At 72.2% G+C, this 57,671-nt stretch carries 45 protein-coding genes and 3 pseudogenes (2 of these 48 running past the window's edge); 29 read left to right on the top strand and 19 right to left on the bottom strand.

Features of this window, described 5'->3' with window-relative positions; translation table 11 throughout:
• A protein-coding gene (gndA, locus tag ACIRGB_RS13275) for an NADP-dependent phosphogluconate dehydrogenase (RefSeq protein ID WP_403862847.1) crosses the window boundary here: on the top strand, positions 1–117 show its 3' portion. The gene continues 1,323 nt to the left of window position 1, outside the view; only the last 117 of its 1,440 coding nucleotides appear in the window; its start codon lies beyond the left edge, outside the window; its stop codon occupies positions 115–117.
• A gap of 420 nt (positions 118–537) precedes the next feature.
• Here the strand turns inward: gndA and ACIRGB_RS13270 are convergent, their stop codons facing one another.
• The 5 genes from ACIRGB_RS13270 to ACIRGB_RS13250 all read right to left on the bottom strand — a co-directional run bounded on the left by ACIRGB_RS13270 (position 538) and on the right by ACIRGB_RS13250 (position 3,993).
• On the bottom strand, positions 538–1,206 hold the full coding sequence (locus tag ACIRGB_RS13270; protein ID WP_403862844.1) for an aspartate/glutamate racemase family protein: 669 nt from the start codon (positions 1,204–1,206) through the stop codon (positions 538–540).
• 2 nt (positions 1,207–1,208) lie between these two features.
• Positions 1,209–1,553: a GNAT family N-acetyltransferase gene (locus tag ACIRGB_RS13265; RefSeq protein WP_403862841.1), complete on the bottom strand. Its 345-nt coding sequence runs from the start codon at positions 1,551–1,553 to the stop codon at positions 1,209–1,211.
• Between the two features lie 33 nt (positions 1,554–1,586).
• Positions 1,587–2,006 carry an aspartate 1-decarboxylase gene (gene panD, locus ACIRGB_RS13260; protein WP_403862838.1) on the bottom strand — a complete coding sequence of 140 codons (420 nt, stop codon included), beginning with the start codon at positions 2,004–2,006 and terminating at the stop codon, positions 1,587–1,589.
• A 334-nt stretch (positions 2,007–2,340) separates the two neighbouring features.
• On the bottom strand, positions 2,341–2,679 hold the full coding sequence (locus ACIRGB_RS13255; protein ID WP_403862835.1) for a transposase: 339 nt from the start codon (positions 2,677–2,679) through the stop codon (positions 2,341–2,343).
• Positions 2,680–2,991: 312 nt separating this feature from the next.
• Positions 2,992–3,993, bottom strand: coding sequence for a cupin domain-containing protein (locus tag ACIRGB_RS13250; protein ID WP_403862832.1), 1,002 nt, complete (start codon positions 3,991–3,993; stop codon positions 2,992–2,994).
• A 101-nt stretch (positions 3,994–4,094) separates the two neighbouring features.
• Here ACIRGB_RS13250 and ACIRGB_RS13245 point away from each other — a divergent pair, with 101 nt between their 5' ends.
• From ACIRGB_RS13245 to ACIRGB_RS13230, 4 genes and pseudogenes are all read left to right on the top strand, one after another.
• Positions 4,095–5,036, top strand: coding sequence for an MBL fold metallo-hydrolase (locus tag ACIRGB_RS13245; protein WP_403862829.1), 942 nt, complete (start codon positions 4,095–4,097; stop codon positions 5,034–5,036).
• Positions 5,037–5,203: 167 nt separating this feature from the next.
• Positions 5,204–5,812: pseudogene (locus ACIRGB_RS13240) on the top strand (MFS transporter); the annotation flags it as partial.
• Between the two features lie 346 nt (positions 5,813–6,158).
• Positions 6,159–6,461, top strand: coding sequence for a hypothetical protein (locus tag ACIRGB_RS13235; RefSeq protein ID WP_403862826.1), 303 nt, complete (start codon positions 6,159–6,161; stop codon positions 6,459–6,461).
• Between the two features lie 81 nt (positions 6,462–6,542).
• The gene (locus ACIRGB_RS13230) at positions 6,543–6,959 is read left to right on the top strand and encodes an ASCH domain-containing protein (protein ID WP_307530672.1); all 417 of its coding nucleotides are present in this window, start codon (positions 6,543–6,545) and stop codon (positions 6,957–6,959) included.
• Positions 6,960–7,106: 147 nt separating this feature from the next.
• On the opposite strand, the pseudogene ACIRGB_RS13225 reads toward ACIRGB_RS13230, so the two are convergent.
• Positions 7,107–7,445: pseudogene (locus ACIRGB_RS13225) on the bottom strand (transposase); the annotation flags it as partial.
• Between the two features lie 205 nt (positions 7,446–7,650).
• Here ACIRGB_RS13225 and ACIRGB_RS13220 point away from each other — a divergent pair.
• From ACIRGB_RS13220 to ACIRGB_RS13205, 4 genes and pseudogenes are all read left to right on the top strand, one after another.
• Entirely contained in the window at positions 7,651–8,235 is a 585-nt protein-coding gene (locus ACIRGB_RS13220) for a DinB family protein (RefSeq protein ID WP_403862822.1), read from the top strand.
• 38 nt (positions 8,236–8,273) lie between these two features.
• Positions 8,274–8,399 (top strand): annotated as a pseudogene (locus ACIRGB_RS13215) (transposase); the annotation flags it as partial.
• 38 nt (positions 8,400–8,437) lie between these two features.
• Entirely contained in the window at positions 8,438–9,868 is a 1,431-nt protein-coding gene (locus ACIRGB_RS13210; protein ID WP_403862819.1) for a hypothetical protein, read from the top strand.
• A gap of 221 nt (positions 9,869–10,089) precedes the next feature.
• Positions 10,090–10,473, top strand: coding sequence for a WhiB family transcriptional regulator (locus ACIRGB_RS13205; RefSeq protein WP_403863472.1), 384 nt, complete (start codon positions 10,090–10,092; stop codon positions 10,471–10,473).
• Positions 10,474–10,493: 20 nt separating this feature from the next.
• On the opposite strand, the gene ACIRGB_RS13200 is transcribed toward ACIRGB_RS13205, so the two are convergent.
• Entirely contained in the window at positions 10,494–10,727 is a 234-nt protein-coding gene (locus ACIRGB_RS13200; protein WP_403862816.1) for a hypothetical protein, read from the bottom strand.
• 391 nt (positions 10,728–11,118) lie between these two features.
• On the opposite strand from ACIRGB_RS13200, the gene ACIRGB_RS13195 reads away from it, so the two are divergent.
• Entirely contained in the window at positions 11,119–11,451 is a 333-nt protein-coding gene (locus ACIRGB_RS13195; RefSeq protein ID WP_403862813.1) for a hypothetical protein, read from the top strand.
• A gap of 87 nt (positions 11,452–11,538) precedes the next feature.
• Here the strand turns inward: ACIRGB_RS13195 and ACIRGB_RS13190 are convergent, their stop codons facing one another.
• Entirely contained in the window at positions 11,539–12,441 is a 903-nt protein-coding gene (locus tag ACIRGB_RS13190) for an alpha/beta fold hydrolase (RefSeq protein ID WP_403862811.1), read from the bottom strand.
• Positions 12,442–12,597: 156 nt separating this feature from the next.
• On the opposite strand from ACIRGB_RS13190, the gene ACIRGB_RS13185 reads away from it, so the two are divergent.
• Positions 12,598–13,254 (top strand): TetR family transcriptional regulator, encoded by a 657-nt coding sequence (locus tag ACIRGB_RS13185; RefSeq protein ID WP_403862808.1) that lies wholly within the window; start codon positions 12,598–12,600, stop codon positions 13,252–13,254.
• A gap of 159 nt (positions 13,255–13,413) precedes the next feature.
• Positions 13,414–14,052: an isochorismatase family protein gene (locus ACIRGB_RS13180; RefSeq protein WP_403862805.1), complete on the top strand. Its 639-nt coding sequence runs from the start codon at positions 13,414–13,416 to the stop codon at positions 14,050–14,052.
• Between the two features lie 106 nt (positions 14,053–14,158).
• Here the strand turns inward: ACIRGB_RS13180 and ACIRGB_RS13175 are convergent, their stop codons facing one another.
• From ACIRGB_RS13175 to ACIRGB_RS13165, 3 genes are all read right to left on the bottom strand, one after another.
• Positions 14,159–17,320 (bottom strand): amidohydrolase family protein, encoded by a 3,162-nt coding sequence (locus ACIRGB_RS13175; RefSeq protein ID WP_403862802.1) that lies wholly within the window; start codon positions 17,318–17,320, stop codon positions 14,159–14,161.
• A gap of 97 nt (positions 17,321–17,417) precedes the next feature.
• Positions 17,418–18,350: a hypothetical protein gene (locus ACIRGB_RS13170; protein ID WP_403862800.1), complete on the bottom strand. Its 933-nt coding sequence runs from the start codon at positions 18,348–18,350 to the stop codon at positions 17,418–17,420.
• A 4-nt stretch (positions 18,351–18,354) separates the two neighbouring features.
• Positions 18,355–19,455, bottom strand: coding sequence for an NlpC/P60 family protein (locus tag ACIRGB_RS13165; RefSeq protein ID WP_403862797.1), 1,101 nt, complete (start codon positions 19,453–19,455; stop codon positions 18,355–18,357).
• Between the two features lie 316 nt (positions 19,456–19,771).
• On the opposite strand from ACIRGB_RS13165, the gene ACIRGB_RS13160 reads away from it, so the two are divergent.
• The 9 genes from ACIRGB_RS13160 (at position 19,772) to ACIRGB_RS13120 (ending at position 34,546) form a co-directional block, all read left to right on the top strand.
• The gene (locus ACIRGB_RS13160; protein WP_403862794.1) at positions 19,772–20,716 is read left to right on the top strand and encodes an endonuclease/exonuclease/phosphatase family protein; all 945 of its coding nucleotides are present in this window, start codon (positions 19,772–19,774) and stop codon (positions 20,714–20,716) included.
• Positions 20,717–20,754: 38 nt separating this feature from the next.
• Entirely contained in the window at positions 20,755–21,765 is a 1,011-nt protein-coding gene (locus tag ACIRGB_RS13155) for a LacI family DNA-binding transcriptional regulator (protein ID WP_403862791.1), read from the top strand.
• Positions 21,766–22,023: 258 nt separating this feature from the next.
• Entirely contained in the window at positions 22,024–26,316 is a 4,293-nt protein-coding gene (locus tag ACIRGB_RS13150; protein ID WP_403862788.1) for a discoidin domain-containing protein, read from the top strand.
• Positions 26,317–26,387: 71 nt separating this feature from the next.
• Entirely contained in the window at positions 26,388–27,401 is a 1,014-nt protein-coding gene (locus ACIRGB_RS13145) for a LacI family DNA-binding transcriptional regulator (protein ID WP_403862785.1), read from the top strand.
• 151 nt (positions 27,402–27,552) lie between these two features.
• Complete coding sequence (locus ACIRGB_RS13140; protein WP_403862783.1) at positions 27,553–28,968, top strand: extracellular solute-binding protein; 1,416 nt, start codon at positions 27,553–27,555, stop codon at positions 28,966–28,968.
• Positions 28,969–29,035: 67 nt separating this feature from the next.
• On the top strand, positions 29,036–29,995 hold the full coding sequence (locus tag ACIRGB_RS13135) for a carbohydrate ABC transporter permease (RefSeq protein ID WP_403862780.1): 960 nt from the start codon (positions 29,036–29,038) through the stop codon (positions 29,993–29,995).
• Positions 29,996–30,014: 19 nt separating this feature from the next.
• On the top strand, positions 30,015–30,890 hold the full coding sequence (locus ACIRGB_RS13130; protein ID WP_403862777.1) for a carbohydrate ABC transporter permease: 876 nt from the start codon (positions 30,015–30,017) through the stop codon (positions 30,888–30,890).
• Positions 30,891–31,032: 142 nt separating this feature from the next.
• Positions 31,033–32,637, top strand: coding sequence for a glycoside hydrolase family 13 protein (locus ACIRGB_RS13125; protein ID WP_403862774.1), 1,605 nt, complete (start codon positions 31,033–31,035; stop codon positions 32,635–32,637).
• A 163-nt stretch (positions 32,638–32,800) separates the two neighbouring features.
• Positions 32,801–34,546, top strand: a complete 1,746-nt coding sequence (locus ACIRGB_RS13120; protein ID WP_403862771.1) for a SpoIIE family protein phosphatase — start codon at positions 32,801–32,803, stop codon at positions 34,544–34,546.
• Between the two features lie 10 nt (positions 34,547–34,556).
• Here the strand turns inward: ACIRGB_RS13120 and ACIRGB_RS13115 are convergent, their stop codons facing one another.
• Positions 34,557–36,437, bottom strand: coding sequence for an ABC transporter ATP-binding protein (locus ACIRGB_RS13115; RefSeq protein ID WP_403862768.1), 1,881 nt, complete (start codon positions 36,435–36,437; stop codon positions 34,557–34,559).
• A gap of 189 nt (positions 36,438–36,626) precedes the next feature.
• Between ACIRGB_RS13115 and ACIRGB_RS13110 the strand changes: the two genes are divergently transcribed.
• Positions 36,627–37,526, top strand: a complete 900-nt coding sequence (locus tag ACIRGB_RS13110) for a YbhN family protein (RefSeq protein ID WP_403863469.1) — start codon at positions 36,627–36,629, stop codon at positions 37,524–37,526.
• Between the two features lie 21 nt (positions 37,527–37,547).
• On the opposite strand, the gene ACIRGB_RS13105 is transcribed toward ACIRGB_RS13110, so the two are convergent.
• The 3 genes from ACIRGB_RS13105 to ACIRGB_RS13095 form a co-directional block, all read right to left on the bottom strand.
• Entirely contained in the window at positions 37,548–38,798 is a 1,251-nt protein-coding gene (locus tag ACIRGB_RS13105; protein WP_403862765.1) for an FAD/NAD(P)-binding oxidoreductase, read from the bottom strand.
• Positions 38,795–40,198: an NAD(P)/FAD-dependent oxidoreductase gene (locus ACIRGB_RS13100; protein WP_403862763.1), complete on the bottom strand. Its 1,404-nt coding sequence runs from the start codon at positions 40,196–40,198 to the stop codon at positions 38,795–38,797. Before ACIRGB_RS13100 ends, ACIRGB_RS13105 begins: the two co-directional genes overlap by 4 nt.
• A 487-nt stretch (positions 40,199–40,685) precedes the next feature.
• Positions 40,686–42,125 (bottom strand): FGGY family carbohydrate kinase, encoded by a 1,440-nt coding sequence (locus tag ACIRGB_RS13095; protein ID WP_403863466.1) that lies wholly within the window; start codon positions 42,123–42,125, stop codon positions 40,686–40,688.
• 279 nt (positions 42,126–42,404) lie between these two features.
• Here ACIRGB_RS13095 and ACIRGB_RS13090 point away from each other — a divergent pair, with 279 nt between their 5' ends.
• From ACIRGB_RS13090 to ACIRGB_RS13065, 6 genes are all read left to right on the top strand, one after another.
• Entirely contained in the window at positions 42,405–43,415 is a 1,011-nt protein-coding gene (locus tag ACIRGB_RS13090; protein WP_403862760.1) for a hypothetical protein, read from the top strand.
• A gap of 30 nt (positions 43,416–43,445) precedes the next feature.
• Positions 43,446–44,957, top strand: a complete 1,512-nt coding sequence (locus tag ACIRGB_RS13085) for an amino acid permease (RefSeq protein WP_403862757.1) — start codon at positions 43,446–43,448, stop codon at positions 44,955–44,957.
• A gap of 154 nt (positions 44,958–45,111) precedes the next feature.
• Positions 45,112–46,173, top strand: coding sequence for a mechanosensitive ion channel family protein (locus ACIRGB_RS13080; RefSeq protein ID WP_403863463.1), 1,062 nt, complete (start codon positions 45,112–45,114; stop codon positions 46,171–46,173).
• Positions 46,174–46,275: 102 nt separating this feature from the next.
• On the top strand, positions 46,276–48,495 hold the full coding sequence (locus ACIRGB_RS13075) for an NADP-dependent isocitrate dehydrogenase (protein WP_403862754.1): 2,220 nt from the start codon (positions 46,276–46,278) through the stop codon (positions 48,493–48,495).
• A 94-nt stretch (positions 48,496–48,589) separates the two neighbouring features.
• Positions 48,590–49,387 carry an N-formylglutamate amidohydrolase gene (locus tag ACIRGB_RS13070; RefSeq protein ID WP_403862751.1) on the top strand — a complete coding sequence of 266 codons (798 nt, stop codon included), beginning with the start codon at positions 48,590–48,592 and terminating at the stop codon, positions 49,385–49,387.
• A 58-nt stretch (positions 49,388–49,445) separates the two neighbouring features.
• On the top strand, positions 49,446–50,669 hold the full coding sequence (locus ACIRGB_RS13065; RefSeq protein WP_403862748.1) for a cytochrome P450: 1,224 nt from the start codon (positions 49,446–49,448) through the stop codon (positions 50,667–50,669).
• A gap of 36 nt (positions 50,670–50,705) precedes the next feature.
• Here the strand turns inward: ACIRGB_RS13065 and ACIRGB_RS13060 are convergent, their stop codons facing one another.
• The 3 genes from ACIRGB_RS13060 to ACIRGB_RS13050 all read right to left on the bottom strand — a co-directional run bounded on the left by ACIRGB_RS13060 (position 50,706) and on the right by ACIRGB_RS13050 (position 53,265).
• Positions 50,706–51,188: a hypothetical protein gene (locus ACIRGB_RS13060; RefSeq protein WP_403862745.1), complete on the bottom strand. Its 483-nt coding sequence runs from the start codon at positions 51,186–51,188 to the stop codon at positions 50,706–50,708.
• Complete coding sequence (locus ACIRGB_RS13055; RefSeq protein ID WP_403862742.1) at positions 51,185–51,760, bottom strand: RNA polymerase sigma factor; 576 nt, start codon at positions 51,758–51,760, stop codon at positions 51,185–51,187. Before ACIRGB_RS13055 ends, ACIRGB_RS13060 begins: the two co-directional genes overlap by 4 nt.
• 71 nt (positions 51,761–51,831) lie before the next feature.
• Positions 51,832–53,265 carry a S8/S53 family peptidase gene (locus ACIRGB_RS13050; RefSeq protein ID WP_403862739.1) on the bottom strand — a complete coding sequence of 478 codons (1,434 nt, stop codon included), beginning with the start codon at positions 53,263–53,265 and terminating at the stop codon, positions 51,832–51,834.
• A gap of 205 nt (positions 53,266–53,470) precedes the next feature.
• On the opposite strand from ACIRGB_RS13050, the gene ACIRGB_RS13045 reads away from it, so the two are divergent.
• Complete coding sequence (locus ACIRGB_RS13045; RefSeq protein ID WP_403863460.1) at positions 53,471–56,785, top strand: CHAT domain-containing protein; 3,315 nt, start codon at positions 53,471–53,473, stop codon at positions 56,783–56,785.
• 43 nt (positions 56,786–56,828) lie between these two features.
• Here ACIRGB_RS13045 and ACIRGB_RS13040 read toward each other — a convergent pair whose 3' ends face one another.
• Positions 56,829–57,671 carry the 3' end of a LuxR C-terminal-related transcriptional regulator gene (locus tag ACIRGB_RS13040; RefSeq protein WP_403862736.1) on the bottom strand. Its footprint extends 978 nt past the window's final position, so the window shows 843 of its 1,821 coding nt (coding positions 979–1,821); its start codon lies beyond the right edge, outside the window — the gene reads right to left on this strand; it ends in the stop codon at positions 56,829–56,831.

Below are 57,671 nucleotides of genomic sequence, written 5' to 3'. Positions count from 1 at the left end.
GCCGCGCTGACCCAGGGGCAGCGGGACTTCTTCGGGGCGCACACGTACCGCAGGACGGACCGGGACGGCGCCTTCCACACGCTGTGGGGCGGGGACCGGTCGGAGGTCACCGCGTAGCGCGTGTCCCGGGGCCGCCCGCGGGCCGTGTCGTCCCCTCGCTCAGGTGAGCGGCGGCCCCGGCTCGGGGTTGGGCACGGGCTCGGGCCCCGGCGGGATCGGCGACGGCGAGGGCCCCGGAGGAGCCGGAGGCTGGGGCGTCGGCTGCGGGCCGGGTCCCGGCGGCTGAGGCGTGGGTTCCGGGCCGGGGCCCGGGGGCGGGGGCGGAGGGGTCGGCTCCGGGCCCGGGCCCGGGGTCGGTGGTGAGACCGGGTCCGGGTGCGGATGCGGGGGCTCGGGGTCCGGGCCGGGGGCGGGTCCCGGGGTGGGCCCGGGCGGGACGGGATCCGGATACGGGTTCGTCATGGCGCTGTCCTCCGGCCAATCGGTCGACGTCGGCTCTCGACTTGTCCCCCGCCTACCCGAGGGCCGCCGCTCCACTCACCCGGCCGTACGAACCGCCGGCCCCGAGTGGCCCAGCCGTGCGGCCTCCGCCCCGGCAGCCAGTCCCGGCGCCGGGCTGGCCAGCACGGGGACACGGACATGCGTCGACTCCCTGGCGGGCGCCATGGACGCCTGGGCCAGGACGATCACGTCGGCGCCGGTCACGGAGTCGGCCGCCTCGGCGATCCGACGCAGGTAGCCCTCGCCGTCACCGGCCTCGAACCGCGACCAGGCGCCCTCCACCAACCGGGTCCGCACCTCCACGGGACGGTCCGCGCGCCGTGCCTCCTCCTTGATCAGTGCCGCCGTCGGCTCGAGCGTGCTCTCCAGGGCGGCGAGGACGAGGACGCGCGGGCCGACGGCCACCGCGGCGGCTGCCATGGGCCGGTCCACGCGCAGCACCGGCACGCCGACCTCGGCGGCTGCCGCCTCGGCGACACCCCCGATGGTCGAGCAGGTGCAGAGCACGGCGCGCGCCCCTTCGGCCACCGCCCGCGTCAGCGCGGCCGCGACGGATGCGGTCACCGCCTCGGGCCCGTCCCGCCGCGCCCGCTCCAGCAGTCCGGCGTCGACGTGGTGCCGCAGTTCCAGACCGGGATGCGCCGCGTCGCGCAGCGCGTCGAAGACCGGCACGTGCACGGGCGAGGTGTGCAGGAGCGCCAGCACGGTCAGAACCGCCCGGGATGCGCCACGAGCCACTCCTTGGCGGCGCGCATCAGCTCCGGATCGGCGGCGGGTGCCTCGTCCGGGTGACGCTCGGCCCACTTCACGACGTACGGGCACAGCGGGGCGACCGTGACGCCCTCCCGACGCGCGAGCCCGTACAGCTCACGCGCCAGGGACCCGGCGATGCCCTGCCCCTCGTGCTCCGGTTCGACGATCGTGTGGACGGGGACGACGGCCCGCTCGGGAGCGTCGAGGACGAAGTACTCGATACGCCCGACGACCTCTCCGGCCGCGACCGCCTCCAGCCGTCCGGCCGCCCGGTCGTCACGGATCTCGATGTCACTCACGGCCACGCTCCTCGTCCCCGCGGGATCGGTACGTCAGGCCGACACGGCCTGAGGGCTGCGTTCCTGGTCCGAGCCCGGTACCGGCTCGGACGCGTCGGCGCCCAGGGCGACGATACGGTTGTCGCCGTCCACGTGCACGACCCGGGGCCGCAGCGACCGCGCCTCGGCGTCGGTGACCTGGGCGTAGCTGATGAGGATCACCAGGTCACCGGGGTGCACGAGGTGAGCCGCGGCCCCGTTGATTCCGATCACCCCGGACCCTCGCTCGCCCTCGATGACGTACGTCTCCAGCCGGGCCCCGTTGGTGATGTCCACGATGTGCACGAGCTCACCGGGCAGCAGATCGGCGGCGTCCAGCAACTCGGCGTCGACGGTCACCGAACCGACGTAGTGCAGGTCGGCCTGGGTGACGGTGGCGCGGTGGATCTTGGACTTGAACATGGTGCGCAGCATGTCGGACTCCCGAAAGACGGCTCCCTGCCTGCTTTCTGCAGGTCAAGGGCGGTGTCACTCTACAACTGGCACGCGCCTGACTCGAAGAATGTGAGGAACATCGCTTCACTTCGGTGAGCCAGCTCCCTGCCTGGGCTTCCGTGTGAACCAGGCTGTTATGGCTCGTCGAACACGCCCCTGCCCGAACACTCTTCGCGGAACGTGCCAGGACCGATGCTGACGAAACGCTGACTTATCTGTCGGCCTATCAGGCGCCTAAGGGGACAGGGCGAGTCACTGCCCCAAGCGGCCGCGCCCATGTACGCCGTGCGGCCACTAGGTCGCTTCTTTCGGATCATCTCGCCGACCAGATGAAGATGGCGGCGACGTGGAGTCCTGCGACGGAGTCGACCGCGACGACCCAGTCGAGATCGCCTTCGCTGTCGGCCTGGGCGAGCAGGGCGGTGAAGACTTTCTCCCAGGTGCCGTCGGCGGCCCACTTCCGCAGTCGGTTGTGAGCGCCCCTCCACGACCCGAAGTGCTCGGGCAGGTCCGTCCACGGGGTCCCGGTGCGGTACGTGAACGCGATCGCGTCGATCACCTGCCGGTGATCCCGCCAACGGCCACCCCGCTTCGGTGTCCGGTCCGGCTCAACTGTCTTGGCGCTGCTGACGCTCTCGCAGTCGCCGCACACGCCTGGCGTACTGCCCGGCCTGCGACCTCTGGGCACGATCAATCGACAGCAGCTGGGGATCCGTCGCGCGCTCGGACCTCGTCCCTCCACGCCTGGCCACTCGCCTCGGCTTCGTCCATCCCGCCACTATATGAGCGGGCAACAGCGTGCGAAGTCCTCCCGAACCAAGATCCGGAAGAAGCACCCTAAGCGCGGTACCCGTTCAACCGCGTCGGGGCAGTTCGGCGCGCCGTGCCGTTTTGGAGGCACAGCACCACCGACCTCTCCGTTCTGTGAAGGAACCCAGCGGTGCACGCGACTGCGGATGCCGATTCACGACGACTGTGGGAGTCGCCGCCTGACCGAGTCTCCGATGGCAGCTTGTTTTGGCGTTGGTTGAGGGTTTGCGGCAAAAGCGGATCGACCCGTGGCCTGCGCTCGATACCGCCCCGGTGTGGTGCCGAACTCCCTCTCGAAGGCGTGGGAGAGTGCGTACGGGCTGCCGTAGCCGACTCGGTCGGCGATGGTGGCCAGGGTTTCCTTGGTGTCGCGGAGCAGGGTGGCGGCAAGGATCACGCGCCACCAGGCGAGGTACGCCATCGGAGGGCGGCCGACCAGGGTGGTGAACCGGCGTGCCAGGGTGGGACGGGAGACGCCCGCTTCTGCGGCCAGGCGGTCGTTGCTCCACTGCGCGGCCGGTTTCGAGTGCATCGCCCGCAGAGCGGCGGCCGTCACCGGGTCGCCCAGTGCGCCGGGCCAGGCTCCGCTAGTGGTCTCGGTCATCCATGAGCGGATCATGTAGACGAGGAGGAGGTCGAGCAGGTTCGGGAGCGCCACGCAGGAGCCGGGCCGCACCTCGTCCAGCTCACCGGCGAGCAGGTCGATCGCGGCGCGGAGTTCGAGGTGGCTGCCTACTCGGCTGGGGATGTGGACGACCTCGGGCAGCTCTGCCATCAGCGGGTGCATGCGGCTGCAGTCGAGCCAGTACTTGCCGCAGAGCATTTCCGTCCCGTCGCGGTCGGGCCGGGCTCGCGGCCCTGTCTCCGCAAGCCATTGCTCGAACGGCACTGCCTTCTGCGCCGCGACCGTCGCGTCGACGGGAGAATCGGCGATCACATGGCCGGTGCCGTGAGGCAGCAGCACCGCGTCACCCACGCCGAGGGATACGGGGGTTCCGCCGTCGGTCAGGAGCCAGCAGCTGCCCTTCAGGACGACGTGGAAGCCCGCGCCGTCGTACGGATCCAGCCGCGTGCACCAGCTCCCGCTCGTCCGCACCCGGTGGAACCACGGGTGCCCGAGGTGCACGGCAGAGATCGCGTCACTCACCACATCCATCCATCCAGAATATCTCCCGTATGAATTGTGAGACGGATTCGTATTTTGTTGAGCTGGATGCGCATTGAGAGGCTCGTTCGATCTTTCTTAAGGTCGGGCACATGACGAACGAGAACGAGCGTGTGCAGAGCATGGTGCTGGGGGATGTCGAGGTCATCCGGGTCGTTGAGTGGCACGAACCGTTCCTGCCCACCTCCGGCATGTTCCCGGGAGCTGGTGCCGATGTGTGGAAGGACAACGAGGACTGGCTGACACCGGACCACTGGGAGCCGGACAGCGACTTGGCAGTGCTTGCTCTGCAGAGCTGGGTGCTGCGCAGCGGTGGGCGGACCGTCCTGGTCGACACCGGAGCGGGCAACGGGCGCGAACGACCGGGCATGGGGCCGTTTCACCACTCGCGGAGTGATTTCCTCGGCCTCCTGGCGAGGGCCGGTGTTCGCCCGCAGGATGTAGATGTCGTCGTCAACACTCACCTCCACGTCGATCACGTCGGCTGGAACACCATCGACGCGGACGGGCAGTGGGTACCGACGTTCCCCAACGCCCAATACCTCATTCCGGCCGCCGACGACTTCCACTACGGTCCGGACAACGCGTACGGGAACGGTGCGCATGAGGCCGACCGCCTGATCTACGAAGACAGCATCACGCCCATCCACCAGGCCGGGCAGGCCGTGCTGTGGGACGGCCTGCACCACATCGACGAACACCTCGCCCTGGAGTCCGCCCCCGGCCACACTCCCGGCTCGTCCGTGCTGCGACTCGCATCCGGGAGCGACCGGGCGGTCTTCGTCGGGGATCTGCTGCACAGCCCGGTGCAGATTCTCGATCCCTGCTGCAACAGCAACGCCTGCCTGGCCCCGGAACAAGCGGTGGCCAGTCGCCGTCGGATTCTCGGGCGGGCGGCTGACGAGCGGGAGCTGCTCGTCCCCGCACACTTCGGTGGTGCCGGCGCCCTGGAAGTCCGACGGAACAGTGATGGGTTCGCCCTCGGCCCATGGGCAACAGCCGGCCCGAAGAAGAGTGCATCCACCTCTGAGTGAGCCTTGGCCCCACCCCGCTCACCCGCCCGCGAGCGCGAGGCCCTCAACGCCTCGGCGGACGGCGCGACCGTCGCCACCTGGCTCAGCCTGTGGGAGTCCACGGGCCGAGCCGGGTGGATCCGGCATCCCGCACGGAACCAGCCGCCCCCGGCCTGGAGGCCGTCCACATGACGCACACGTCGAACGACCGGCCCGCAGCCAGAGCGAGCGGAGCCCTCGTCCTGGTGCTCGTCTTCATGGGCATCGTGGTCTCGGTGATGCAGACCCTGCTCGTCCCGGTGATCAACGAACTGCCGCAACTGCTGGGCACCGAGCCGGGCAACGCGACCTGGGTCATCACCTCGACCCTGCTCTCCGGCGCCGTCGCCACGCCGATCATGGGCCGCCTCGGCGACCTCCACGGCAAGCGCCGCATGCTGATCCTCAGCCTTGCGGTGATGGTCGTCGGCGCGCTCGTCAGCGCCCTCACCAGCCACCTGCTCACGATGATCGCAGGCCGAACCCTCCAGGGCTTCGCGATGAGCGCGATCCCCCTCGGCATCGGCTTGATGCGCGACATACTCCCCCGCGAGAAGCTCGGCTCGGCGATGGCCCTGATGAGCTCCGCCATGGGCGTCGGCGGCAGCCTCGCCCTGCCCGCCGCGGCCCTGGTCGCCCAGCACACCGACTGGCACGCCCTCTTCTACGGCGCCGCCGGCCTCGGCGTCCTGTGCATCGCCCTCACCCCCCTTATCGTCCCCGAGTCCCCGACCCGCGCGCACGGCACCTTCGACGTCCCGCGACACACAGCAGTGAGCAGGGCCTTTGCGTTCGTCGGTGCTACGCGAGCATCGCCCTACGCTGCCACATCATGCGGCAGGATCAAGGGCCATGGACTCTGCTGTCGCAGCCGCGCTCGTCACTACACCGACCGCCCTACTGGCTGCGTCGGCTGCCTACGCCGCCGGGCTTCTTCAGGCACGTGGAGCCCGCCGTGGGCCCGTAGACGCCGTCCGTCGACAGCATCAGCGGGACGCATATGCCGCCTTCCTCGGCGCAGCCACCACCTACGCATACGAGACGCGACTCACCCGGAACCAGGAGCGGGCACTCGCCGAGCTTCCTACAGGAGACGGGGGCCATGTGGACCGCGTTGAGCGGCGGTCCTGGGAACTGCGCGCGGAAGCCGCCGAGTCGATCGATTCCATACAACGGACGCTGCCCGTCGTCCTCCTCGAGGGTCCCAAACACATTGCCGAACGTGCCCAAGAAGCCAGCATCGCCGCTCACATGTTGCGCTCCGGCGCACCGCAGTATGTGCACCTGACGATGGCGAGTGACGCCCATGCTGTGCAGACAGCACGCGAGGAGCACGCGCGCCTGGTCGATGCGATCGATGCGTTCACGATCGCGGCCCGCGACTACCTCAACGACGGTCCTGACTAGGGCATGTTGCGAAAGTGCTTGCTGTGGGTGTCGGGACAAGCGGCCATTGATCAACGCGACCCGGTTTCGTACCATCTCCCGATGGGACATGACGATCTTCCGACTCTTGAACTCGCTTTTCCCGGACCAGAACGTGACCGTGGCGTGGCGGCGATCCTGAGCGGTCAGAAGACCGCGCTCACAGGCCTCCTGGAGATCTATGAGCACGCCGGAGAGGCAGTGCCGCAGAGCGGCCAGCGGTTCTCAGTGCTCGATTCCGAGGGTCGTCCGGCCGTCACCATCGAACTCGTCGACGTGCGGGTCGTTCCCATGAAGGAAATCGACGATGACTTCGCACGAGCCGAGGGGCGCGGCTACTCCGACGTTGCACAGTGGCGAGCAGCCCACGAAGAGTTCTTCCAGAGCGATGGCGTGAGCGAGTTCCTGGGTCGCACCCCCGACATTACCGATGACACTCTCGTCGTCGCCGAACGCTTCCGAGTGGTCAAGCCCGTGTGATCGGTGGCCGGCATCCGACACGACGAAAGTCCGGAAGGATCAGCTGGGCAAGCTTTGAGAGGCGGCGGGAACGCTGTTGGTCATAGCCACTCGTTGATGGCTGCGACCAGCACTGTTGCCTCATAGCAGACGGCAAGTTTGTCATCACGTGGCCACGGCTCGGTGGCGCTTCAGCCGGTTGATCCCGCACTCCACCGCGTGGCGCTCTTTGTAGTCGGCCTTGTCGAACTTGGGCGGTCGGCCGCCTCGGGAGCCGAGCTTCTTGCGGTTGCGGACATGGTCGGACTTCTCCGGGATCGCGCAGGGGACACCTCGTCTGCGCAGGTAGGCTCGGTTTACGCGAGAGCCGTACGCCTTATCGGCGCGGACCTTGTCCGGCCTGGTGCGAGGTCGGCCCGGGCCGATGCGGGGCACCCGGAGGCCCTCCAGTACAGGTTGGAACTGCGGACTGTCATGCCTCTGGCCCGCGGTGACGAGCAGGGACAGCACTACCGCAGCACTGGTGCCTGGGACGATGCGGTTCGCTCCTGCTCCTGAGTCGTTGGCCTGGCAGACCAAAGAAGGATGCCAGCGACCGAGCTTCTTGTAGTAGCTCAGAGGGGGCATGGCCAAACTTCGGCTCTGCCGGCCGTTGCAGTCCCCACGCACGGGATCTTGAGGACACGAGTAGCCGATGGCAGGCTCATTCCGCATGATCGATGAATTTGCGAAGGACAACCTGCACGGAAGACTGCGACGGGACCGCGAGGCGCTGCTCTGGAAGCTCGACGGCCTGTCCGAATACGACGCGCGCCGACCGTTGACAGCGACCGGAACCAACCTCCTCGGGCTGGTCAAACACATGGCCAGCGTCGAGGCCAGATACTTCAGCGAGGTCTTTGACCGCCCGACTTCGGAACCGCTGCCCCGGTGGCAGGACCACGATGGCAGTGATCTGTGGGCGGCTGAGGACGAGTCCCGCGATCAGATCATCGAGTCCTACCGGCGCACGTGGGAACACTCAGATGCGACGATCAACGAGCTTCCCCTCGACGCACCCGGCCATGTGCCGTGGTGGCCTGAGCCATATTCCAACACGAACCTGTTCGCCATCCTGGTCCACGTCCTCGGCGAGACCAACCGGCATGCCGGGCATGCCGACATCCTGCGCGAAGGCATCGACGGCCGAACCGGGATGCGGCCCGAACACGAGATGCAGATCGATCAGGAAGCCCGTGCCGCCTACTGCGCGAAGATCGAGCAGGCCGCCAGATCGGTCGCCTCAGTCAAGGCATAGCAAGCTGTTGATGGTCGTTCGCGGCTCGACCGCAGGCTGGCGGGACCGCTCCGCGTGACGAGCGGGCCGTGTTCACCGCAGTGGTGTACGTGCTGACCAGCGGCTGTGCCTGGCGTCATCTGCCGCCGACATTCGGCACGTCCTCCGCTCCCGGGGGAAATTGACGCGGGCCCACGCCCCGGCGGCGGCTACCGTGTCCACCATGAGCATGTCCGGCCCGAGCGCCGCCCCGATCCCCCTGCACATCGCTGGCGAACGGTCGGCACCCTCGGCCCCCCACGTGATCGGCACTTCCGCCGGGCCGGCCCGGGCCGCCCCGGCGGTGGGGCCGAACGTGGTGGACTGGGCGGCGCTCGGGGTGGAGCCGCGGTGGAAGGACCAGGAGACGAGTGACTGCGCGGCTGTCCTGTCTCCGATCCTCGGACCCGCCACCGGCCTTGAGCCCTACAAGCGCTACGCCGCAGGAGTTCGCAAGCGGGGTGAGACCGCCCTCGTCGTCGCCTGCACCGGCGCGGGCAGACGAAGCCATAACGTCTTCTCCGGCACCGTCGCTCCTGGCATCCACCTGCCCCACTACTACGGCTCGATCTCCGCCAACCCGCTCCCCGTCGGCGTGAGTCTCGAACTCGCCGACGGCCTGGACCACGCCGAACACGAACTCGGCACCCGGCTGCTCAACCGCCCCCCGGTCACCTGGTTCCGCCTGACCTACCTCAGGGATTCCGGGTCCTCGCGCCCTGGAGCTGCAAGGATGTGGCCGCCGCCGGGGAACGGAGAGCTGCGCCCGATCCTGGTCGACGGCCTCGGCCACCCGGTGGCGGGGGTGTGGGTGCCGGCGGGTGGCAGTGCCCGGTGGTTCGTGGTTCCCCACGGCACCGACCAGCGGCTGCTGGCGGAGTGGCTGGTCCAGCACGCGCTGCCCGCGTACGTGCCCGGCGCGCTGACCCGCGCCCGCTCGACCCTGGTACGCGACCCGGCCCTCGCCACCGACGCCGAGGCCCGGCTGGTTGAGACGATCGCCGAGGAGCAGAGCGCCCACGAGCGGCGGCAGACCGAGTTGCAGCAGCAACTCACCGCGCTGCGGGCCGTGGCCGATCCGCTGCGCGACGGCCTGCTGTTCGGCACCGGCCGCCCGCTGGAGGACGCGGTGCACGACGTCCTCGTGTCGGCAGGCGCCACGGTGACCCGCCTCGACGACGTGTACGGCACCAAGTCGGCAGACTTGCTGGGCGAGTACGACGGCCGCCGAGTCCTGGTCGAGGTGAAGTCGGCGAGCAACCGGCCACCGCACAGCCTGCCTGACAAACTTCTCAAGCACCTGAACACCTGGCCCGGGCTGCCCGGGACCGAGCCTGTTGACGGCGGCGTCCTAGTGGTCAACCACCAGATCAAGCTGCAACCCGCGCAGCGGGACGCCGAGGTCTACACCGACCGCGCGTTCGCCGACAGGCTGCCCGTGCCGGTGATCGGCAGCGCCCGTCTGTTCGAGTGGTGGCGCCGCGAAGACTGGGATGCCGTGCGACACGCCGTCTTCGGCGACACCGGCGTCGCGCAGCCTCCCGAGATCGCCGTGCCGGACGCCGATCCGAAGGCGTCCGGGCAGCCCGGCCTGCGCTCGCGCCTGCGTCGGTAGCCAGTAGACGCCGGAGCACGACGGGGCGCCACGTCAGACCGGCTCGGCGTTGAGGACGGCCGGGATGGATCTGGCGGGCCCTTCATGGCAACACCGGCTGCTCGACCGTCGGCTGAGACACCAGGTACTACCAAGACCCCCGTCAAGTCCCCGTCACCCGAAGGGATTGCCGTCAGTCGGCGATCTCTTACGTTCCGTGTGCGTGCCGTACCGTTTGCGGACTGCGTCTGCCCAAGGAGGGCAGGTGGTCGGACCGGGGAGAGGACGGCATCGGGGTGATCGGGGAGGACCGGGAGATCTGGGGTGAGGGAGCGGCCTGCCGCACAGCCGATCCGGACGAGCTGTTCGTCGAGGGTGCGGCCCAGAACCGGGCCAAGGTCCTCTGCACCGGCTGCCCGGTGCGCACCGAGTGCCTTGCCTACGCCCTCGACCATCGGATCGAGCATGGAATCTGGGGTGGGATGACCGAGCGCGATCGGCGGGCCCTCCTGCGGCGGCGCCCGCTGGTCACGTCCTGGCGCCGCCTGCTGGAGGCCGCGCGGTCCGAGCATGATCGCCTCGTCCGTCCCGACGATGACGCGCCGGACTGGGAAGCCACCGCTTGACGACCCGCCCCGAGAGATCCCTACAGCACGTCGGTCTCGGCGTCGACGTACCCGAACGCGTGGGCCATGTGCACCAGGGCCTCCCGTAGCAGGTGCTGCCGCTCGGTCCGATCCATGGCCGGCGCTGCGGTGATAGTGACGGCCAGCCTTGGCCTGGGGCCGTTGTCGTTCGGACCGTGGGGCCCCAGGTCGACGAGGGTGTCCAGGACTGGCAGGACGCCGTTGTCGGCGGGCTGTTCGCTCGTGATCCGCATCCAGCCGGAAGCCTTCCGACCAGTTCTTCGAGCTAGCTGTTACCGAGTTCCACCGTCGGGACCCAGGCTGGACCTGGGAGTGGGAGCGGCATGCCGTGTTTGACCGTTACCGCAGCCCGGTTTCGCCGTGAGTCCACTGCGGGATGTCGCTCGGCTGCCCCACACATCCGCCGCGCGTGGGAATCCGACGCACAGGGCCGGCTCGAACGCGCGGCGCTCAAGTCGAAGGTGGCCGGGCCGAACACGCGGTCGCCGATCCGGACGTCGGTGACGCCCTCGGACTTCGCTGCCGCAGCCGAACTAGCGGGAAGTCCTCTTCGCCGGCAATGAACTGGAGGCCCACCTCGTCGCCCAGGTCGAGGCGGCCGACCCGGATCTCACCCCGATCGAGGTGCTGCTGGCCGCGCTGGGAAGCGCCGAGGGAATCTTCCGCCCACGCGAGTTCCTGCTGCGCCGGGCAAGAGTGATCGCCGCCAACCCGGCGCTGGCCGAGCGCGATCTGATCAAGCTCGCCGACATCGCCGACGCGCTGGCGCCGGCACTGGAGCGCCGCGGCGTCGAGCCCGGCAAAGCACGCTTCGTCGTCGACGTGGTGCTGGCGATCCACCGGCGCGTCATGCCCCGCTGGCTCGCCGAGCCGGACACCACCCTCGCTCAGCTCATGGCCCAGGCCACCGCCGAGCTGCGCGAAGCGATCGCGCCGCCTGCTCCGACGGTCCGCTGAGCCGGCCGCGGAAGAGGGGCAGCGCCCACCGCGTCGATGGGCGGATGGCTTCCCGGCGGGAGTGTCACGCGACCCATCGGGCACGCCCTAGCCGCGGTAGGTCTCGGTGTGGCTCAGGATCAGGCGGGTCAGCGTGGCGGGGCGGTCGAGTTGGAGGAAGTGGCCGGCGCCCCGCAGCCGCTCGAAGCGCCAGGGGGCGTCGACCCACTCGCCCGAGCGTGCGAGCTGTTCGAGGCTGCTGTAGATGTCCCCTTCCGGCCAGATCCCGAGCGTAGGCACCTCGACCCGGGGGACAGGGGCGATCTTCGCGTGCACGGGGTGGATGTTGGCCTGGTAGAAGTTCAGCATCGCCCGCACTGCGCCGGGCCGCTCCAGATCGGCGATCCAGGCGTCGGCTTCGGGGTGGTTGCCCACCCACCAGCGGAACGTCGACCAGGGCCCGCCCTCGCCCTCCGCCTCGCTGCGCAACCACTCCTCGGCGTCGGAGAACAGCAACCGCAGCATGTACCACGACAACTGCTTCTGCTCGTACGCCGCGTGCCCCCGTGCGCCGGGGTGACCGATGCTCAGCGCGACGTGGGACGTGACCCGTTCGGGGTGGTGGGCGGCCATGGCCCATGTCGACGCCGCCCCTCGGTCATGACCCACGAGATGCAAGGTCTCCGCGCTCAGTTCGTCGACGATCGCCCACAGGCGTTCCTGGTCCTTCGCGATCGTGTAGCTCGCCACGTCGGCCGGCATGTCCGAGTCCCCCTGGCCGAGGAGGTCGGGGGCGATGACCCGGTACCCGGCTTCCAGGAGGCCGGGGATCTGCCCCCGGTAGACCGCCGACGAGTCGGGGATGCCGGGGACCAGGACGATGGTCTCCGGGCCGGTTCCCGCGGTGAAGACGTTCAGCCGGTGTCCGTCGACCGTGACCGTGTGGCGGTCCATGCCGGTGAGGCGGTGAGCCGCCGGGTGGAGGACGGGTGAGGTGTCTTTCTGTGTCATGACAGTGCTCCGCTTCTCTCTGGTCTCTGGTCTCTGGTGTCGCGGTGTGCTGGGTGGCAGGGGCGCGCCGCGAGCAGGAGCGACACTGTAATGACCACGTGGTTATTAAGGAGCTTAGGCGATATCCGCGTTAGTGACCAGGCGTATACTTGGCGCATGAATCCCTCAGAGGAAGACCGGTACACTCCCGGCCGCGCGGTGGAGTCGCCGGGTGAACCGTCGACGGGCCGGCGACGGCGCAACCCCGAGGCGAGTCGGCGGGCGATCCTTGATGCCGCCCGCCGTGAGCTGTACGAGCGGGGCTACAGCCGTATGACGATCCGTGGCGTGGCCGCCCGTGCCGGTGTGACGCACGGGCTCGTCATGCGTCACTTCGGCTCGAAGGAGGGACTGCTCCGTGCGTCGATCCAGGGGCCGGATGAACTCGACACGGTCCTGGCCGGTGATGCGGAGGGACTGCCGGAGCGCATCGCGACGGCGTTCGTCGAGCGGATGGAGGCGGCGAGGAGCTCCGATCAGATGGTTGCGCTGATCCGCAGTGCGGCGGCGGACGATCCGCTCGCGACCGACCTGTACCTGACGATGCAGGCGCAGAGCGCGCGCGCCTATCGCGCGGTGCTCACCGGGCCGGATGTCGACGAGCGGGTCGACCTGCTCGGCTCGGTGCTGCTGGGAGTCACCTTCAGCCGTTACGTGGTCCGCGCCGGATCGCTCGCCACGATGGAACCCGCGGAACTCTCCCGGCACCTGGCCGAGTTGCTGCGACCGATCGTCCACCCGGCCGGCTGGGCGCCGAAGGAGACGGGCGCGTGATCGCCGCCGAGCGGTCTCGGTGAACTCAAGTGTACGGATGGTCAATTGACGCAGTGGCGTGTAGGGTTTTATTGACCACTTGGTCATCAAGGATGGTTGTCGGTCGGTCGAGGTGCCGTACCGCCCGTGTCTGACCTGCCGAATGAGAAGAGGCACACCATGCCGGTCCCTGAGCCGCTGACGCCCGAGAACACCACCATCGTGTTGATCGACCACGCGGTCGGCTTCGCGAACCTGCTGCGCTCCCACGACCTCGGCACACACATCAACAACGTCGTCGGGCTGGCCAAGACCGCGACGCTCTTCGAGACGGGCCTCGTGGTCACCAACGGCGAGAGCGGCAAGCCTTCCGGCCCGCTCTACCCCGAACTCCTCGCCGTCATCGGCGACGACTTCCCCGTGATCGAGCGCCCCGGCGCGACCAACGCCTTCGCAGACGCGCGCTTCGCGGCCGCCGTCGAGGCCACCGGCCGCCGCAAGCTGGCGATCGCGGGAGTGTCGACCGAGGGCTGCGTGTTGCAGAGCGTCCTTGGGGCGCTGCGTCTGGGCTACGAGGTGTACGTGGTCGGCGACGCCTCCGGCTCCCTCACCAAGGAGACCCACGACATCGCCCTCCAGCGCATGGTTCAGGCCGGCGCGGTGCCGACCACGTGGTACTCGCTGGCCGGTGAGCTCGAGTACGACCACACCTCGGCACGGGGCCCGCTTCTGCAGCAGGTGATGCGCGAGCACCAGCCCACGATGGCGAAGGGCGTACAGGCCTACGCTTTCGCCAAGGCGCCGATGCAGCCTTCATAAGGACTTCACGCCTCACGGGAGGCCCCATGTCCACGGGGCGCGCGTCACCATCTACGTCCAGGACGTCCGGCGGCTCGGGAACGACCGGCGGCCGGGGGCGCGTTGTTCACCCGGTGCAGCAGGCGTGCCGTGCCTCTTCGACGTACTCGTGCCCGTGCCACCAGAACCTGTCGTTGGCCGGATGGTCGGGTACGGGAGGCAGCACGGTGCTGCTCCGGTCCGGCTTCCGGGTCCCGGGCGCCGGGGGTTCGGTGAAGGGCCGCAGCAGGGAGTCGACGGTGTGGGCGACGCCCGACACGAGCACCTGCTCGACGTTCGCGGCGTCCTTGATGTCGGTGAGGGGATCACCGTCGACGACGGCGAGGTCGGCATACATGCCGGGTGCGATCCGGCCGAGGTCCTCGTGCAGGGTCTCGCCCGCCAGGCTCGTCGCGGTCGTCAGTGCCTCGTACGGGGTGAACCCGTAGGTGACCATGGCCCGCAGGTTCATGTGCAGGCTGACGGCCGCGTGGTCGATCGGGGCGTCCGTGCCCGCGACGATGCGGCCTCCTCGGCGGTAGATGTCGAGGGCCTGGCGGACCTGCGCCCGGAGGTTCGCACGCCGTGCGGTCTGGTCGGTCCGGCTCGCCGCGTCGGCGCTCTCCCGGAGGGCGGCCATCCGCCACGGCGGATTGAGTGTCCGCACCCGGCGGTCTTCGACCAGGGATCTGTCTTCGCGGTACAGGGTGGTCGAACCGAAGAGGGTCGGTGTGCGGGCCATGTCCGAGGCCACGAAGAGATCGGTGACGTCGGAGCAGCCCGTCCCGAGCGGTGTCACGGTGCGCGAGTAGCCGAACCGGTTCGTCGCCCCCGTGTGTTCCATCGCGTCACCGCCGAACGCCATGGCCGGGTAGTGGTAGTGCGAGGTGACGGGGATTCCGATGCCGTGCGCGAAGGCGACCACGCGCTTGTGCCACACGACCGGGAGCCGGACGTAGCACTTCATGAGGTCGTACTCCAGGCTCTTCGCGCGTGCCAGTTCCAGCTTGAGTTGGGCGTCGGTGAACGTGGGGCGCATGAAGTTGTAGTAGACGCGCGGCCCGTCGACCGCCTCGCCCGTCGCGAAGTACCGGGGCGCGATCCGGGCGCCGGAGCGGGTCGCCTCGCGCTCCTCGACCATGTGGTAGGCGGGGCTCCCCGGTGACCTCGTGGTGGTCACGCCCAGCGAGAGCCAGAGCCGTCCCTGCCGGTCGCCGTAGGCGTAGCCCTGCATCTCCCGGTGGTGGTGCATGTCGATGAGCCCGGGCATCACCAGCCGGTCGCGCGCGTCGATGTGCCGGCCCGCCCGGCCCTCGGCGTGCGGCTCCACGGACCTGATCCGATGCCCTTCGACGACGATGTCGACATCGCGCCGGATCTCCCGGCGCACGCCGTCCCACATCCGGCCCGCGTGGACCACGGTGCGCGCCGGCGGCCGGACGGCGGTCCAGGTCAGCGGCACGGCGACCGTGCGCGGACGTCCGCCGTCCGCCGGTACGAGGCGGAGCCTGCCGTTGTTGAGGTACAGGAGGTGCTTCGAGTCGCCGCTCCAGGACGGCGCGTCGGTCACTTCGCGGGTGATCTGCCGGGGTTCACCGACCGGCGTTCCGTCCGCGGCGACCTCCACGGTGTACAGGACGCTGGCGACCGCGAACGCCATGCGCCTGCCGTCGGGGGACCAGACCGGTCCGTCGTCCCCCCGGGTCTGGATCGAGCGGCCCGCCACGGCCTCGACGTATCTGCCCTGCCCGGTGGTCCGGTCGACGAACAGGATCTGGCTCAGCCCCTCCCGGAACCTGGCCGAGTACGGTTTCACGGCCGCCAGGGCGATGGTTTCGCCGTCGGGTGACCAGGTGGGTCGGCCGGGCTCGAACGTCGCGGTGAAGACACGGCGCACGTCGCCGCTCGCCACGTCGGCGGTCCACAGCGCGCCGTCCTGGTCCAGGAAGGCGATCTCCTTGCCGCTGGGCGACCACGCCGCCGACAGCGCGGCCCTGGTACCGAGGTCGGTCAGTTGCCGGTCCCGGCCCGTGCCGAGGTCCCTGATCCAGATGTCGAGCGTCCCGCCGCGGTCCGTCGAGTACGCCAGCCGCTTCCCGTCGGGCGACCAGGCGGGATCGCACGTCCACCAGTGGTCGCGGGTCAACGGCCGCGGCGCACCGCCGATCTTCATGACGTAGATGTCGTTGAGCGCGCGGAAGGCGATGTGCTCTCCGTCGGGGGCCAGTACCGGGCTCCCGATTCCGCGTACGGGTCGCGGACCGGTGCTCTCGAAGTCGGAGCGGCGCCTGGTGTACCGCGGCCTGCGGGTGGTGACGGCGGCGGAGAAGCCGATGGTCCGGGTGGCCGAGCCGTGGAGCGACCGTACGTGGATCCGGCCGTCCGCGGTGTAGACGAAGCGTTCGCGGTCGAGCCAGGACACCCGGAACGGGAAGGTCTCCTGGTCGTCCACCAGGGGTGTGTCGCCGGTCATCAGCCGGCAGCGCCCGTCGTGGGTGAGGTGGTGGACCAGGCCGGTGCCGTCCGGAGTCCATTCCGGCTGGTGGATCACCTGGCCGGCGGGCACCGTGAGGTGAGTGTCGCGCCGGCCGGTGGTGCGGTCCACGACGTCGATCCGGGTGTTGTCCACCACGAAGGCCACCCGGTCGCCGTCCGGCGACCAGCACGGCTCGTACTCCTCACCGGGGCCGTCGGCGAGTACGCGGACCCGTCCGCTGTCGACGTCGTAGGTCTGGATCGCGTAACTGCCCGACGCGTCGCCCGAGAAGACGATCGTGCGCCCGTCCGGCGACCAGCGGGGCTCCCGGTGGTCGAAGGGGCCCTCGGTCAACTGCCGCAGTCCACTGCCGTCCGGCCGTACGGTCCACAGGTCGAAGACGCCGGCACGGTAGGACTGGAAGACCAATCGGCCGCTGTCCGGGGACCAGTCGGGCTGAGCGATGTCGAACAGGTCGCTGGTCAGCCGCCGCGCGTGCCCACCGGACGCCGGCATCACCCACAGGACGCCCAGCAGGTCGAGGGCGATCCACCGGCCGTCGGGCGAGACCCGCGCCCCGAACGTGGTACCCGCGCTCAGCCGCAGGGTGTCGGTGCCGCCAATGCGACGGTCGGCCGCGAGGGCATCCGACGTCGGCAGCGCCAACGCGGCGCCCGCGACGGCCAGGAACCCGCGGCGGGACACCGGCGACGTCCTCGCCCGCCGGTCGGCCTCGGCTTCGTCCGGTGAGGTCGCGCGATCCGCTTCGTTCACAGCACATCCCTTCAGCGCCGTCGCACGAAGTTCCCTCTGTCATGCCAGCATCTTGGCCCACCCCACGGGCCACTTGAAGGGGGCACGCGTCGGTCCCTCAGGAGGACTGCCCCGGGGACCGGCCGGCCCGTCGGGTGAAGCGGCGCAGGCCGCGCCGGGTGGGCTTGAGGGGTTTGTCCTCGGGGGCGACGGGCGCCTGGGCCGGGCCGGGGCCCCCGGTCAGGGCCGCCGCCGCGGGCACGGACCCCTGCGGTACGGAACGGCCGCCTTGGGCGAGGCGGCTCCGCACGGCCTGGGCCATGGCGTGGTGGGACGGCTCCTGCAGCAGGCCCGCCGCGGACAACCGCTCCCACATGCGCAGCAGTTCCTGCCCTCGGGTGGCCACCTGGCCCTCGTCCCACAGCCGCTGCCACGCCGCGGTGGCGCGGGCCACGTCGGGGGCGGCCCGGTTGAGGTCGGTGCGGCAGCGGATGCGGGCGACGGTCAGCGCGAGGACGGTGGAGAGCATGTAGTCGCCGCGCAGATACGCGAGGTACGCCTCGATCGCCCGTGCCTCCAGGGACAGTTCGTCCTCGGCGCCCCGGCGCAGCGTGAGGTGTTCCCGCAGCGCGCTGGCGAGGACGAAGGCGGCGTGCAGTTCCTCGCGCTGCGCGTGCTGGATGATCCGCTCGACGCGGGCGAGCGGCGGGAACGCCTCCTCCTCGGCGGCGGTGCGCTCGCGCCCCGGCGGCAGGTCCTCCTCCTCGCCGATGGTCCGGCTGGAGCCGTCGGGGTGCACCCGCAGCCGCGCCACCTGCTGCGCGGTGCGGTCGATGACGGTGGCCGCGACCGGTGCCCCGAGGGTGCGGGCGAACATGGCGACGGCGTCGAGGATCGCCTCGTTGGGCGGCCGGGTGCCGCCCATGTCCAGCAGGTGGCCGTTGACCACCGTCGACCCGTCCTCGGCCACGTAGGCGTCGAGGCGGATCAGCGGCGGCGCGCCGAGTGCGGGCAGGTTGCCCTTGTCGCGGGGGGTCAGCGAGTGGGTCATCCGCTCAGGCTCCGGGGCGTACGACGCCGAGGACGGGCATGGAGGCGGCCGGCGCGGTCGTGATGCTGCGGCCGGGCCGCGGTGCGTGGACCATCTGTCCGCCGCCGATGTACATGCCCACGTGGGTGGCGTCGTTGTAGTAGATGATCAGGTCTCCGGGACGGGCCGAGGACAGGCTGACGCGGGTCAGGCCGCCCCACTGCGCCTGCGAGGTGCGGGGAATGGGGTGCCCGGCCGCCGCCCAGGCCGCGGAGGTGAGTCCGGAGCAGTCGTACGACGACGGGCCCACGGCGCCCCACACGTACGGTTTGCCGATCTGCGCCATCGCGAAGCCGACGGCCTTCGCGGCCGCACCGCTCGCCTGCGTCCCGCCGCCCGGCGCCGGCCCCTTGCCCTTGCCCTTCCCCGAGCCCGCGGGGGTGCCGCCGGGGCCGGTCCAGCGGGCCTCGGCCTGCCGGGCCCTCTCCCGTTCCAGCGCGGCCAGCCTGCGGGTCTGTTCCTCTTCGAGGCCCGCCTCGATCCGCTCGGCCGTGGCGATCTTCTTCTCGATCTTCTGCTTCGCCGCGGCCTTGTCCGCACGGCTGCTCTTCAGCTCGCGCAGTTCCTTCGTGGCGGCCTCGGTCTGGTCGCTCAGCTCCTCGCGGGCGGTCTTCTGGGTCTCGGAGACGTTGACCAGGCCGCGCATGGCCTGGCGGGCCTGGGACGCCTCGTCGAGGGCCTGGTCCGGGTGGTCGCCGAGCAGCAACTGGATGCCGGTGGCGGCGAGGTCGCCCCCGCGGTACTGGGTGCGGGCGGCCGCGCCGGCGAGGTCGCGCAGGTCCTTCACCCGCTGTTCGGCACGGGTCAGGTCCTTGCGGAGGGTCGTCAGCCGCTTCTCCTGTTTGGCCGCCTTCTCGTTGGCGGCGTTGTACGCCTCGGTGGCCACCTCCGCCTCGCGGTAGAGGCCGTCCAGTTCGGCGCGGATGTCCTCGATCGACTTGCCGGCCTGCGGGTCCGGTTCGCGCGGCGCCGCGTGACCGGGGCCGGGCGCCAGGAGGATCGCGCAGACGAGGGCTGTGGTGGCGCCCCGGCCCAGTAACCGCCTGCCGCCGGTCGACACGTTCATGAGCTCCACTTTCAGAGGTCGCGTGCGGGCGGCTCAGACGGACGGCTGCCGCCGCGGTCCGCCACCGCGGGTCACGCGGTGGGCCGTTCGAGCCTTGAACACACTACCTTCCCCCGAACGGCCCACCACGGTCTCCCCACCCGTGTCAGCTTGCTCACACGCAACTGTTCATCGAGCGGTGCTCAGTTGCGCCGGGTGGCGTTCATGCCGATCTTTGTGGTGTTCACCGTCGCGGTGCGGTGGGTGCGGCTCCCCCACCGGGCAGGCGGCCGGGTCGCGTTCGACGGTGTTGTCCGGGACGAGGAGACGGGGCGCGATGACCGAGCGGGCCGCCTGGACGCGCGGGCGGGGACGGGTGCTCGCCGGGGCGGCGGTGGTCACCGCGCTGCTGCTCTCGTTCCACCGGGCCGTGCCCAACGGCGTCGGCGGGCTGGGGAGTCTGCTGGAATCCTTCCTGCCGTGGCTCGGCGTGGTCGTCGTGGTGCTGCTCGTCCTGGCGCTGGTGCGCCGCTCGGCGCTCGCGCTGACGGCCCTGCTCCTGCCGGTGGCCGCCTGGACGTACCTCTTCGGCGGGCTGCTGCTGCCCGCGCCGGAGCCCGGCCCCGACGACCTGGTCGTGGTGCAGCACAACGTCAGTGACGAGAACGGCGATCCCGCGGGCACGGCGCGCGCCCTGGTCCGTGCCGAGCCCGACCTCGTCGCCCTGGAGGAGCTGGTGCCGCCCGCCCTGGAGGTGTACGCGAGGACCCTGGCCCCCGACTATCCGTACCGGGCGGTCCGGGGCACCGTCGGGCTCTGGTCGAAGTATCCGCTCACCGGTACCCGTCTCCTCGACATCAAGCCCCGGGGCATCGAGGAGGCGTGGGAGCGCGGGCTGCGGACCGTGGCGCACACGCCGCGCGGTGACGTGGCCGTCTACGTGGCGCACCTGCCGTCGGTCCGGGTGCGGGCGAGCGGCCTCGCGTCGTCCCGGCGGGACGAGAGCGCCGGGCTGCTGGGCGACGCCCTCGCCGGGGAGGAGCTGCGCAGGGTGGTCCTGCTGGGCGACCTGAACGGCACGGTCGACGACCGGGCGCTGCGTCCCTTGACCGACGCGCTGAACGTGGCCGAGCGGGGCCTCGCCTTCAGCTTCCCCGCGGGATTCCCGCTGGCCCGGATCGATCAGGTGATGGCCCGCGCCGGGACCGTCGGCGCGATCCGGACCCTGCCCGCCACCGGCAGCGATCACCTACCGGTCGCCGCCCGGGTGGTCTGGGATTGAAGCAAGCCGCTTGCGGTGTTTGCGTTAGCCTTTCGGGCGTGACGCGACGACTTGCTCAGGTGGCGAAGAAGGTTGGGGTCAGCGAGGCCACGGTCAGCCGGGTGCTCAACGGCAAGCCGGGGGTGTCGGAGACGACCCGGCAGTCCGTGCTGAGTGCGCTGGACGTCCTGGGCTACGAGCGGCCCACCCAGCTGCGGGGTGAGCGCGCGCGTCTGGTCGGCCTGGTCCTGCCCGAGTTGCAGAATCCGATCTTCCCCGCGTTCGCCGAGGTCATCGGCGGCGCGCTCGCCCAGCAGGGACTGACCCCGGTGCTGTGCACGCAGACCAAGGGCGGTGTCTCGGAGGCCGACTACGTCGAGCTGCTGCTGCAACAGCAGGTCTCCGGGGTGGTGTTCGCGGGCGGGCTGTTCGCGCAGGCGGACGCGCCGCACGACCACTACCGGCTGCTCGCCGAACGCAACATCCCCGTGGTGCTGATCAACGCGTCGATCGAGAACCTCGACTTCCCGTGCATCGCCTGCGACGACGCCGTCGCCGTCGAACAGTCCTGGCGGCACCTGGCGTCCCTGGGCCACCAGCGCATCGGCCTGGTGCTGGGCCCCTCCGACCACATCCCCTCGCGCCGGAAGCTGGCCGCCGCCCGCCTGGCGGCCCGGGCCGCCGGCACGGAACTGCCGGAGGAGTTCGTCGAGCGGGCCATGTTCTCCCTGGAGGGCGGGCAGGCCGCCGCCACCCGCCTCCTGGAGCGCGGCGTCACCGGCATCATCTGCGCCAGCGACCCCCTCGCCCTCGGCGCCGTCCGCGCCGCCCGCCGCCACGGACACCACGTCCCCCACGACGTCTCCGTCGTCGGCTACGACGACTCCGCCTTCATGACCTGCACCGAACCACCCCTCACCACCGTCCGCCAACCCATCGAAGCCATGGGCCGCGCCGCCGTCGACCTCCTCTGCGCCCAGATCCAAGGCACCGAAGTCCCCCACGGCGAGCTGCTCTTCGAACCGGAACTCGTCGTCCGCGGCTCCACCGCGCGGCCGGCCGCCGACTAGCGGCGCTCCCACCCCTCCACGACCGCAAGTTCCTTGCGGGAAATGACAGTGGCTTGCGGCTGCCCGACGTAGCCCGTGAAAGCCGCTGATCCGCGGCATGCCCCGACGACTGCCCGGTTCTCACCGACCTCACCGGGCGCTGCCGCGCGCCGACTTTCCGCCGTTCACCCTGTAGACGACTCAACAGTTCTCTGCAACTCTGCGAGCGCTCAGCGTAAATGTCAGCGAACATTGAGTGTCTACCTGATGTGGGGACAGATGAGAAACCGGAACTGGAGATCACGTGTCCTGTGCACCGTGGTCGCGGCCAGTCTCCTGGCGTGGGGAGGACCGCTGCTGTCGGCCACCGCAGCCGGTGGGCCCAACATCGCCGTGGGGGACGCCACGGCGGCGAGCAGCTCGCACGGCGAGTACGGCGCCGCCAACATCACCGACGGCAACCAGGGCACCTACTGGCAGAGCGGCGGAGGCAGCCTGCCCCAGTGGGTCCAGACCGACCTCGGTGCCACGGAGCGGATCGACGAGGTCGTCCTGAAGCTGCCCGCCGGCTGGGAGGGCCGCGACCAGACGCTCTCGGTCCAGGGCAGCGCCGACGGCACGAGCTTCAGCACGCTGAAGACGTCCGCCACCTACGCCTTCGCTCCCGGTTCGGGCAACACGGTCACCGTGTCCTTCCCCGCCACCCGGACACGGTTCGTGCGGGTGGACATCACGGCGAACACCGGGTGGCAGGCGGCTCAGCTCTCCGAGCTGGAGGTGCACGCGGCCGGGGAGTCGTCCGTGAACCTCGCCGCCGGCCGACGGCTGACGGCGAGCAGTTCCACCGGCGCGTACACCCCGGGCAACGGCAACGACGGCAACCGGGCCACCTACTGGGAGAGCGCCAACAACGCCCTGCCGCAGTGGCTCCAGGCCGACCTCGGCTCCGCGCGCCGGGTCGACCGCGTCGTGCTGCGGCTGCCGGACGGCTGGCCCGCCCGCAGCCAGACCCTGAAGATCCAGGCCAGTGACAACGGCTCGGACTTCACCGACCTGACCTCCGACAAGGCGTACACCTTCGACGCGGCGGGCGGTCAGTCGGCCACGATCACCTTCGACGCGGCCACCGCACGCTATCTGCGGGTCCGGGTGACGGCCAACACCGGCCAGCCCGCCGCCCAGGTCTCCGAGCTGGAGGTCTACGGTCCCGAGACGGGCGACACCCAGCCACCCACGGCCCCGGCGAACCTCGCGTTCACCGAACCGGCCACCGGGCAGATCAGGCTGACCTGGAACGAGTCCTCGGACGACACGGCCGTCACGGGGTACGACCTCTACGCCAACGGCGAGCTGCTGACCTCGGTCGCCGGTGACGTCACCACCTACACGGACACCAGGCCGGCCGGCACGACGGTCACCTACTACGTGCGCGCCAAGGACGCGGCCGGCAACCAGTCGGGCAACAGCAACCCGGTCACCCGCCGCGCCGACATCGGCGACACCCAGGCGCCCACCGCGCCCGCGAACCTCGCCCTCACTGAACCGGCCGCCGGGCAGATCAAGCTGACCTGGACCGCCTCCACCGACGACAAGGGCGTCACCGGCTACGACGTCTACGCCAACAACCAGCTGCGCAAGAGCGTCGCCGGTGACGTCACCACCTACACCGACACCCAGCCGGCGTCGGCGAACGTGACCTACTTCGTGCGGGCGAAGGACGCGGCCGGCAACCAGTCGGGCGACAGCAACTCCGTGACCCGCACCGGCAGCGGCGGCGACGGTTCGAACCTGGCCGTCGGCAAACCGATCAGCGCCTCCTCCGTCATCCACACCTACGTCGCCGAGAACGCCAACGACAACAACACCTCCACCTACTGGGAGGGGGCCGCGGGCAGCTACCCGAACACGCTGACCCTGAAGCTGGGCGCGAACGCGGACGTCGACCGCGTGGTCCTCAAGCTCAACCCCGACACCGGCTGGTCGAAGCGCACCCAGAACATCCAGGTGCTCGGCCGCGCCCAGGACGCGTCCGGCCTCACCTCTCTGGTGCCCGCGAAGGACTACGTCTTCGACCCGGCGAGCGGCGGCAACAGCGTGACGATCCCGGTCGGCGCACGGGCCGCGGACGTCCAGCTGAAGTTCACCTCCAACACCGGTGCGACGGCCGGGCAGGTGGCCGAGTTCCAGGTCGTCGGCACCCCGGCGCCCAATCCGGACCTCGAGGTCACGCAGCTGACCACGTCGCCCGGCTCCCCCGTCGAATCGGACGAGATCACGGTGGCCGCGACGGTCCGCAACAGCGGTGCGGCGGACGCTCCGGCCGGCAAGGTCGCCCTCCGGCTGGGCGGCAGCAAGGTCGCCACCGCCGACGTGCCCGCCCTGAAGGCGGGTGCGCAGAGCACGGTCAGCGCGTCCGTCGGGGCACGCGAGGCCGGTTCGTACGCACTGAGCGCGGTCGTCGACGAGGCGAACGAGATCATCGAGCAGAACGAGACCAACAACACCTACACGCGGCCCGATCCGCTGGTCGTCAAGCCGGTGCAGAGCTCCGACCTGGTCGCCTCCGCCGTCACCACCTCACCGTCCAGTCCGGCCGCCGGTGACGACGTGACCTTCAAGGTCGCGCTGAAGAACCAGGGCACCCAGGACTCCGCGGGCGGCGCCCACGCGGTGACCCTCACCCTGCTCGACGCCAAGGGCGGCACCGTCAAGACCCTGACCGGCGCGCACTCCGGTGTCATCGCCGCCGGCTCGACGGCCCCGGCCGTGGGCCTCGGCACCTGGAAGGCGGCCAACGGCTCGTACTCCCTCAAGGTCACGGTCGCCGACGACGCGAACGAACTGCCGGTCAAGCGGGAGAACAACACCTCCACGCAGCCGCTGTTCGTCGGGCGCGGCGCGAACATGCCGTACGACATGTACGAGGCGGAGGACGGTACGGTCGGCGGCGGTGCCACCGTGGTCGGCCCCAACCGCACCATCGGTGACCTCGCGGGCGAGGCGTCCGGCCGCAAGGCCGTCCACCTGGACAGGACCGGCGAGTACGTCGAGTTCACCACGAAGGCGGACACCAACACCCTGGTGACCCGCTTCTCGATCCCGGACGCGCCGGGCGGCGGCGGCATCGACGCCACACTCGACGTGTACGTCGACGGCGTCATGAAGAAGGCGCTGCCGCTGACGTCGAAGTACGCCTGGCTGTACGGTGCCGAGGCCTCGCCGGGCAACTCCCCCGGTGCGGGCGCCCCGCGGCACATCTACGACGAGGCGCATCTGATGCTGGGCGAGACGGTCCCGGCGGGCAGCAGGATCCGGTTGCAGAAGGACGCGGCCAACACCTCCGACTACGCGATCGACTTCGTCAACCTGGAGCAGGTCTCCGCGGTGCCCAACCCCGACCCGGCGGCGTACGCGGTGCCGGCCGGGTTCACGCACCAGGACGTGCAGAACGCGCTGGACAAGGTCCGCATGGACACCTCGGGCAAGCTGGTGGGTGTGTACCTGCCGCCCGGCGACTACCAGACGTCGAGCAAGTTCCAGGTGTACGGCAAGGCGGTGAAGGTGATCGGCGCCGGTCCCTGGTTCACGAAGTTCCACGCGCCCAGCACGCAGGACAACACCGACATCGGCTTCCGCGCCGAGGCGACCGCGAAGGGTTCGACGTTCGCGAACTTCGCCTACTTCGGCAACTACACGTCCCGCATCGACGGACCGGGCAAGGTGTTCGACTTCTCCAACACCTCGGACATCGTGATCGACAACATCTGGAACGAGCACATGGTGTGCCTGTACTGGGGCGCCAACACCGACCGGATGACGATCAAGAACTCCCGGATCCGGAACATGTTCGCCGACGGCATCAACATGACCAACGGCTCCACCGACAACCTGGTGTCCAACAACGACGCCCGGGCGACCGGTGACGACAGCTTCGCGCTCTTCTCGGCGATCGACGCGGGCGGCGCGGACATGAAGAACAACCTGTACGAGAACCTCACGACGACGCTGACCTGGCGGGCCGCGGGTCTCGCCGTCTACGGCGGCTACAACAACACCTTCCGGAACATCCACATCGCGGACACCCTGGTCTACTCGGGCATCACGATCAGCTCGCTGGACTTCGGCTACCCGATGAACGGCTTCGGCACCGATCCGACGACCTTCGAGAACGTGTCGATCGTCCGGGCCGGCGGGCACTTCTGGAACGGGCAGACCTTCCCCGGCATCTGGGTGTTCTCGGCGTCCAAGGTGTTCCAGGGCATCAGGGTCACCAACGTCGACATCGTCGACCCCACCTACAGCGGCATCATGTTCCAGACGAACTACGTGCAGGGCCGGCCGCAGTACCCGATCACGGACACGGTCTTCACCGACGTCTCCGTCACGGGCGCGCACAAGAGCGGTGACGCGTTCGACGCCAAGTCCGGCTTCGGCCTGTGGGCCAACGAGATGCCCGAGGGCGGGCAGGGACCGGCGGTCGGTGAGGTCACCTTCAACGGACTGAAGCTCAGCGACAACGCCGTGGACATCCGCAACACGACGTCCACCTTCAAGATCATCCGAAATCCGTAGTCCCGTCCGTAGTCCCGGAAGGCACTGACTGGCGCAAGTCTCTTGCGGAGGCTTGCGCTAGTCTTGCGTTCGTGACACGACGACTTGCTCAGGTGGCGAAGAAGGTTGGGGTCAGCGAGGCCACGGTCAGCCGGGTGCTCAACGGCAAACCGGGGGTCTCGGCGGCGACCCGGCAGTCCGTGCTGAGCGCCCTGGACGTCCTCGGCTACGAGCGGCCCACCCAGCTGCGGGGCGAGCGCGCGCGTCTGGTCGGCCTGGTCCTGCCCGAGTTGCAGAATCCGATCTTCCCCGCGTTCGCCGAGGTCATCGGCGGCGCGCTCGCCCAGCAGGGACTGACCCCGGTGCTGTGCACGCAGACCAAGGGCGGTGTCTCGGAGGCCGACTACGTCGAGCTGCTGCTGCAACAGCAGGTCTCCGGCGTCGTCTTCGCCGGCGGCGGGCTGTTCGCGCAGGCGGACGCCCCGCACGACCACTACCGGCTGCTCGCCGAGCGCAACATCCCCGTCGTACTCGTCAACGCCTCCATCCCCGATCTCGGCTTCCCCTGCGTCGCCTGCGACGACGCGGTCGCCGTGGGCCAGTCCTGGCGGCACCTGGCATCGCTGGGCCACCAGCGCATCGGCCTGGTGCTGGGCCCCTCCGACCACATCCCCTCGCGCCGGAAGCTGGCCGCCGCCCGGCAGGCCGCCGAGGCGGCGAACGGGACCCTGCCCGACGCCCACGTGGAACGGGCCATGTTCTCCCTGGAGGGCGGCCAGGCCGCCGCGACCCGCCTCCTGGAGCGCGGCGTCACCGGCATCATCTGCGCCAGCGACCCCCTCGCCCTCGGCGCCGTCCGCGCCGCCCGCCGCCACGGACACCACGTCCCCCACGACGTCTCCGTCGTCGGCTACGACGACTCCGCCTTCATGACCTGCACCGAACCACCCCTCACCACCGTCCGCCAACCCATCGAAGCCATGGGCCGCGCCGCCGTCGACCTCCTCTGCGCCCAGATCCAAGGCACCGAAGTCCCCCACAGGGAGCTGCTCTTCGAACCGGAACTCGTCGTCCGCGGCTCCACCGCACAGGCCGCCGTCCGGTAGCGGGTTCGCCACGCCGTCGAAGCACTGTCAAGCTTTTACGAAATCAGCGCGACATATTGCGTCCACTTGTTCACGGTGGTTGAGTGAGCGGCGCCCCACAACGCATCGGCGGTGGGGCGCCTTCCACGTTCATGCCCGAAGGGGACCACCCATGAGAAGTGCTCGGTTCCGCCGTACTCGCCGTGCCGGCGCCATCACGCTCGTCTCCGCTCTCACCCTGACCGCTCTCGCCGCCTGCGGCACGAGCAGCAGTGACGACGGCGGCGGTTCCGAAGGCGGCAGCGGGTCCTCCGACCCGGCCGCTCCGCTGGACCCGAAGACCAAGGTGACGCTCACCATCGACTGCATGCCGCCGAAGGCGAAGGCGGCCGAGCTGAAGGAGTGGCAGGAGGACGTCAAGGAGTTCAACAAGACGTATCCCAACGTCACCATCGAGGGCCGCTCCACCCCGGGCCAGTGCCTGGAGCCGCCGCGCTTCACGGCGATGCTCAAGGCCAAGTCCCAGCCCGACGTCTTCTACACCTACTTCACCGACCTGCCCCAGGTGCTCGACAACGACGGCGCCGAGGACATCACGGCCTACGTCAACGACAGGACCGTCCCGGCGCTGAAGGACATCGACCCGAACGTCCTCGGCTCGCTCAAGCACGAGAACAAGCTCTACGGCCTGCCCACCAGCAACTACACGATGGGCCTGCTGATCAACCGCAAGCTCTTCGAACAGGCCGGTCTCGACCCGGACGCCCCGCCGCGCACCTGGGACGAGGTCCGCACCGCGGCCAAGAAGATCGCCGACCTGGGCGAGGGCATCGCCGGCTTCGGCGAGTACAGCGCGGGCAACACCGGAGGCTGGCACTTCACCGCCCAGATGTACAGCCGCGGCGCCGAAGTCGTGGACGAGAGCGGCAAGAAGGCGGCGTTCAACAACGAGGTGGGCAAGGAGGTCGCCGAGAACCTCCACGCCATGCGCTGGGAGGACGAGAGCATGGGCAAGACCCAGCTGCTCAAGTGGGGCGACCTCCAGAAGCAGATCGCCACGGACAAGCTGGGCATGTTCCTGGCCGCGCCGGACGACATCACGTACATGGTCCAGCAACTCGGCGCCGACTACGAGAACTTCGGCATGGGCCCGATCCCGGGCGAGAAGAACACCCTGGCCGGCGGCAACAGCTACATGATCAAGAAGGGGATCTCCGCCGACAAGATCAAGGCGGCCGTCGCCTGGCTGAACTTCGAGAACCTGACCGTCGGCAAGGGGCAGTTCGACTGGGCCCGCAAGAAGACCGACAAGCTGCCGGTGGGCCTGCCGCAGCCCAACTTCTGGCTGAACGAGTCGAAGAAGAAGGACGACGCGGCCCGCCTGGAGCACGCCACCATGCCGGTCGAGAACTTCAAGCCGTTCATGGACAACCCGGTCCCGGGCCTGGCCGAGCCGCCGAAGGCGCAGGAGGTCTACAAGGTCCTGGACAACGTGATGTCCGGCCTCCTCACCAACGAGGACGCCGACATCGACAAGCTGCTCTCCAGCGCGGAGCAGCAGGTCGACCAGGTTCTGGCCACGCAGTGACCGGCTCCCTCGGGGGGCGGGCCGCACCGCCCTCCGGGGCCCATGAGAGCAGTCCCAAGGAGCGACGATGTCGGCCCCCAGCCTGACCCCGAGCAAGGCGGCGAGTGCCCGCCACGCCCAGCCGCCGGTGGACGGCCCGCCCCAGCGCGGCGGGCCGTTCGGCAGGAGCCTGAAGCGCAACCTCACCGCGCACGGCTTCCTGATCGGAGCGGTTCTCTGCTTCGCGTTCTTCTCCTGGTACCCGATGGTCCGGGAGTTCTTCCTCGCCTTCCAGAAGACGGAACAGGGCGAGGTCTCCTGGGTCGGCCTGGAGAACCTGGAGACGGTCTTCAACGACCCGGCCTTCTGGCAGGCCTGGCGCAACACCCTGCTGTTCACCGTGCTGGCCCTGGTGCTGGGCTTCGCCGTGCCGTTCGTCGTCGCCCTCGTCATCAACGAACTGAGGCACGGGAAGGGGTACCTCCGGCTGCTCGTCTACCTGCCGGTGATGCTGCCCCCGGTCGCCTCCGTGCTGCTGTTCAAGTACCTGTACGACCCCGGCTACGGCATGCTCAACGAGGTGTTCGGGTTCTTCGGACTGCCCGAGCAGCAGTGGCTCCAGGACCCCGACCTGTCCATGCTGTCCGTGGTCGTCGCGTCGACCTGGATGAACATGGGCGGCGCGGCGCTCATCTACCTGGCCGCGCTCCAGGGCATCCCCGGCGAGCTGTACGAGGCGGCCGAGCTGGACGGAGCCGGGCTGCTGCGCAAGATCTGGCACGTCACCATCCCGCAGACACGGCTCATCCTGTCGCTGATGCTGCTGATGCAGATCATCGCCACCATGCAGGTCTTCGTGGAGCCCTTCCTGCTCACCGGCGGCGCCGGCCCCGAGGGTTCGACGACCACGGTCGTGTACCTCATCTACCAGTACGCCTTCAACTTCAACAACTACGGTGCCGCGGCGGCCCTCGGTCTGCTGCTCCTCGTACTGCTGGCCGGTTTCTCGGCGGCGTACGTGAAGCTCAGCCGCGCCGAGGACGAGTAGCGCCGGGGGGAATCCACCGATGTCCACACGCACTCTCATCTCACCGGCCCAGCTGGCCCGGCCCCGCGGGAAGGCGCTCTACTGGGTGGTGTTCGGCCTCGTCGTCACCCTCTTCACCCTGGTCTTCCTCGGCCCGCTGTACTGGATGGTCTCCAGCGGTTTCAAGAACACCCAGGAGGTCGTGCGGACCCCGCCGACGCTGGTGCCCGAGTCCTTCGAGTCCGACAACTACACGCAGGCCTGGAACGTCATGGACCTGGCGAGCCTGCTGGGGAACACCCTGTTCTACGCGTTCGGCGCGCTCGCCTTCCAGCTGGTGTTCGACGTGGCGGCGGCCTACTCGCTGTCCAAGCTCCGGCCGGTCCTCGGCAAGGCCATCCTCGGCCTGATGCTGGCGACGCTGATGATCCCGGCGACCGTGCTGGTCGTGCCGCAGTACCTGACGGTGCTCGACGTGCCGATCTTCGAGCGCAACCTGCTGAACACGCCGTGGGCGATCTGGCTGCCCTCGGTGACCAACGCCTTCAACATCTTCCTGCTGAAGCGGTTCTTCGACTCGATCCCCCGGGAACTGCTCGACGCCGCCGCCATGGACGGTGCCTCGCCGATGCGCACGCTCTGGTCGATCGTGCTGCCGATCTCGCGGCCGATCCTCGGCGTGGTCTCCATCTTCGCGATCGTGGGCGTCTGGAAGGACTTCCTCTGGCCCCTGCTGACGCTGCCCGACCCGGCCAAGCAGACCCTGAACGTCGGGATCTACTCCCTGTCCAACGGGGTGCCCGTGAACGTGCTGATCGCCGCGCTCACCATGGCCTCGCTGCCGACGCTGCTCATCTTCCTGGTCTTCCAGCGCAACATCATGAGCGGACTCACCGCCGGAGGGCTCAAGGGCTGAGGGCACCAGGGCCGAGGCGCCCGCCGCCCGCCCTCCTCCCCCTCCCCCGGCACGTCCCGTCAACCTTCGCCGCCGGCCCGTCCGACGCCCCGCTCCGTCCGGGCCGGCGGCGAAGATCCACCCTGCCCGAAAGGACCGTCACGTGGCAGCCCCCAACGCGCACCGCACCGACAACTGGTGGCGCGACGCCGTCATCTACCAGGTGTATCCCCGCAGTTTCGCCGACGGCGACGGCGACGGCACCGGTGACCTCGCGGGCGTGAGGGCGAGACTGCCCTACCTCGCCGACCTCGGTGTGGACGCCGTCTGGTTCACCCCCTGGTACGTCTCACCGCTCGTCGACGGCGGGTACGACGTCGCCGACTACCGCACCATCGACCCCGCCTTCGGCACCCTCGGCGAGGCCGAGAAGCTGATCGCCGAGGCGCGGGAGCTGGGTATCCGCACCATCGTCGACATCGTCCCCAACCACGTCTCCGACCAGCACGCCTGGTTCCGGGCGGCGCTGGAGGCGGGGCCGGGCAGCGCGGAGCGGGAGCGGTTCCACTTCCGGCCCGGCCGCGGTGCGCACGGCGAGCTGCCGCCCAACGACTGGCCCTCCCAGTTCTCCGGCCGCACCTGGACCCGGGTCCCGGACGGCGAGTGGTACCTGCACCTGTTCACCCCGGAGCAGCCCGACCTCAACTGGGCCCATCCCGAGGTGCGCCGGGAGCACGAGGACGTGCTGCGGTTCTGGTTCGAGCGGGGGGTGGCGGGCGTACGCATCGACTCGGCCGCGCTGCTCGCGAAGGACCCCGCGCTCGCGGACTTCGAGGAGGGTGTCGACCCGCACCCGTACATCGACCAGGACGAGCTGCACGACATCTACCGCTCCTGGCGCAAGGTCGCCGACGAGTACGGGGGTGTCTTCGTCGGTGAGGTGTGGCTGCCGGACGCCGAGCGCTTCGCCCGCTACCTGCGCCCCGACGAACTGCACACCGCCTTCAACTTCACCTTCCTGTCCTGCCCCTGGGAGGCGGACCGGCTGCGCCGCGCCATCGACGACACGCTGGCCGAGCACGCACCGGTGGGCGCCCCGGCCACCTGGGTGCTCTGCAACCACGACGTGACCCGCACGGTCACCCGGTACGGCCGCGAGGACACCGGCTTCGACTTCGCGAAGAAAGCCTTCGGCACCCCGACCGACCTGGCCCTGGGCACCCGGCGCGCCCGGGCCGCCGCGCTGCTGACGCTGGCCCTGCCCGGGTCCGTCTACGTGTACCAGGGGGAGGAACTCGGCCTGCCCGAGGCCGACATCCCGCGCGAGCGGATCCAGGACCCGATGCACTTCCGCTCCGGGGGCGTCGATCCGGGGCGGGACGGCTGCCGCGTGCCGCTCCCCTGGGCCGCCGACGCGCCGTACTGCGGGTTCGGCTCGGAGACCGAGCCCTGGCTGCCGCAGCCGGAGGGCTGGTCGGCGTACGCGGCGGACCGCCAGGCCGCGGACCCGGCCTCGATGCTTTCGCTCTACCGCGAGGCGCTGGGCCTGCGGCGGTCCACGGCGGGGTTCGGCGACGGCGCTCTGGAGTGGCTGCCCGCGCCGGACGGCGTCCTCGCGTTCCGGCGCGCCGACGGCCCGGTGTGCGTCGTCAACCTGTCCGCCGCGCCGGTGGAGCTGCCCGCGCACAGCGCCGTGCTGCTCGTCAGCGGGCCCCTGGACGAGGCCGGCCGGCTGCCGGGCGACACGGCGGTGTGGCTGCGCGCCTGAGCCGCGCCCGGGCACCACCCCCGCCGGTGCGGCCGCCGACGGGGGTCCGCCGTCGCCGGTCCTCCCGCGGCAAGGCAGAATCGGGACAGGAGGCCGTGGGAGGAGGCGACGCGTGCGGGAACGAGCGTGGCTGGGCGGGCTGCGCCGCCCCCCTAATCCGCTCGTGAGCGGGCACCGGGCGGCGCGGGGCGCACTGCGGTCGATGACCGAGGCGCTGGGCGCGCGACGCAGGCTGGCCTGGTTGAACGCGGCGGACCTGAGCATCGGCACCACGCTCGACGTGCGGCGGACGGCGGAGGAGCTGGCCGGCTTCACCGTGCCGGAACTGGCCGACGGCGCCGCCGTGGACCTGCTGGACTCGGTGCTGCGGTTCCAGGACGGCGACCGGGTCACGGGAGGGGACGCGCCGCGGCTGAGGGCCATGGCGGTGTCGGAGATCGAGGGCCTGAACCTCGCGCCCGATCCCGTGGGCGAGCTGTCGGTGCACACCGCCGACCGGCTGGGGCAGCGGTGTCTCACCACCCGCCGGCCGGTGCTGGTGTCCCGGATGACGCGCGCGGACTTCGCCGTGATCGCCCCCTCGCGCGAGTCGTCGGACATCATGCGCCGGGCGGGCGTCCACTCCTACCTGGCGGTGCCGCTGATCGCCCGCGGGGTGCTGCTGGGGCTGGCCGACTTCGTCCGGGCCGGCCACCGGGCGCCGTTCAACCGGACCGACGTGGCCCTGGCCATGGAGCTGGCCTCCAAGGCCGCCGTGTACATCGACAACGCCCGGCTCTACGGGCGCGAGCGCGACCACGTGGTCACCCTGCAACGGGCGCTGCTCCCCCGGTCCAGCCCGAGCACCCCGGGCCTGGACGTGTCCTCGTGCTACGACCCGGCCGCCGATCCGGCCGCCGTCGGCGGCGACTGGTTCGACGTGGTCGCGCTGCCCAGCGGCCGTACCGCGCTGATGGTGGGCGACGTGATGGGGCGCGGTCTGGCCGCCGCCGCGACCATGGGGCGGCTGCGCACGGTGGCCCGGACCCTGATGGCGCTGGACATCGCGCCCGAGCGGTTGCTGGCCCGGCTCGACCTGGCCGCCCGCGACCTGGAGGAGGACCAGGTCGCCACCTGTCTGTGCGCGGTCTACGACCCCTGCGGCGGCACCTTCCGCATCGCCAGCGCCGGGCACCCGCCACCCCTGCTGACCGGGCCGGACGGCACCGTCTCGTTCCTGGACGTGCCCGCGGGGGCGCCGCTGGGGACGGGCGTGATCCCGTACGACCCGGTGGAGCGGCCGGTGCCCGAGCTGAGCCGGCTGACGCTGTACACGGACGGGCTGGTCCGGTCGCGCACGGCCGACCTGGGCACCCAGCTGGAGCGGCTGCGCGAGGCGCTCGGCGACGGCCTGCCCGAGGACGCCGCCGCGTGCCGGACGGTCGCCGAACGGGTCGGCGACGACCGGTCGGACGACGCGATCGTGCTGGCGGCCCTCGCCCGGCCGCTCGGTCCGGAGTGCGACGTGTACGTGCGGACGCTGCCGCCGGACGGCAAGGCGGCCGGGCAGGCCCGTACGGCGGTGCGTGAGCAGCTGGAGCGGTGGGGGCTTCAGGAGCTGGTCGACACCACGGAGCTGGTGGTCAGCGAGCTGGTGGGCAACGCCCTGCGGTACGGAAACGCCCCCGGCGAGCTGCGCCTGCTGCGCCACGAGCGGCTGTCCGTGGAGGTCTCCGACTCCGGTCCCGACCTGCCGCAGATCCAGCACGCGGACGTGAGCGACGAGAGCGGGCGCGGTCTCCAGCTGATCAACATGATGTGCCGGCGCTGGGGCTCGTGCCGCACGCCCGGCGGGAAGGTCGTCTGGGCCGAGCAGGACCTGCCCCTGCGGGCCGGGACGCCCGGCCCGCGGACGCCCGGCCCGCCGTAGAGCGCTCGCGCTAGGCGGCCTTGTCCAGGGCCGGGCGCGCGAACTGGGTGCGGTGCAGTTGGGCGTAGCGGCCGTCGGCCGCGAGGAGTTCCTCGTGGGTGCCGCTCTCCACGATGCGGCCGGCCTCGACCACCAGGATGCGGTCGGCCGAGCGGACCGTGGACAGCCGGTGCGCGATCACCACGGCCGTTCTGCCCTGGAGGGCTTCGGCGAGGGCTTCCTGGACGGCCGCCTCGGAGGTGTTGTCGAGGTGGGCGGTGGCCTCGTCGAGGATGACGACGCGCTGGCGGGCCAGCAGCAGCCGGGCGATGGTCATGCGCTGGCGTTCGCCGCCGGAGAGCCGGTAGCCGCGCTCGCCGACCACGGTGTCCAGCCCGTCCGGCAGGGACCGTACGAGGCCGGCCAGGCGGGCGCGGCGCAGCGCCGTCCACAGGTCGTCCTCGGTGGCGCCGGGCCGGGCGAGGAGCAGGTTGGCGCGGACGGTGTCGTGGAAGAGGTGGCCGTCCTGGGTGACCATGCCGACGGTGTCGCGCAGCGACCGCGCGCTCAGGTCGCGGACGTCGACGCCGCCGACGCGGACGGTGCCGCCGTCGGTGTCGTACAGCCGCGGCAGCAGTTGGGCGATGGTGGACTTGCCGGCGCCGGACGATCCGACCAGCGCGATGGTCTGGCCCGGTTCCGCGCGGAAGGAGAGGCCGTGCAGGACCTCTTCGCCGCCGCGGGTGTCCAGGGTGGCGACCTCTTCGAGGGAGGCGAGGGAGACCTTGTCGGCGGACGGGTAGCCGAAGCGGACGTCGTCGAACTCGACGGCGACCGGGCCGTCGGGGACCGGGCGGGCGTCGGGCTTCTCGTCGATGAGCGGGGCCAGGTCGAGGACCTCGAAGACCCGCTCGAAGCTGACGAGGGCGCTCATGACCTCCACGCGGGCTCCGGCGAGCGCGGTGAGCGGCGCGTACAGGCGGGTCAGCAGCAGGGCCAGCGCCACGACGGCGCCGGGGTCCAGGGTGCCGCGCAGGGCGAAGAAGCCGCCGAGGCCGTAGACGAGGGCGAGGGCGAGCGCCGAGACGAGGGTGAGCGCGGTGATGAAGGCGGCCTGGGCGGTGGCGGTGCGCACGCCGATGTCGGCGACGCGGCGGGCCCGTTCGGCGAACTCGGCGGACTCCTCCTCGGGGCGGCCGAACAGCTTGATCAGGGTGGCGCCGGGCGCCGAGAAGCGCTCGGTCATGCGGGTGCCCATGGCCGCGTTGAGGGCGGCGGCCTCGCGCTGCATCCGGGCCATGCGGCGGCCCATCCGCCGGGCGGGGAGCACGAACACCGGGAGCAGCGCCAGGGCGAGCAGGGTGATCTGCCAGGACAGGGTCAGCATGACGGCGAGGGTGAGCAGCAGCGTGACCACGTTGCTGACCACGCCGGACAGGGTGTTGCTGAAGGCCCGTTGGGCGCCGATGACGTCGTTGTTGAGTCGGGAGACGAGCGCTCCCGTACGCGTACGTGTGAAGAACGCGACCGGCATGCGCTGCACATGATCGAACACGGCCGTCCGCAGATCGAGGATGAGTCCCTCCCCGAGCGTCGCCGAGAGCCTGCGGGAGGCGATGCCGAGTACCGCCTCGGCGAGGGCGATGAACGCGATGAGCAGGGCGAGGCGCACGACCGTGCCCTCGTCGCCGTCCGACACGATCGCGTCGACGACCTTTCCGGCGAGGACGGGGGTGGCGACGGCGAGCAGTGCGGTCGCCACCCCGAGGAGTACGAACCGGACGATGCGGCGGCGGTGCGGGCGGGCGAACGCGCCGATGCGGCGCAGCGTGGCGCGGGCGAAGGGGCGGCGCTCGTCTTTGGCGTGCATGACGCTGTACAGCTGCGTCCACGCCGTGGTCTCCATACTCATGCCGATGACCGTAGGACCTCGACCAACCTTGAGGTCAAGGCGGCGCGGCCCGAGTTCCGTAACCCGGTGTCCGCGCGTCGGCCACCCGTAGGTGGCGCGTCCGGGGGAATGTCTTGTGCTGTGACGACAGCGGTTCGAATCCCCGAGAAGCCACTCCTGCACCGTGTCCCGGTCCGCCGGGTGCTGTGCGTGCTTCCGCTGCTCCTGGTGGGCGTGGTCGCGGTCCGGCACCGGTCCGTGCTCGCCGAGGGCTTCGGCCAGCTGGCCACGGCCCGCTGGCCCTGGCTGCTGGCCGCGGCCGGCGCGACCTGTCTGACCTGGGTCGCCGCCGCCTGCACCCGGCAGGGCGCGGTGGTGGAGCGGCTGCCCCGACGGCGGCTGGTGGCCACCCAGTTCGCGGCCGGCGCGGCCAACCACCTGCTGCCGACGGGGCTGGGCGCGAGCGCGGTGAACCTGCGGTTCATGACGGTGTGCGGGCTGCCGCTCGCCCGTTCCTCGGCCGCGCTCGCGCTGTACCTGCTGGCGGAGAGCGTCGGCCGCCTCGCCCTGCTGGGCGCCCTGCTGATCGCGTTCCCCGGTGCGCTGCGGCTCGGCACGCTGCTGCCCGAAGGCGCCGTGGGGCCGCTGCTGGTGGCCGCCGGCGCGGTCCCGGTGGTGGCGGCGGGGGCGCTGGCGCTGTTGCCGCGGCTGCGCGGCGCGCTGGTCTCCTTCCTGCGGACGGCACTGGGCGAGGCCCGCTCGGTGCACGCCCGGCCGGCTCGCGCGCTGGCGCTGTGGGGCGGCGCGCTCGCCTTCCCGGCGTTGCAGACCTCGGCGCTGGTCCTGGTGGGCCGGTCGCTGGGACTGGCACTGCCCGTCGGGCACATGGCGGTGGCGTACCTGGCGGCGACGGTGGCGGTGGCGCTGGTGCCCACGCCGGGCGGCATCGGCTCGGTCGAGGCGGCGCTGGTCGTGGCGCTGGTGGCGGCGGGCGGGCCGGTGACCGTGGCCACGGCGGTGGTGCTGGCGTTCCGGCTGCTGACGGTGTGGCTGCCGCTGCTGCCGGGGGCGCTGACGTTGGCGGCGCTGGTGCGGCTGCGGGTGATCTGAGGGGGCGTGCGGGCCGGCCGGTCAGCTGACGGTGACGTGCACCGGTCCGCCGTCGGGATCGACCCGGTGCGTCCAGCGTGCCGTCAGAGTCAGCGGGCGGTGCGGGACGGCCGCGGTGAGACGGCGCCGCTCGCGGTGCAGGGTGCGGCCGTCCTGGGTGACGTACAGGACGGGGCGGGGCAGCGGGACCGACGTGCGCAGCAGGTACGGGAAGCGGTCGGCCGGAGTGACGCGGTTCGGGGCGATGCGCAGCAGGGGCGGGTCGGCGACCAGGGGGACGCCGCCGGGCCAGTCCGGGTCCGTCCGGTCCGCCGGGTTCGGTCCGGGGCCGGCCGTGAGCCAGTCGCGTACGGCGGTCGCGGCGTGCGTGCCCTCGCGGGCGGCCGTGGCCGCGCTCTCGACGGCGTGCAACACGCTGCCGACCGCGAAGACGCCGGGCCGTGAGGTGCGCAGGGCGCCGTCCACGGCGGGACCGCGGGTTCCCGGGTCCAGGCTCAGCCCGCCGCGCCGGGCGAGTTCGTGGTCGGGGACGAAGTCGCCGGTGAACACGACGGTGTCGCAGGGCAGGGTGGTCGTACGGCCGTCGCGGTGCCGTACGCGCACGCCCGACAGGCGTCCGCGGCCGAGGAGTTCGGTGACCGTGGTGCCGGTGAGGACGGGGGTGCGGTGCCGCAGACGTGCCGTCAGCGTCCGCGAGGGGGCGGCGGGGGCCCGGGGCAGCTCCGTGACCAGCGCGACGACCTCGGCTCCGGCCGCCCGTACGGTGCCGGCGGCGGCGTGGGAGACGTCCTCGGCGCCGACGATCACCACGCGGGTGCCGATGTGCTGCCCGTACAGGTGGACCGCCTGCTGGAGTTCGCCGGTGGTGTAGACGCCGGCCGGCCGGGTGCCGGGGACGAGGCGGGCGGCGCGGGGGCGTTCGCGGGCGCCGGTGGCCAGGACGACCGCGCGGGCGGTGAGCGTCCGCACGCCGTGGGGTCCGACGGTGGTGAGGGCGCGCGGGCCCGCCCAGTCGAGGGCGGTGACGCCGGTGCGCAGGCCGGCTCCGGCACGGGCGGCCGCGTCGGCGAGGAGGCGGGCGTAGGCCGGGCCGGTCAGCGCGTGCGGCCGGTCGCCGAAGCCCCGGTGGGCGCAGTGCCTGGGCACTCCCCCGGGCGACTGCTCGCGCTCCAGGACCTCGACGCGGGCGCCGGCCGCCGCGAGCAGGGACGCGGCGGCGAGTCCGGCGGGACCGGCGCCCACCACCAGGACATCGATGGGTCGGCTCGTCACCTCTGCGCCTCCTCGAACAACGCCCTGACCGCCGCCCCGCAGTAGAAGCCCTGGCAGCGGCCCGCCCGGGCCCGGGTGCGGCGGCGCAGTCCGTCCAGGGAGCGGGGCGGGACCGGCCCGGCGAGGGCGTCGCGGATCTCGCCGCGGGAGACGCGTTCGCAGTGGCAGACCAGGGTGCCGTACTCCGGGTCGGCGGCGACGAGGTCGGGCCGCTGGTGGGGGCGGGGGGCCGCCTCGCCGAGGTGGGGCATGCGGACCGGTTCGAGCGGGTGCCGGGGGCCGAGGTCGAGGCCGGTGCCGGCGAGCAGGCCGGTGACGTGCTCGGCGATGGCGAGGGAGGCGGTGAGGCCGGTGGAGCGGATGCCGCCGACGGTGACGTAGCCCTGGTGGGGGTGGGCGGCGATCCGGTAGTCGTCGTGCTCGGTGGCGGCGCGCAGGCCCGCGTAGACGGCGGTGACCTCCTCCTCCAGCAGGGCGGGGAGGATGCGGCGGCCCTGTTCGCGCAGGCGGCGCAGTCCCTCGGCGGTGGAGCCGGTGTCGTGCTTGTCGTCCAGGTCCTCGGCGGTGGGGCCGAGCAGCACGTTGCCGTAGACGGTGGGGGCGACGAGGACGCCCTTGCCGAGGGCGGTGGGGACGGGCAGGAGGATGTGGCGGACCAGGGCGCGGGCGAACGTGTCGTGGACGATGAGCTGGCCCCGGCGCGGGGTGACGGTGAAGTCGTCGTGGCCGAGGCTCCGGTCGAGGGTGTCGGCGTGCAGTCCGGCGGCGTTGACGAGCCGTCGGGCGTACAGCGGGCCGCGCGGGGTGTCGAGTCGGTGCACGCCGTCCGTGCGACCGGCGTGCGTGACGGGTGATTCGAGGTGCAGGTCGACTCCGGCGCGGACCGCCTGGGTGGCATACGCGAGCGTCGTCGTCCACGGGCAGATGATGCTCTCGCCGGGTACGTGCAGGGCGCCGAGCGCGCCGGGGCCGAGGTGGGGTTCGCGGGCGTAGAGGTCGGCCGGGGCGAGGATGCGGGCGTCGTGGTACTCGTTGCGCCCGGCCTTCTCGGCGAGGCGGGGCAGCGCCGCGAGCTGCTCCGTGTCCCAGGCGACGAGCAGGGCGCCGACGCGTTCGACGGGGATGCCCGACTCGGCGGCGTACGCGGCGAGTTCGCGGGAGCCCTCCCGCACGAGCCGGGCCTCCAGCGAGCCGGGCACGGCGTCGAACCCGGTGTGCAGGATGGCGGTGTTCGCCTTGGAGGTGCCCTGCCCCACGTCGTCCTGCGCCTCGACGAGGGCGACGCGCAGCGCCGGGTGGTGCGCGAGCCGCCGGGCGATCGCACACCCGACGACCCCGGCCCCGACGATCGCCACGTCGTACGGCTCACCGGGCAGGGCCCCGGACACGGTGACGGTCATCCGGGGCTCCCGTCGAACGGCGCACCACCCGGGACACGGTGCGCCTCCGTCCCGTGGCGCGGCCGATCCTCCGCCCGACCGGCGCCTGGCCATCCGGCGGCACCCCGCCCGGCGACACTCCCGGCGCCCGGGGCCGCCCGGCGAGTCTGCCGTCCGGGCCGGTTCCCGGGACCGCGCGGCAGGGGCGCCGGGGACGGCACGGGATGGAACCGCGCGCGGGCCCGCCCGGCGGAACGTGCGGCACGGGGCGTCATCGGCAGGAACGACGCGGCAGGTCGTCGCGGGGTGAGCCGGGACGGCCGCTCCGCGTTTCCGCGGCAGGACACCGCGTCCGGCGTGTCCGAACCCGGTGGGGCAGGCGTGTGCCGGGCCGTGTCGGGGCCACGGTCGCCGGGGTGTCGGCTGTCCGTCACAGCGGGTCCCCGGCGAGCGGCGTGACGGCCGCCCGTCACGCCGGACCCGCAGCAAACGGTGTCGTGGCCGCCTGTCACGACGCGCCCCCGGCGATCAGCCTGGCGACCGCCGCGCGGAAGCGGGTGCGGCGCTCCGTGGCCTCGTCGGCGGTGATGCGGGGCTCGTACACCGTGGTGGGACCCACGTCGGGGAGCGCCTCGGCGAGGGTGCGGGACGGGTCCGCGCCGAGCCGGGCCAGGGCGCCGACGCCGAGCGCGGTGGCGTCCGGCAGGGCGGACACCTCGACCGGGCGTTGCAGCAGGTCGGCCTGGGTCTGCATGAGGAGCGCGGAGCGGGTGAGGCCGCCGTCGACGCGCAGCAGGGTCAGTGGGCCGCCGAGGTCGGCCGCCGCGGCGTCGGCGAGTTCGGCGACCTGGGCGGCGAGGCCCTCGCACAGGGCGCGCACCAGGTGCCCGGGGGTGGTGTCCAGGCCGAGGCCGGTGAGCGAGCCGCGCAGGTCGCCGCGCCACCAGGGAGCGGCCAGCCCGGCCAGCGCCGGGACGAAGGTGACGCCGCCGGCGTCCGGCACCGCGGCGCCCACGGGGTCGAGGTCGGCGGCGCCGGTGATGACGCCGAGGTCGGTGAGCCAGCGTACGGCGGAGGCGGCCGTGTACACCTGGCCGTCCAGGCAGTGGTCGGTGCGCCCGCCGAGCCGCCAGGCGACGCACGCGGCCAGGCCCGAGGCGCCCCGCCGCGGTGTGCCGCCGGTGTGGGCGAGGAGGAACGCGCCGGTGCCGTAGGTGCACTTGGCGGTGCCGGGCTCGGTGACGCGCTGGGCGAGCAGCGCGGCCTGCTGGTCGACGGCGAGGCCGGTGAGCGGGAGTTCGGGGCCGAAGGCCCTGGTCGTGCCGGTGTGGGCGGCGTTGTCCACGATCTCCGGGAGGTGCTCGCCGGTCAGGCCGTACAGCTCCACGGCGCGTGGCGACCACGCGACGCGTTCCAGGTCGAGGAGCCCGGTGCGCGAGGCGGTCGCGGCGTCCGTGACGTGGGCGCCGGTGAGGCGGTGCACGAGCCAGGTGTCGGAGGTGGTGACGTGGCCCGCGCGGGTGAGGTGCCGTCGTATCCAGGCCATTTTCGGCGCCGCGAAGTACGGGTCCAGGGGCAGGCCGGCCAGGTGGCGCAACTCGTCCGCGTGGTCGGTTAGTTCGGCGCAGAGGGGTTCCGCCCGGCGGTCCTGCCACACCAGTGCGTCGGTGAGCGGACGGCCGGTGTCCGGGTCCCAGGCGAGCACCGTCTCGCCCTGGTTGGCCAGGCCCAGCGCCGTGACCGGCTCGCCCGCGTCGGCTAGCGCCCGGCGCCCGGCGTCGACCACCGAGCCGTACAGCTCCTCCGGGTCCACCTCCACCAGGCCGCCGGGCAGGTAGCGGGGCCGGACCGCGGCGAAACCGGTGCCGAGCACACCGCGCTCGGGGCAGATCACCAGCGCCTTGGTGCCGGACGTGCCCTGGTCGACGGCGAGTACCGAGTCCGGCACCTGCACCTCCCGGCTCTCCGCTCCGGCGCCGACGGTCTCGGCGATCACTGCGCGCCAGCCTGCCCTCGCGGACACACCGCGTCAAGGGCGGCTGACGGTCAGTCAGTTCGCCTGGGTGGCCATGGTTTTGCGCCGGTGCCGGGAAAGCGGACAGGGGCGGAACCTCCGCCTCTATAGTGTGCGCCGACCGCTCGACCATCGCACCACCGCCCCCGGGGAGGGCTGTTTGTCACGCCATGCCGCCGTACGGCCTGTTCCGCTCCCGCCGGCGGGCGTGTGATGGCCAGAGACGGCGCACAGCCCGCCTACGACCCCGCCGGACACGACACCGCGCTGCGCTCCGCCCTCCAGGAGGTGCGGGCCGGGCGCTGGATGTCGATGCGCATCCTGCTGGAGCAGACCGGCTCCTGGGCGCAGTGGACGCGGCGCACCCAGGTGCTGGCGGCCTCGGCGGCCGGTACGGACGTGGTGCGGGCCTGGCTCGCGGAGGAGCCGGACAGCGTGGCGGCCGCGGTGATGCACGCCCGGGTGGTCGTGGAGCGCGCGCTGCGGGCGCACCGCGAGGACCATCCCCGCACCCGTGAACTGTGGCCGCAGGCCTGGCACGCCTGCGACGCGGCGACGCGGGCCGCGCCCCACGATCCGGTGCCGTGGGTGTGTCTGCTGGCGCTGGCCCGGCTGGACGAGGGGCAGCGCTGGGAGGAACACCGGATGGCGCCGCCGGAGCCGATGCTGCCGCCGGGGCCGTGGGGGCTGCTCGCCGAGGCCGACAAGCGCGACCCGTACAACCGGGAGGCCCACCACCGGATGCTGCAGTTCCTGTATCCGCGCGGCGGCTCCGAACGCCTCGCCCGGGCGGCCGGGTTCGCGCACTGGGCGGCGGGTTCGGCGCCGCCCGGCTCGGCGCTGCACGTGCTGCCGCTGTACGTGCGGGTGGAGCGCTACCGCCGCTCGGGTGCGCGGGAGGCGGCGCTGGATCTGCACTGGGTGGCGGAGGACGCCACCCGTGAGGCACGGCAGGCGTTCGACTCCTGGTTCGCGCTCGCCCCGCGCGACGAGAGGTCCCTGCCGGACCTGAACCATCTGGCCCACGCGCTGTGGGGCGCCCTCCGGTTCCGGGAGGCGAACCAGGTGTTCGACGCGCTCGGCCCCTACTGGACACCGCTGCCCTGGGCCTGCCGGACCCCGGGCGACGGTTCGGCCGGGCGGGCGGTGGAGGTGTTCCTCCAGGCCCGCACGCGCAGCCGTTCGGCCGCCCGCGCCCGCGGCCACGGCCGACGGCGCCCTTGACCCCCCACCCTTCCGTCCCGGAGGTCTGTCATGTCCCGCCCCTCTGAACCGTCCGTCAGCGAGGAACAGCGCCTGCGCGAACTCGGCTACCGGCCGGTGCTGGCCCGCCGCATGGGCGGCTTCGGCAACTTCGCGATCAGCTTCTCTGTGATCTCGATCCTGTCCGGCTGCATGACCCTGTACGGCTTCGGCCTGGGCACCGGCGGCCCCGCCGTGATGCTGTGGGGCTGGGCGGGCGTCGGCCTGTTCGTGCTGTGCGTCGGGATGGCGCTGGCCGAGGTCACCAGCGCGTATCCGACGTCCGGCGCGCTGTACTACATGGCCGACCGGCTCGGCGGGCGCCGCTGGGGCTGGTACACCGGCTGGCTGAACCTGCTGGGACTGCTCGGCGCGATCGCCGGGATCGACTACGGGGCGGCGCTGTTCACCGGCGCGTTCCTGAACCTCCAGTGGGGCTTCGAGCCGACGCCGGAGAAGACGATGCTGATCTTCGTCGTGATCCTGCTGCTGCACGCCACCCTCAACCTCTTCGGCGTCCGGCTGGTCAGCGTGCTCAACTCGGTCAGCGTGTGGTGGCACCTGGCCGGTGTGGCGCTGATCGTCGGCGCGCTGGTGATCGTCCCCGACCACCACCAGTCTCCGTCCTTCGTCTTCACCGAGTTCGTCAACGACACCGGCTGGGAGAACCCGCTGTACGTGGCCGCGATCGGCCTGCTGCTCGCCCAGTACACCTTCTCCGGCTACGACGCCTCCGCCCACCTGTCCGAGGAGACCTCCAACGCGTCGGTGTCGGCGGCGCGCGGCATCGTGCGGGCCATCTGGGTGTCGTGGCTGGCGGGCTTCGTGCTGCTGGCCGGGCTGACCTTCGCCATCCAGGACTACGACGCGACCCGTGACACCGCGACCGGGGTGCCGCCCGCGCAGATCCTCCTCGACGGGCTGGGCACGGACGGCGCGAGCGCGCTGCTGCTCGTGGTGATCGTGGCGCAGTTGTTCTGCGGCAACGCCGAGGTGGCCGCCGCCAGCCGGATGGTGTTCGCGTTCAGCCGGGACGGCGCCCTGCCCGGCTCGTCGCTGTGGCGCACGGTCTCCGCCCGCACCCAGACCCCGGTCGCCGCGGTGTGGCTGTCGGTGGCGGTGGCCGCTCTGCTGGCACTGCCGTCCCTGTACTCGGCGACGGCGTACGGCGCGGTGACCGCCATCAACGTCATCGGCATCACCCCGGCGTACGCCATCCCGGTGCTGCTGCGGCTGCGGGCCGGCGACCGGTTCACCCCGGGGCCCTGGCACCTGGGCCGGTGGAGCAGGCCGGTCGGGTGGGTCGCGGTGGTGTGGGTGGCGTTGGTCACCGTGCTGTTCTGCCTCCCCCAGTCGTCGCCGGTGACGGTCGACACGATGAACTACGCCGCCGTCGCCCTGGTCGTCGTCCTGGTCCTGGCCACGGTGTGGTGGTTCGTCGCCCGCCGTTCGTACGGCACCCCGACGACCGCCGCCTACGGCGACGACCGCGAGCAGGCGGAACTCGCCGAGGGCATCGTCTGAAACGCCCCGTTCCGCCCCTCGGCCGGTACGGACCACACCTCGGGATGCGGCAGGATGAGCCCTCGCGCCGGTCGAACTGCCTTGCGGTCGCGCCGGATCGCGCATCCCCGACATCCCGTAGGTTTGGAGACTGCCGGTGACCGAGGACCTGACCATGGACCACCTGCTGCCCGCAGGCATCGCGCTGGGCGCGGGCCTGCTGGGCGCGTTCCTGCTGCGGCTGCTGCTGCGCTGGCTGGCGGGCCATGCCGGGCGCACCCGCTGGGGCGGCGACGACGTGATCGTGGCCGCGCTGCGCACGGTGGCGCCGTGGGCGGCGGTCGCGGCCGGGGTGGCCGGTGCGGCGGCGGCGCTGCCGCTGACGCGGGCGGTGCAGCACGGTGTCAACCAGGTGCTGACGGTGCTGCTGATCTTCGTGGCGACGGTGACGGCGGCCCGGGTGATCGCCGGTCTGGTGCGCACGGTGACGAACTCGCGCTCCGGGGTCGCCGGGTCGGCCACGATCTTCGTCAACATCACCCGGATCCTGGTGCTGGCCATCGGCTTCCTGGTGATGCTGCAGACGCTGGGCGTCTCCATCGCGCCGATGCTGACCGCCCTGGGCGTGGGCGGGCTGGCGGTGGCGCTGGCCCTCCAGGACACGCTGGCCAATCTCTTCGCGGGCATTCACATCCTCGCCTCCAAGACCGTGCAGCCGGGTGACTACATCCAGCTCAGCAGCGGCGAGGAGGGGTACGTCGAGGACATCAACTGGCGCCAGACCACCGTGCGGGAGCTGTCCAACAACCTGGTGGTGATCCCCAACGGGCAGCTCGCGAAGTCGAACATGACCAACTTCATGCGGCCCGAGCAGCAGCTGACCGTGCTGGTCCAGGTCGGTGTCTCCTACGACAGTGACCTGGACCACGTGGAGCGGGTGACGGACGAGGTGATCGCCGAGGTGATGACCGAGGTCAGCGGCGCGGTGCCGGACCACGAGCCGGCGATCCGCTTCCACACCTTCGGCGACTCGCGGATCGGCTTCACCGTGATCCTGGGCGTGGGCGAGTTCAGCGACCAGTACCGGATCAAGCACGAGTTCATCAAGCGGCTGCACCGGCGCTACCGCGCGGAGGGCATCCGGATCCCGTCGCCCGCCCGTACGGTCGCGCTCCAGCAGGGGGCCGTGGTCTTCCCGCAGCAGCGCGCGGGCGAGGACGTCGTCCCGTTCGGCTGAGCGCGGCGTGGCCGGAATCTCCCCGCGACCCCTGTCGAGCCGGGGTCGATCACGAGATATCTTGATGTCGAGCAATGTTGCAGACGTGGAGCGGAGCACCCGGTGACTGACTCGACCATCATCTATACACACACTGACGAGGCCCCGGCCCTGGCGACGTATTCGTTCCTGCCGGTGGTCCGGGCGTACGCCTCGCAGGCGGGTGTCGCGGTCGAGACCCGCGACATCTCGCTGGCCGGCCGCATCATCGCCCTGTTCCCGGAGTACCTGACCGAGGACCAGCGCATCCCGGACGCCCTCGCGGAGCTGGGCGAGCTGGCCAAGACGCCCGCCGCCAACATCATCAAGCTGCCGAACATCTCGGCGTCCATCCCGCAGCTCAAGGCCGCCGTCGCGGAGCTTCAGGGCCAGGGCTACGCGCTGCCGTCCTACCCGGACGACCCGAAGACCGACGAGGAGCGCGACATCCGCGCCCGCTACGACAAGGTCAAGGGCTCCGCGGTCAACCCGGTCCTGCGCGAGGGCAACTCCGACCGCCGCGCCCCGGCCTCGGTGAAGAACTACGCCAAGACCCACCCGCACCGCATGGGCGCCTGGACCGCCGAGTCCAAGACGAACGTGGCGACCATGGGCGAGAACGACTTCCGTTCCACCGAGAAGTCCACGGTGATCGCCGAGGACGGCACCCTGCGGATCGAGCTGGTCGGCGACGACGGCACCACCACGGTGCTGCGCGAGTCGGTGCCGGTGAAGAAGGACGAGGTCGTCGACGCCTCCGTGCTGCGCGTCGCCGCGCTGCGCGAGTTCCTCACCGCGCAGGTCGCCCGCGCCAAGTCCGAGGGCATCCTGTACTCGGTGCACCTGAAGGCCACGATGATGAAGGTCTCCGACCCGATCATCTTCGGCCACGTGGTCCGCGCCTTCTTCCCGAAGACCTTCGCGCGGTACGGCGAGACGCTCGCCCAGGCCGGTCTCACCCCGAACGACGGCCTGGGCGGCATCTACAAGGGCCTGGAGTCCCTGCCCGAGGGCGCCGAGATCAAGGCGTCCTTCGACGCCGAGCTGGCCGAGGGCCCGGAGCTGGCCATGGTCGACTCCGACAAGGGCATCACCAACCTGCACGTGCCCTCGGACGTCATCATCGACGCCTCCATGCCGGCCATGATCCGCACCTCCGGCCACATGTGGGGCGCGGACGGCCAGGAGCACGACGCCCTCGCCGTGATCCCGGACTCCTCCTACGCCGGCGTGTACCAGGCCGTCATCGAGGACTGCCGCGCCAACGGCGCCTTCGACCCGTCGACGATGGGCTCCGTCCCGAACGTCGGCCTCATGGCGCAGAAGGCCGAGGAGTACGGCAGCCACGACAAGACCTTCGAGATCCCCACCACGGGCACGGTCCGCCTGGTCGACGCCGACGGCAACGCCGTGCTCGAGCAGACGGTCTCCGCCGGCGACATCTTCCGCGCCTGCCAGACCAAGGACGCCCCGATCCGCGACTGGGTGAAGCTGGCCGTCACCCGCGCCCGCGCCACCGGCGACCCGGCCGTCTTCTGGCTGGACGAGGGCCGCGCCCATGACGCCAACCTGATCGCCAAGGTCAAGGCGTACCTGACGGAGCACGACACCGAGGGCCTGGACATCCGGATCCTCAACCCGGTCGAGGCGACCAAGCTGTCGGTGGAGCGCATCCGCCGCGGCGAGAACACCATCTCCGTCACCGGCAACGTGCTGCGCGACTACCTGACCGACCTGTTCCCGATCCTGGAGCTGGGCACCAGCGCCAAGATGCTGTCGGTCGTCCCGCTGATGGCGGGCGGCGGCCTCTTCGAGACCGGTGCCGGCGGCTCGGCCCCGAAGCACGTGCAGCAGCTGGTCAAGGAGGACTACCTGCGCTGGGACTCCCTCGGCGAGTTCTTCGCCCTGGTGCCGTCCCTGGAGCAGTACGCGGAGGCCACCGGCAACGGCAAGGCCAAGGTCCTCGCCGACACCCTCGACCGCGCCACGGCGACCTTCCTCAACGAGGACAAGTCCCCGACCCGCCGCGTCGGCGGCATCGACAACCGCGGCAGCCACTTCTACCTGTCCCTGTACTGGGCGCAGGAGCTGGCGAAGCAGACCGACGACGCGGACCTGGCCAAGGCCTTCGCCCCGCTCGCCGAGACGCTCACCGCGAACGAGCAGAAGATCGTCGAGGAGCTGAACGCCGTCCAGGGCAAGCCGGCCGAGATCGGCGGCTACTACCAGCCCGACCCGGCCAAGGCCGCCAAGGTCATGCGCCCGTCCACCACCTGGAACGAGGCCCTGGCGTCCCTCGCCTGATCCCCGGGAGCCCCGCACGCCCCACGGCACCCCGTTTCCGCCCGGCGGAGACGGGGTGCCCGTCTGTCACCCCCCAGGCCTTCGGAGACTCCTCATGACCCACGCCCCCGCTTCCTTCGCCCTCGTCCCGGGGGCCGCCGACTCCCCCGTGATCCTGCACGTGCCGCACTCCTCCCGGGAGATTCCGGCCGACGTCCGCCCGGGCATCGTCCTGTCCGATGCGGAGCTGGAGCGGGAGCTGGACCACATGACCGATGCGCACACCGCGGAGATCGCCGGGCGGGCCGCCGAGCTGGCCGGTGTCACGCCCTGGCGGTTCGTGAACCGGGTGTCGCGGCTGGTCGTGGACCCGGAGCGGTTCCCGGACGAGCGGGAGGAGATGACCGCCGTCGGGATGGGCGCCGTGTACACGCGGACCTCGCACCGCGAGGTGCTGCGTCCCGAGGGCGCGGACCCCGCGCCGCTGATCGAGCGGTACTTCCGGCCCTACGCGCGGGCGATGACCGAGGCGGTCGCCGACCGGCTCGCGGTCACCGGCCGGGCCGTGATCGTCGACGTGCACTCCTACCCGGCCGAGCCGCTCCCCTACGAACTGCACGGTGCGGGCCCGCGCCCACCCGTCTGCCTGGGCACCGACGCCTTCCACACGCCGCCCGGACTGCTCGCCGCGGCCCGGGAGGCGTTCTCCCCGTGCGGGGAGACCGGACTGGACAGCCCGTTCGGCGGGACGTACGTACCGCTGGACTTCTACCGGACGCGGGCCGAGGTCGGCGCGCTGATGGTGGAGATCCGCCGGGACACCTACATGACGGAGCCGGGCGGCCCGGCCGGTCCCGGGCTGGACCGGCTCGCCGCGTCGCTCGCGGCGCTCGTGGACTCCGTCACCGCCTGACCACCGGCTGGAGCACTCCCGCGCGACAGCCGGGCGGGGGCGCGGCGAGGGTGGGGGGATGACGCAGGAGACCACCACGCTCACCGGCCAGTCGCCGCCCCCGGTGCGGGACTGGCCCGCCCTCGACCTGGACGGCCCGGAGTTCGACCCGGTCCTCGCCGAGCTGATGCGCGAGGGGCCGCTGACCCGCGTCCGGCTCCCGCACGGCGAGGGCTGGGCCTGGCTGGCGACCCGGTACGACGACGTGAAGGCGATCACCAACGATCCGCGTTTCGGCCGGGCCGAGGTGACGCAGCGTCAGATCACGCGGCTCGCCCCGCACTTCAAGCCGCGCCCCGGCTCGCTCGCCTTCGCCGACCAGCCCGACCACAACCGGCTGCGGCGCGCGGTCGCGGGCGCGTTCACCGTGGGCGCGGCGAAACGGCTGCGGCCCCGGGCGCAGGAGATCCTCGACGGGCTCGTGGACGGGGTCCTCTCCGAGGGGCCGCCGGCCGACCTGGTCGAGCGGGTCCTGGAGCCGTTCCCGATCACCGTCGTCAGCGAGGTGATGGGCGTACCGGCCGCCGACCGGGAGCGCGTGCACTCCTGGACCCGGCAGATCATCTCCACCTCCGGCGGCGCCGAGGCCGCCGAGCGGGCGAAACAGGGCCTGTACGGGTGGATCACCGAGACCGTCCGCGCCCGGTCCGGCAGCGAGGGCACCGACGTGTACGCGATGCTCGGTGCCGCCGTGGGCCGCGGCGAGGTCGGCGAGACGGAGGCCGTCGGGCTCGCCGGGCCGTTGCAGATCGGCGGCGAGGCCGTCACGCACAACGTCGGCCAGATGCTGTACCTGCTGCTCACCCGCCCCGAGCTGATGGCGCAGATGCGGGAGCGGCCCGAGGCGCGCGGCACGGCGCTGGACGAGCTGCTGCGCTGGATCTCGCACCGCACCTCGGTGGGCCTGGCCCGCATCGCCCTGGAGGACGTCGAGGTGCGCGGGACGCGCATCGCCGCCGGTGACCCCGTGTACGTCTCCTACCTGGCCGCCAACCGCGATCCGGACGTCTTCCCGGACCCGGACCGCATCGACCTGGACCGCGACCCCAACCCGCACCTGGCGTACGGCAACGGGCACCACTTCTGCACGGGCGCCGTGCTCGCCCGGATGCAGACCGAGCTGCTGGTCGACACGCTCCTCGACCGGCTGCCGGGGCTGCGGCTCGCGGTCCCGGCCGACCAGGTGGCCTGGCGCCGCAAGACCATGATCAGGGGACCGCGCACGCTGCCCTGCACCTGGTAGCCCCGCCACCCCGCACCCGGCGGACGGCAGCACGCGTCAGGCCCGCAGCCACTCCGTCACGACCACCTCCCGGCCGGTCCGCAGCCGCAGCGCGAACGGACCGGCGGGCGGGGCCTCGCCGGTGAACCGGCCCATGTCGTCGGCGGTCAGCCGGGCATGCGCCCGCGGGCCGCTCAGCACCTCGATCCCGGCCGGGCCCGGCGGCAGCAGCTGGCCGATCAGGCCCTGAGCGGTCACCTCGACGTCGACGGTCACCCCGTCCGACTGGAAGGTCAGCATCCGCGGCGGGTCCGCCTCCCCCCTGACGGGGATGCCGTCCACCAGCGAGTCGAAGGTCAGCTCGGCCACGCGGACGTCCAGGTCGCGCAGGGCGAAGGCGTCGACGGCGACCCGCCGCAGCTCGGCCGGGACCGGGTCCAGGATCGCGGCGGCCTGCCGCAGTTCCTCCTCCAGGAGACCGTCGTACAGCTCCCCGTCGCGGTCGTCGTACTCGTCGCGCCCGTCGTTGAGATCGCTCATTTGGTCCCCCGTGCCTCCAGCCGGGCCCGCAGCCGGCGCAGACAGCGCTGCCGCATCGGCCCGATGCTGCCCACCGCGATACCCAGCGCGGCGGACACCTCCTGATAACTGGGCGGTGGCGAGGAGATCAGCACCCGCAGCAACTGGCGGCACCGCTCGCCCAGTTCCTCGAACTCCTGCCACAGCAGCCGTACGCGCTCGGTCTGCGCGGCGGCCTCCTCGGAGTCGAGCACCGACTCCTCCGGCGTGTGGTCCTCGCTCGGCCGGTCGAGCAGCTGCGGATCGTCGGTCGGCGTCCACCGCCTGGCCGCCTTGAGCAGCTTCAGGCACTCGTGCCGTGCCGTGCTCGCCAGCCAGGAACCGGACTTCTCCGGTTCCCGGATCCGGCCCAGATGCTGGGCGAAGCGGAACCAGGCGGTCTGGTACACCTCGTGCGCGTCGGCGTCGGACAGCCCGTGCGACCTGGCCACCGACCACACCAGCGGACCGAGCCCGTCCACCAGCGATTTCCAGGCCGCCGCGTCCCCGTCGGCCGCCGACTGGACGAGCGCCCCGACCTCTGCACGGTCCACGGTCCCACCCCTCGTGTACGACCTGCCATCGTACGCCGTGGAGTGGACGGTTCCGACCGGGAGCAGACCGTTCACGACCCGCCCGCCGACGGGTCGACGGAGACCGGGCGCCAGGTGGGCGGCAGCAGCGCGGGCACGTGCGCCCCGCGCACCTCCGCGTACTCGGTGTTGGCCGCGAGCAGTTGCCGGCTCGCCGCGCGCGGGTCGGTCTCCTTGTGCGCCGTCATGTGGGAGGCGACAAGGCCCGCGACCACGGGGGTGGCGAAGGAGGTGCCGCTCCACTGCGCGTGCCCCTCGAACATCACCTGGTCCGGCTTGGCGGGCGCCTCGCCCGGCTCGCTCAGCACCCCGTTGTGCGGGGGGTACTGGCAGGTGCAGGGGTAGCTGAAACCGAACCGGCAGGCGTCGTAGGTGGAGTGCTGGTAGACGTACGGCACGGGTGTCCCGAAGCCGGTGAGGGCGCTGGTGAGGCGCTCGCCGGGGGCGTAGGCCCGCACCCAGCCGCCGTGGTTGCTGAAGCAGGCGCCGTACTCGCCGTCGGAGCGCAGCGCCCCGATCGACAGCACCGAGTCCTCCCAGCCGGGCAGGGTGGCGTAGGCGGCGGGCCAGAAGGGTGTGGCGCTGGCGTTGTTGCCCGCGGCGGCGACCAGCAGAGTGCGCTGGTCGCGCAGTTCCTCCATGAAGGCGTGCACGCCGAGCAGGCCGTCGGTGCGGCCGTTGGAGGTGCCGGCGGAGAGGCTGAGGACCTCGGGCCAGCCGCCGCGGTCGACGGCCTCGAAGAGCTTCTCGCCCAGCTCGGACTCCAGGATCGCGCCCGCGTCGTTCAGGGTGTTGCGGACGGTCACCTCGGTGTTGGGCGCGACGGCGGCGACCAGCCCGGCGATGAACGTGCCGTGCCCGACGTACTGGCACAGGACGCCGTCGTCGCCGCACTCCCTGATCTGGGCGTCGCCCTCGGTGTGGGCCAGCAGCGGGTAGGACCGGTAGTCGTGCATGAGACCGGTGTCGATGACGAGGACGCCGACGGCGGTCGCGGCGTCGTACGGGGTCCCGTCGGGGGCCGGGTTCGGCGGCTCGGTCAGCGGGACGGGCACGGGTTCGTCGCCGGGGCAGGCGTTGACGGCGATGGAGACGACGTGGTTGCGGCTGATCAGCCGGCGGCCCGCGCGGCCCTCCATGGTCCTGAGGGAGCGCAGGGCGTGGGCGACGGTGGGGTCGCCGCCGCCGTCGCCCTCGCCGGGGTCGGCGACCTGGATGCGGGTGATGCCGGTGCGGTTGGTCTCCGGGCTCGTCCGGCGCACGTGGTCCGGCGTCAGCCCGGCCATGGCGGTGAAGTGGTCGCGCACGGTATCCTCGACGAGGCGTGCCTCCTCGCCGTCGCGGGCGAGGACGACGCCCTTCTCGTAGAGGAACTCGGCGGAGTCGTCCGGTCCCATCGCCAGCGGAACGTCCGGCATCGAGCGCTGGATCTGGTCGAACTGCTCGCGGAATCGCTGTGGTGCCATGCTTGTCCTCCACTGGGGCGGTGGCGGTGACGACGTTCGGGGCCGCGGTCGTGACCGCGGACACGACCACGGTGGTGGCAGTGGTCGTCAATCAGAGTCCCGGAGCGGCCGATTGATACAGACTCGAACCTGTGTGGCGTGGTTCCGGAGCATTACCATCCGTGGGGTGACAGCGCGAGACGACCCGGTTCACGAACTGCTGCCGATGGTGTTCGCCGCCCCGGGCGAAGCGCTGACGCGGGCTCAGGAGGTGCTGCACGCCGATCCCTCGCCGCTGCACGCCTCGGTCGCCCATCAGGTGATCGGCATCTGGCAGCGGGACTTCGGCGACACCCGGCGGGCGCTGGCCCATCTGCGGCGCGCCCGCGACCTCGCCGCCCGCGCGGAGTCGGCCGAGCGGGAGGCGGACGTCCTGGCCACGCTCGGGGTCGCGCTGGTGCACGCCGGGCGTACCCGGGCCGGGCTGGCCGCGTTCGAGCGGGGCGTGGCGCGCGGGACCGGTCACACGCGCGCGCGGGTGCTGTACCGGCGGGCGTACGTGTGGTGGGTGCTCGGCCGGCACGGCGAGGCGCTGGTGGACGTACGGCGGGCGATCCCGGTGCTGCGGCAGGTCGACGACGTGATCTGGACGGCGCGGGCGCTGACGCTGCGGGCGACCGTGCACCTGGCCCAGGGCTCGGTGGAGCGGGCCAACGCCGACTTCACGGCGGCGGAGGCGCTGTGGGACACCACGGGCCAGGAGCACGACAAGGCCGACGCGGTGGAGAGCCGGGGGCTGGCGGCGTTCCGCGCCGGTGACGTGCCCGCGGCGCTGCGGTTGCTGGACGAGGCGGAGGAGCGGTACGCGAAGCTGGGCACGCCGACGTTCATGCTCACCATCCGGCGCTGCGAGGTGCTGATGGCGGCGGGGCTGGCCACCGAGGCGCTGGCGGAGGCGGACGGGGCGATCGCGGCGCTGGACGGGATGGGCGGGCAGTCCACCCGCAAGGCGGAGTTGCTGCTGGTGGCCGCGCGGGCGGCCCGGCTGGCGGACGAGCCGCGGACCGCGCTCGCGCGCGCGGCCGTCGCGGTGCGGCTGTTCGCCGGGCAGCGGCGTACCTGGTACGAGACGCACGCCCGGCTGGTGCTGATCGAGGCGCGGGTCGCCACGGGGCGCGGGTCGGGGCGGCTGGTCGCGGACGCGGCGGCGGTGGCGGAGCGGCTGGCGGCCTTCGGTGCGCCCGCCGCGCCGGAGGCCTCGCTGCTCGCGGGGCGCATCGCGCTGGACCTCGGCTGGACGGCGGACGCGGAACGGCATCTGGCGGTGGCCGCGCGCAGCCGGCACAGCGGACCGCCACTGGCGCGGATGACGGGCTGGGCGGCGCAGGCGCTGCGGGCGCGGGCGGCGGGGTCGGCGCGGGGGGTTCTGGAGGCCTGCCGACGCGGGCTCGACGTCCTCGACGACCACCGGATGACGCTGGGCGCCTCGGAGCTGCGGGCCCGGGCCACGGCGCAGGGCGCGGAGCTGGCGGCGCTGGCGCAGCGGGCGTCCCTGGTCTCGGGCGGGCCGCGGCGGCTGCTGGGCTGGAGCGAGCGCTGGCGGGCGACGGTGCTGGCGGCGCCGCCGACCCGGCCGCCGGCCGATCCGGTGCTGCTGACCGCCATGACGGCGTTCCGGGAACTCGCCGCCCGCGCGGAGGAGGCCCGCACCGACGGCGGGCGGCCCGCTCCCGCCCTGGAGCGCGAACAGCGGCGCCTGGAGCGGGAGATCCGCTCCCGCACCCTGCACATGCGGGGCGAGGCGCCCGGCGACGGCGACCGGTTCGACGTGGCGCGGCTGCTGCGGCGGCTGGGCGACGAGGTGCGGCTGGTGGAGCTGGCGGTGCTCGACGGGCGGGTGCACGTGCTGCTGTGCGGGCAGGGGCGGGTGCGGCGGTTCGAGGCCGGGCTGCTGGCCGAGGCGGAGGTCGAGGCCGAGCACGTCCAGGCCGGGCTGCGGCGGCTGGCCCATCCGGGGGCCGAGGCGCGGCTGCCGCTGGTGGAGGCGGCCGGCGCCCGGCTCCAGCACCTCCTGCTGGGGCCCGCCGCGGCGCACCTCGGTTCGGGTCCGGTCGTCGTGGTCCCGCCGGGCCGGCTGCACCGGGTGCCGTGGGCGCTGCTGCCCGCCCTGCGGGAAAGGGTCCTGAGCGTGTCGCCGTCGGCGAGCAGCTGGCTGCGCGCGAGGGACACCGCTCCCCCGCCCGGCGGCCGCCAGCTCCTGGTCCGCGGCCCCGGCCTCGCCAGCGGCGGCGCCGAGGTCCCCGAACTCTCCGAGCGCTACGCCGGCCTGCGAACACCGGGAGGCGCCGGGACGGGCACCCCATCGCCCGGGCCCCCGACGGGCGGGCGGGACCGGAGGGACCACGGGGAGCCGTCCGGGACGCATGAGGCACCACCGCGCGACGGGCGGGACCGGGGCGAGCGTAACGACACGGCTGTGGCATGGGCGGCGGCGCCGCGCGGTCGGCAGGAGCACGGCGAGCCGACCGGCACCCGCGGCACACCGCCGCACGAGGGTCCGGCCGGGGCGGGCGGCGGCACGACACGCGTTCACCCGCGCGCCGGCGACGAAGGCAGCGGCGGGGAGACCGCTCGACGGGAACGTGACGGTACGGAACGGCCCGGCGGCGGGCGGCCCGGGCTCTCGGACGTGCCGGAGGGCGGCACCACCGCACACGGCGCGACCGTTGTGCCGGAGAGCGACGCCGCACGTGGTGCGACCACCCTGCCGGAGGGCGGCGCCCCCGCACACGGCGCGACCATCCCGCCGGAGAGCGACGCCACCGTACGCGGCGCGACCGCCCTGCCGGAGAGCGACGCCCCCGCACACGGCGCGACCATCCCGCCGGAGAGCGACGCCACCGTACGCGGCGCGACCGCCCTGCCGGAGAGCGACGCCACCGTACGCGGCGCGACCGCCCTGCCGGAGGGCGGCACCACCGCACACGGCGCGACCGTCACGCCGGAGGGCGACGCCCCCGCACACGGCACGACCGACCTGCCGGAGGGCGACGCCGTCGCACGCGGTGTGACCGTCGTGCTGGAGGGGGACGACGCGCGGGTGCCGCGGGTGCTGCGGGAGTTGGACGGGGCCGCCCTGGCGCACATCGCGGCGCACGGGACCTTCCGTGCTGACAGCCCCCTGTTCTCGTCGCTGCGGATGGCGGACGGGCCGCTGATCGTGCACGACTTCGAGCGGCTCGACCGCAGCCCGTACCGGATCATCCTGCCCTGCTGCGACACCGCGCGCTTCGCGTCGGTCGGCGCCGACGAACTGCTGGGCCTGGTCACCGCGCTGCTGCCGCTGGGCACGGCCGGGGTGGTGGCGTGCACCGCGCCGGTCAACGACGCCGCGGTGGTGCCGCTGATGCTCGCGCTGCACAAGGGGCTGGACGCGGGGCTGTCCCTGGCGGAGGCGCTGCGCGACGCGCGGGCCGCGCTGCCGGGCGACGCGGTGCACCAGGCGACGGGTTGGGCCTTCTCGGCCTTCGGCGCGGCCTGAATGCCGGTGCCCGGTACCCGGTATCCGGTATCCGGTATCCGGATCAGGCGGGTTGGGCCTCGGGCAGTTCCACGAGCCAGGGCAGGGCGCCGCGGTCGCCCGCGCCGAGGCGGGTGTAGGCGCCGTACAGGTGGTTGCCGACGGTGCGGACGGAGAGGGTCAGCTGCTCCGCGATCTGCCGGTTGCTCAGGCCCGCGGCGGCGAGCGTGACGACCTGCCGCTGCCGGGCGGTGAGTTCGCCGAGCACCAGGCCGGACAGCGCGGGGGTGCGGGCGCCCTGGCAGCGCCGGGCGAGGGCCGCGGCCCGGGTCCGGGCGGTGCGCGCGGCCCGCGGGTCGCGGTGGGCGCCCACCGCCTGGGCGCTCGCCTCGGCCGCGAACAGCAGGAAGCCGCGCCGCTCCAACTCCTCGGCGACCCGGTCGAGTGCTGGTCCGTCCGCCCGCGCGAGGGCGTCGGCGTGCGCGGCGAAGACGCCGGTCAGCCGGCCCGCCACCCGCTCCGGTACGCCGAGCCGCACGGCGTCGTACGGGTCGCCCCGGCCGGCCGTGCGGACCGCCTCGCCGAGGTCGCCGCGCGCGGCGGCGGCCCAGGTGACGGCGGCCGCCCCCTCGGCGCCCGGCACGCCGTCGCCCGACTGCGCGGTGGCCAGGGCGAGTTCGGTGCGGCAGTCCGGATCGCCGTGGTGGGTCCGCAGGCCCTCGCGGGCCCAGGCCGCGGCCTCGCGCAGCCGTCCGCGCAGCCGCGCGTACCGGGCCCGCAGCGCCGCGTACCGGGCCGGCAGCGGCGCTCCCTCGGCGACCAGCCACTCCCCCACGGGCGCCGCGACCGCCCGTACGTCGGCCTGCTCGATGCGCAGGGCGAGCGCGGCCCGCTCCGCCTCCAGGGC

The sequence above is a fragment of the Streptomyces sp. NPDC102490 genome (genome assembly GCF_044765285.1).
Lineage (GTDB): Bacteria > Actinomycetota > Actinomycetes > Streptomycetales > Streptomycetaceae > Streptomyces.
Note: the sequence above shows the minus strand (reverse complement) of the source record. Positions and strands in the feature narration are given on the sequence as shown.

Excerpts from the sequence above, each read along its gene's own strand:
- ACIRGB_RS13230 (WP_307530672.1), top strand. The coding sequence starts at position 6,543 with ATGGGACATGACGATCTTCCGACTCTTGAACTCGCTTTTCCCGGACCA.
- ACIRGB_RS13210 (WP_403862819.1), top strand. The coding sequence starts at position 8,438 with ATGAGCATGTCCGGCCCGAGCGCCGCCCCGATCCCCCTGCACATCGCT.
- ACIRGB_RS13185 (WP_403862808.1), top strand. The coding sequence starts at position 12,598 with ATGAATCCCTCAGAGGAAGACCGGTACACTCCCGGCCGCGCGGTGGAG.
- ACIRGB_RS13220 (WP_403862822.1), top strand. The coding sequence starts at position 7,651 with ATGATCGATGAATTTGCGAAGGACAACCTGCACGGAAGACTGCGACGG.
- ACIRGB_RS13085 (WP_403862757.1), top strand. The coding sequence starts at position 43,446 with ATGTCCCGCCCCTCTGAACCGTCCGTCAGCGAGGAACAGCGCCTGCGC.
- ACIRGB_RS13200 (WP_403862816.1), bottom strand. The coding sequence starts at position 10,727 with ATGCGGATCACGAGCGAACAGCCCGCCGACAACGGCGTCCTGCCAGTC.
- ACIRGB_RS13065 (WP_403862748.1), top strand. The coding sequence starts at position 49,446 with ATGACGCAGGAGACCACCACGCTCACCGGCCAGTCGCCGCCCCCGGTG.
- ACIRGB_RS13100 (WP_403862763.1), bottom strand. The coding sequence starts at position 40,198 with ATGACCGTCACCGTGTCCGGGGCCCTGCCCGGTGAGCCGTACGACGTG.
- ACIRGB_RS13090 (WP_403862760.1), top strand. The coding sequence starts at position 42,405 with ATGGCCAGAGACGGCGCACAGCCCGCCTACGACCCCGCCGGACACGAC.
- ACIRGB_RS13070 (WP_403862751.1), top strand. The coding sequence starts at position 48,590 with ATGACCCACGCCCCCGCTTCCTTCGCCCTCGTCCCGGGGGCCGCCGAC.
- ACIRGB_RS13190 (WP_403862811.1), bottom strand. The coding sequence starts at position 12,441 with ATGACACAGAAAGACACCTCACCCGTCCTCCACCCGGCGGCTCACCGC.
- ACIRGB_RS13060 (WP_403862745.1), bottom strand. The coding sequence starts at position 51,188 with ATGAGCGATCTCAACGACGGGCGCGACGAGTACGACGACCGCGACGGG.
- panD (WP_403862838.1), bottom strand. The coding sequence starts at position 2,006 with ATGCTGCGCACCATGTTCAAGTCCAAGATCCACCGCGCCACCGTCACC.
- ACIRGB_RS13045 (WP_403863460.1), top strand. The coding sequence starts at position 53,471 with ATGGTGTTCGCCGCCCCGGGCGAAGCGCTGACGCGGGCTCAGGAGGTG.
- ACIRGB_RS13115 (WP_403862768.1), bottom strand. The coding sequence starts at position 36,437 with ATGAGTATGGAGACCACGGCGTGGACGCAGCTGTACAGCGTCATGCAC.
- ACIRGB_RS13180 (WP_403862805.1), top strand. The coding sequence starts at position 13,414 with ATGCCGGTCCCTGAGCCGCTGACGCCCGAGAACACCACCATCGTGTTG.
- ACIRGB_RS13150 (WP_403862788.1), top strand. The coding sequence starts at position 22,024 with ATGAGAAACCGGAACTGGAGATCACGTGTCCTGTGCACCGTGGTCGCG.
- ACIRGB_RS13170 (WP_403862800.1), bottom strand. The coding sequence starts at position 18,350 with ATGACCCACTCGCTGACCCCCCGCGACAAGGGCAACCTGCCCGCACTC.
- ACIRGB_RS13165 (WP_403862797.1), bottom strand. The coding sequence starts at position 19,455 with ATGAACGTGTCGACCGGCGGCAGGCGGTTACTGGGCCGGGGCGCCACC.
- ACIRGB_RS13130 (WP_403862777.1), top strand. The coding sequence starts at position 30,015 with ATGTCCACACGCACTCTCATCTCACCGGCCCAGCTGGCCCGGCCCCGC.
- ACIRGB_RS13250 (WP_403862832.1), bottom strand. The coding sequence starts at position 3,993 with ATGGATGTGGTGAGTGACGCGATCTCTGCCGTGCACCTCGGGCACCCG.
- ACIRGB_RS13160 (WP_403862794.1), top strand. The coding sequence starts at position 19,772 with ATGACCGAGCGGGCCGCCTGGACGCGCGGGCGGGGACGGGTGCTCGCC.
- ACIRGB_RS13245 (WP_403862829.1), top strand. The coding sequence starts at position 4,095 with ATGACGAACGAGAACGAGCGTGTGCAGAGCATGGTGCTGGGGGATGTC.
- ACIRGB_RS13050 (WP_403862739.1), bottom strand. The coding sequence starts at position 53,265 with ATGGCACCACAGCGATTCCGCGAGCAGTTCGACCAGATCCAGCGCTCG.
- ACIRGB_RS13135 (WP_403862780.1), top strand. The coding sequence starts at position 29,036 with ATGTCGGCCCCCAGCCTGACCCCGAGCAAGGCGGCGAGTGCCCGCCAC.
- ACIRGB_RS13140 (WP_403862783.1), top strand. The coding sequence starts at position 27,553 with ATGAGAAGTGCTCGGTTCCGCCGTACTCGCCGTGCCGGCGCCATCACG.
- ACIRGB_RS13080 (WP_403863463.1), top strand. The coding sequence starts at position 45,112 with ATGGACCACCTGCTGCCCGCAGGCATCGCGCTGGGCGCGGGCCTGCTG.